This is a genomic window from Thioclava sp. F34-6, from assembly GCF_002213235.1.
Lineage (GTDB): Bacteria > Pseudomonadota > Alphaproteobacteria > Rhodobacterales > Rhodobacteraceae > Thioclava > Thioclava nitratireducens.
The window spans coordinates 169,602-227,272 of sequence record NZ_NBOA01000001.1 but is presented as its reverse complement, the minus strand read 5'-3'; the positions used below and the strand labels follow the sequence as shown (position 1 = coordinate 227,272).

Here is a 57,671-nt window from a genome sequence, read left to right as displayed (position 1 = left end):
GAAGGCGGTCTTCATCGCCATGCGCAGCGAAGTCGGATCATGGGTCCACGCGCCGATCTCGCCATAGGTGTCGATATGCGACTGCAGCGCCTCGAGCGCCGAGGCCACGAATTGCTCCTGCGCCCGGTCGAGCCGCTCGCGCAGCTCCGCGCGCAGGTCCGCGGCATCACGGTTGAAGGCGGAGACGGCCTCTTCCTCGATCTCGGCAAGGCGCATCATCAGTTTGGACTCGCTGAGGATGGTGGAGGGATCAGCCACCCGGGCGACGCTATCCACGGTCTCGGCGCGCTCGATGATGCGCTCCAGCTCGTCCTGCACATCGCCAAGCACCGCCTGCCCCGGCCCGTCGACGATCCGCTTGACCACCGCCTGCATCAACGCACCGATCCCGGACGCTTCCATCGCGCGCTGGCGCAACTCGGTCTCGCTGGTGGGCGTGGGGCCGGTCATCTTCTCCAGCGCCGCGCGGCTGGCGGGCGCCATCTCGTTCACATCGCCCATCGCGCAATTGGCCCAGTAGCCCGAGCCGAACAGGATCTCGATCTCCTCGCCCAGCCCCATGCGCCCCAGCGTCTTGCGGATCGAGCCGCGGATCGCGGCCTGCGCCCCGCGCGGGTCTTCCAACTCGTCGATGCGGTTGACGAAGATCACCACCTCGCGCGCGTCGATCGCGCAGATGATGCGCAGCAGCGCGAGATCCATCGTGGTCAGAGCCTGATGGGCGGAGAGCACGACGATACAGGCGCGGCTGTCGCCGATGGCATTGAGCGTTATCTGCTCGCGCATCATGAAGGTGTCGTTCACACCCGGCGTGTCGCGCAGACACAAGCCGCGCGGCAGATGCGGCAGATCGAGATAGAGATCGGCGGATTTCGTCAGATCGGCATAGGTGCCTTCGCTCGCGCCCTCGGCCAGATCGTCGGGATCGCCGTAGCAGATATATTGATCCAGCACCGCCTTATCGAGCGTCGGAAAGGCGCGGCTGGTGCCGAGAAGTTCCTCGAACTGCTCGCCAAGCCTCGCCTCGGTCGCGTTGCGCATCGCGGTGACCTGTTTGCGCACGCTCTCGGCCTCGGTCTCGAAGCCCGCGCGGTTGGCCATCTCGCCCAGACGCCCGCCGGTCGCCACAAGCCGATCCCATTCGTGGCGGTCGAAGAAACGAAACAGCGCGCGTGTGTCCATCGGGCGGTGGCGCGCGTTCAGATGCAGCGCCGTGATCACCGAGGTCCAAGGGTTCACATCCGAGGGCAGCATCCCCGGCTTGCCGATCAATGCGTTGAGAAGTGTGCTCTTTCCCGCTTTGACCTGGCCGATGACGCTGACGGTCGGCTCGAACGCGTCGATCATCTCGAGCACGCTGTCGAGCTGGTCCTCGACGAAGCCGAGATCGGCGTCCGAGACATCCTTTACGGCCTGTTCGAGCTGGTCGAGCGTCTCCCAGTATGAATTGAGCGCCTCGAAACCGCGGCGATGCCAATCAAAGATGGAATTCGCTTCATACACGAGGGGCACTCCTTTCCGCAGGGGCGATGCGGTCTTGGGCGGAAACGGTTCGGCACACCCCATGCCGCCCGAGACCGCCAACGTTACAGGGACGGCGCGCGCCCCCTTCTTGGCGACGCACCGGCTGGGTCGGTTCGTGCTTAAGTTCTGTTGTGCACTCTTGTCCGAAATGCGGCAGAGATTATGGCAGAGCGACCATAATTGCCGTTCGGGGCAGCGCGCAGCGCATTTCCCCGATCACGATTTTTCGCCTGTTTTCTTTGCTTTGCTGGGTCGATGCGAAATAGGTGACGCAGGGGAAGTCTCGTTTCGGCCCTATTTCCCTGCGTATTCACGAATTTGTGAGCGTTTCCGGTTATCGCGAGTTACCGCAGGTTTTCCGTGGATTGTTTACACGTAATCCGTCTATCGCGCACCGTCATCAAAGCTTCACTTGATCCGACTCTCTTATTTCGTAAAACCTCGAAATATGGATGAGATGACACCCCAACGGCTCACCGTGCTGGGCCACGCGCAACGCCTAGCGATCTTCCGGCTGCTGATGCGCCGGTATCCCGACCGGCTGCCCGCAGGCGAAATCGGCGCGGCGCTGGGGCTGAAACCCTCCACGCTCTCGTCCTATCTCGCAGCCCTCGCCGAAGTCGGGCTGATCGGTCAGACGCGGGCCGGCACTTCGCTGCGCTACGGGATCGAGATGGAGACCGTGCGCAACCTCTTCGACGCGCTTCTGATCGACTGCTGTCAGGGACGCCCCGATATCTGCTCTCCCCTCACGCAACCCGATCCCAGCGGAGACAGCCGCATGACGCAATCTGCAACGGGCCGAAAATTCAACGTGCTTTTCATCTGCACCGGCAATTCGGCGCGCTCCATCCTTGCCGAGACGATCCTGCGAGACCGGGCGGGCGACCGGTTCAAAGCCTATTCGGCGGGCACGAAACCCTATTCAGAGCTGAACCCTTTCGCGGTGCAGGTGCTGCGCGACAAGGGCCATGACGTGGAGCCGCTGCGCGCGAAGAACATCTCCGAGTTTCACGGAGAGGACGCGCCGGTACTCGATTTCGTCTTCACTGTCTGCGATCTCGCCGCCAACGAGGAATGCCCGCCCTGGCCCGGCCAGCCGATCAGCGGCCATTGGGGGATGCCCGACCCGGTAAAGGCGACCGGCACCGAGGCCGAACGCGCGCTGGCGTTCCAGCAGGCCTATGGCGCGCTTCACCGCCGGATCGAGGCCTTCGCCGCCCTGCCGCTTACCACGCTCGACCGCATCGCGCTGCAATCCGCCGTCGATGACATTGGCCGTAACTGAAGGACTCACCATGACCACCTACGCCCTCAATGGCCTCGGCCGCATCGGAAAACTCGCCTTGAAGCCGCTTCTGGAGTGCGGTGCGAAGATCGCATGGATCAACGACGCGGTGGGCGATGCGGCGATGCAAGCGCATCTGCTGGAATTCGACTCCGTTCATGGCCGCTGGGACGCGGAGTTTTCGAGCGACGCGAACAGCGTCACCATCGACGGCACCCGCCTGCCCTTCATCGGCACGCGCAACATCGAGGACCTGCCGCTGGACGGGGTCGACGTGGTGATCGACTACACCGGCGTCTTCAAATCCGAAGCCGCGCTCGCCCCCTATTTCGCAGCCGGCGTGAAGAAGGTCGTTGTCTCGGCCCCGGTGAAGGACGGCCCGACCGCGAATATCGTCTATGGCGTGAACAATGACGCCTACGATCCGGCTGCGCATAGCATCGTGACGGCGGCCAGCTGCACCACCAATTGCCTCGCCCCGGTGGTGAAGGTGATCCACGAGAACCTGGGGATCAAGCACGGGTCGATCACCACGATCCATGACGTGACCAACACCCAGACCATCGTTGATCGCCCCGCGAAGGACCTGCGTCGCGCGCGTTCGGCGCTCAATTCGCTGATCCCGACCACGACCGGCTCGGCCACCGCGATCACGCTGATCTACCCCGAGCTGAAGGGCCGCCTGAACGGCCATGCGGTGCGCGTCCCGCTTCTGAACGCCTCGCTCACCGATTGCGTCTTCGAGGTCGAGCGCGAAACGACCGCCAAAGAAGTCAACGCGCTGTTCAAAGCCGCCGCTGAGGGCGATCTGCACGGCATCCTCGGCTACGAGACGCGCCCGCTGGTGTCGTCTGATTACACCAACGACATCCGCTCCTCGATCATCGACGCGCCCTCGACGATGGTCGTGAACGGCACGCAGGTGAAGGTTTATGCGTGGTATGACAACGAGATGGGCTATGCCTACCGGCTCGCCGATGTCGCACTGATGGTGGGAGCCTCGCTGTGACCGACCACCCCGCCAGCCGCCCCGAAGGCTTCTCCGCCTATATCGCGGTGACGGCGGCCTATTGGGCCTTCATGCTCACCGATGGCGCGCTCCGGATGCTGGTGCTGCTGCATTTCCACACGCTCGGCTTCTCGCCGGTGCAACTGGCTTACCTGTTCATCCTGTATGAAGTCGCGGGGATGGTCACGAACCTCTCGGCGGGCTGGATCGCGGCGCGGTTCGGGCTGGTCTCGACGCTCTATGCGGGGCTGTCGCTGCAGGTCGTGGCGCTGATCGCACTGGCGCAGCTGAACCCGGGTTGGGCGATTGGCGCGTCCGTCACGTATGTGATGATCGTGCAGGGTCTCAGCGGGGTCGCGAAGGACCTTGCCAAGATGTCCTCGAAATCGGCGGTGAAGCTGCTGGCGCCCACCGACAATGGCGGGCTCTTCAAATGGGTCGCGGTGCTGACCGGGTCGAAGAACGCAGTGAAGGGCGTGGGCTTCCTGCTGGGCGCGGCGCTGCTGGCGGCGCTCGGCTTCGATTACGCGGTGGTCGCGATGGCGGTGGTGCTGGCGCTGATCCTCGCCGCAATCGTCGTGGCGATGCCGCCGGGCCTGCCGCGCGGGCGCAAGGGCGCGAAATTCTCCGAGGTTTTCTCGAAATCGGCCAATGTGAACTGGCTCTCCGCGGCGCGGGTTTTCCTGTTCGGCGCGCGCGACGTCTGGTTCGTCGTCGGCATCCCGATCTATTTCTATGCGGTTTTGTCGGACGGGACAGACGCGGGCGACCGCGCGGCCTTCTTCCTCGTGGGCACCTTCATGGCGCTCTGGATCATCCTCTACGGCGCGGTGCAGGCCGCCGCCCCGCGCATCCTGAAGGCCAAATCCCGCCCCGAAAGCGCACTGATCGGGGCCGCGCGGCACTGGGCGCTGGCGCTGCTTGCCGTGCCTGCGCTCCTCAGCACCGCCGTGCTGATCGACCCGACGCCATCGCTGTGGCTCAGTACCGTGCTGGTCGTGGGTCTGCTGGTCTTCGGTGCGATCTTCGCGGTGAATTCCTCGCTCCACTCCTATCTCATCCTCGCCTTCACGCAGGCCGAGCGGGTGACGATGGATGTGGGCTTCTACTACATGGCCAATGCGGGCGGGCGGCTGATCGGCACGCTGCTGTCGGGGCTGAGCTACCAGATGGGTGGGCTCCCCGCCGTGATGATCACCGCGACCGTGATGGTGGCCTTCAGCGCGCTGGCGGCGGGGCGGCTCTCAGCGCAAAGCCCCGCATAAGCCCGAGAGCAAAGATGGACATTCCCGGCTCTCCGCGCTTAGCTCACGCGCGGAGGAAAGCGGCCCCCGCGCCGCTTGCAAAATGGGAGGAGAGCCGGTGCTGTCACGCGGCAAGGATTACGCGGCCACGCGGGCTGCGTTTCGATGGGACATACCCGAACGCTACAATATCGGCGTCGACACGTGCGACAAATGGGCCGCGCGCGAGCCTGACCGCGTCGCGCTGATCGAGGTCGAAGAGGATGGCTACGGCGCAGTGCGCGAGACCACCTTTGGCGCGTTGCGCGAGGCCTCGAACCGCTTCGCCAACGTGTTGGCCGGGCGGGGCGTAGGCGGCGATGGGCGCGAGACCGGCGACCGGGTGGCGATCCTGCTGCCGCAACGCCGCGAGACCGCCATCGCCCATATCGCGGCCTTCAAGGCGGGCTGCGTCTCGCTGCCGCTGTTTACCTTGTTCGGCCCCGAGGCGCTGCTGCACCGGCTGCGCGACAGCGGCGCGCGGGTGCTGGTGACCGACCCGGCGAGTTACGAGGTGATCGCCGCAATCCGCTCCGACTTGCCCGATCTGGAGACGGTTTTCGTCACCGATGGCGGCGGGACGCAACCGGAAGGCGCCGCGGATTTCGACGCCGCTCTCGCCGAGGCTTCGCCCAAGTTCACCCCCGTCGATACCAGCGCCGAGACCCCCGGCGTGCTGATCTACACCTCGGGCACGACGGGCAATCCGAAAGGCGCGCTCCATGCCCATCGGGTGCTGCTGGGCCACCTGCCCGGCGTCGAGATGAGCCATGATTTCCTGCCGCAGGCGGGCGACCGCATCTGGACGCCCGCCGATTGGGCGTGGATCGGCGGGCTCTTGGACGTGCTGCTCCCGGCGCTGCATCACGGTGTGCCGGTCGTGGCTTGCCGCTTCCGCAAGTTCTCGGCGCAGGCGGCGGCCGATCTGATCCGGCGTCTGGGCGTGCGCAACGCTTTCCTGCCGCCCACCGCGCTGAAGATGATGAAAGCCGACCCGGAGAGCCTGTCTTGGAGCCTCAATATGCGCTCAGTCGCCTCGGGGGGCGAGCCGCTGGGCGCGCAGCTCCTCGACTGGGGGCGCAAGGCGCTTGGCGTCACGATCAACGAATTCTACGGCCAGACGGAGTGCAACATGGTGGTCTCGTCCGCCGCGAGCCTTGATGCGCCAGAACCGGGTGCTATGGGCTGGCCGGTGCCGGGCCACGAGGTCGCGATCGTCGACAGCCAGACGGGTCAGATCCTGCCCGATGGCGAGGAAGGCGCGATCGCGGTGCGCGCGCCCGACCCGGTGATGTTTCTCGGCTATTTCAATCAGCCCGAGGCGACAGAGGCGAAATTCGTGACCGGCCTCGACGGGCGCTGGCTGCTGACCGGCGACCGGGGCGTCAGCGGCGCAGACGGCAGGCTGCGCTTCATCGGGCGCGACGACGACATCATCTCGACCGGCGGCTACCGTGTCGGCCCCGCCGAAATCGAGGATTGCCTGATCTCGCATCCGGCGGTGCAGATGGCGGGCGTCGTGGGGCAGCCCGATCCGCTGCGCGGCGAGATCGTCGCGGCCTTCGTCACGCTCTGCCCCGGCCATGCCGATACCGAGGCGCTGCGCGACGACCTTGCCGCCCATGTCCGCGCACGGCTCGCGAAATACGAATATCCCCGCGCGATCTACGTGATCGACGACATGCCCGTGACCACCACCGGCAAGATCATCCGCAACGCGCTACGCGCCCGCTTACCCAAGGAGCCCGCCCAATGAGCCCCGTCCTATTCGAGACCCGCGGCAAGATCGCGATCATCACCCTCAACCGCCCCGAGCGGCGCAACGCGATCAATGCCGAAGCTGGCCACGCCTTGGCCGAGGCGGTAGCCCGTCTGGAAGCGGATGACGCACTGCAGATCGGCATCCTGCGCGGCGAAGGCGCGGTGTTCTGCGCGGGCATGGACCTCGCCGCTTTCACTGAAGGTAAGGTCGAGGAGTTACTATTTGCTGAAGGCGGTTTCGGCGGCCTGACCCAATCCCACCGCAGCAAGCCGATCATCGCCGCCTGCCACGGCGCGGCGCTCGCAGGCGGGTTCGAACTCGCCTTGGGCTGCGACATGATCGTGGCGGAAGACGGCTGCCGCTTCGGCCTGCCAGAAGTGCTGCGCGGTCTGGTTGCGGGCGCGGGCGGCGCGTTGCGGCTGGCAGGCCTCATCCCCCCGGCCCGGGCGCGCGAATTGCTGCTGACGGGGCGGCTTTTCGACACGGCGGAGGCGTGGGAGCTGGGCCTTATCGCCCGCCGCACCGAGGCCGGGCAGGCATTTGACGCGGCGCTGGCGCTGGCCGAGGAGGTCGCGAAGAACGCGCCCTTGGCCCTGCGCGAAACCCTGCGGCTGTCGCGCGAGATCGAGCGCCGCGCGGTCGACCCTCTCTGGGAGGAGAACGCGCGGACCTTGAAGGCCGTGATGGAGAGCGAGGACGCCGCCGAAGGCGCGCGAGCCTTCCTCGAGAAACGCGCGCCGGAGTGGTCCGGGAGATAAGGGCCGCACCCGAGCCTTGGGGTGAGCCGCGTCTCGGAAGGCTTCCAGTGGAAGGCTTCAGCGGCGAACGCGCCGCGCGTCGCGGCGCAGGGGGCGCCTGTGTTTCGCGGAAAGAATTGCGCCCGAGCCTCGGGCGGGCGCTTCGTTCCCGTCGACGCTCGGCACTTTATCTCGCAAGCCCGGACGACGGTAATGCCCGCGATGACATCGCCAATGCGCCCTCCCGGGGGGAGGATCGCGCGCGGCCCGGGCCGGTCGCCCGCGCGCAGGTTTCGGCTCCAAGCGTTTCGCAAAACGAAAAGGCCCGAGGCGCATCGCCCCGGGCCCATTTCTTAACTCCAAGCCGCCCCTGAGGCGCCCGGCACTTATGTCTCCGCCGCAGCCAAGAACGCCTTTCGACGTTCGACCCGCTCGCGGATCTTTTCGACATCGGCGATCGGCGTCGCGGCCAGCAGCGTCTTGGTATATTCGTGCTGCGGATTGGCGAAGATCTGATCGCGCGAGGCGTATTCCACCACCTCGCCCGCATTCATCACCATCACCTCATCCGCGAAATAGCGCACGACAGAGAGATCGTGGCTCACGAAAATATAGGACAGGTCGAACTCGTCCTGCAGATCCTTGAGCAGGTTGAGCACCTGCGCCTGCACCGACAGATCGAGCGCCGAGACCGGTTCGTCCAGCACGAGGATCTGCGGGTTCAGCATCAGCGCACGCGCAATCGCGATCCGCTGGCGCTGGCCGCCCGAGAACATATGCGGGTAGCGGTTGTAGTGCTGCCGCTCGAGGCCGACCTTCTCCAGCATCTCCTCGGCGCGTTTGCGGCGCTCTTTGGCGGGGATGTCGGTATTGATGATCAGCGGCTCGGTCAGAACCTCGCCCACCTTCTGGCGCGGGTTGAGCGACGAATAGGGGTTCTGGAAGACGATCTGAACCTTCGCGCGCAGTTCGGACGTCACCTTGGTTTCCTTGATGTCGATCTTCTCGCCCTGAATATACAGATCGCCCGAATTGGCCGGGTCGATCAGCGTCAGGATACGCGCCAGCGTGGACTTCCCGCAGCCGGATTCGCCGACGATGGCCAGCGTCTTGCCCTGCTCGAGCGAGAAGGAGATGCCGTGCAGCGCCCGGATCGTCTTCGCCCCGCGCAGGAACCCGCCCGAGACGATGTAGTCGCGCGTGATGTCGCGCCCTTCGAGGATCACACTCATTGCACGCCCTCCCAGCCATCGGCGACGGTCAGCAGACGGTCCCCGGTCGCGTTCTCCGGCAGCGCCGCCAGAAGCGCGCGCGTATAGGGATGCTGCGGGTTCTCGAAGAGTGAGAGCACGTCGGCCTCCTCCAGTTTGCGGCCCTTGAACTGGACCGAGACGCGGTCGGCGGTCTCGGCCACGACGCCCATGTCATGGGTGATCATGATCAGCCCCATGCCGTATTCTTCCTGCAGGCTCATCAGCAGATCGAGGATCTGCTTCTGGATCGTCACGTCGAGCGCGGTCGTCGGCTCGTCGGCGATCAGCAGGCGCGGCTTGCAGGCGATGGCCATCGCGATCATCACGCGCTGGCACTGCCCGCCCGAGAGCTGGTGCGGATAGCTGTTCAGCCGCCGCTCGGGGTCGGGGATGCCGACCTGTTCGAACAGCTCCAGCGCGCGTTTGCGGGCATCCTTGCCCTTCAGGCCAAGATGACGCGTCAGCACTTCCTCGACCTGGAAACCACAGGTGAAGGAGGGGTTGAGCGAGGAGATCGGCTCCTGGAAGATCATCGAGATTTCCTTCCCGATGATCTGGCGACGTTCGCGGCCAGACATTTTCAGCATGTCGCGCCCGTCATAGGTGATCTCGTCGGCGGTGATCGTCGCGGTGGGCGGCAGAAGCCCCATCACGGCGAGCATAGAGACCGATTTGCCCGAGCCGGATTCGCCCACGATGGCGAGCACTTCGCGGCCGGAGACCTCGACATCGATCCCGTCCACGGCGCGGAAAGCGCCCTGAGCGGTGTCGAATTCGACGGTGAGATTGCGGATTTTCAGCAAGGACATTGGCTCAGCTCCGCTTCAGTTTCGGATCGAGCGCGTCACGAAGGCCGTCGCCCATCAGGTTGATCGCCAGCACCGTCACGAGGATCGCGATACCCGGGAAGGTCACGACCCACCATGCGCGCAGGATGAACTCGCGCGCTTCCGACAGCATCGTGCCCCATTCCGGCGTCGGCGGCTGCGCCCCCATGCCGAGGAAGCCGAGCGCCGCCACGTCGAGGATCGCGTTCGAGAAGCTCAGCGTGCCCTGCACGATCAGCGGCGCGAGACAATTCGGCAGCACCGTGCGGAACATCAGGCGCATATGGCCTGCGCCCGCGACCTGTGCGGCCATGACATAATCACGGTTCTTCTCGGACAGCACCGCGGCCCGCGTCAGGCGTGCGAAATGCGGCTGGTAGACGATGGCGATGGCGATCATCGCATTGATCAGGCCCGGGCCGAGCACCGCCACGAAGACGAGCGCGAGCAGCAGCGACGGGAAGGCGAGGATGATATCCATCACCCGCATGATCACGGTATCGACCCAGCCGCCGAACCAGCCGGCGAGCAGGCCGAGGAGCACGCCCACGGAGAGCGCGAGCAGCACGACCATCACGCCGATGAACAGCGAGAAGCGTGCGCCGAACAGCAGGCGCGAAAGGATGTCGCGCCCGACCGCGTCGGTGCCCATCAGGAACGTCCCGTTCGCGTCATGGGTCAGCGGACCCGCCAGAAGCGCGTCACGGAACTGCGTATCGGGATCGAAGGGCGCGACCAGCGGCGCCGCGATCGCGGCCAGCGCGATCAGCACGAACACCACCAGACCCAGAACGGCCCCACGGTTTTCCTTGAAATAGAACCAGAACTCGGCGAATTGCGCGCGGCGCGTGCCGGCCGGGATATCGGTTTCGATCACTTCGGACATGTCACTCACCTATGCCGGATACGCGGATTGATCAGACCGTAGAGCAGATCCACGATCAGGTTCACGAACATCACGATCAGCGCGATCATCAACAGCCCGCCCTGCACGGAGGGGTAGTCGCGCCGCGAAATCGAGTCGACCATCCATTTGCCGATGCCCGGCCAGGAGAAGATCGTCTCGGTCAGGATCGCGCCCGCCATCAGCATGCCGACCTGAAGGCCGATCGTGGTGATGACCGGGATCATCGCATTGCGCAGCGCGTGGACGCCCACGACGCGGCGCGGCGGCATCCCCTTGGCGCGTGCGGTGCGCACGTAATCCTCGCCCAGCACTTCAAGCATGGCCGAGCGGGTCTGGCGCGCGATCACCGCGAGCGGGATCGTCGCCAGCACGATCGCGGGCAGGATCAGGTGGCTCAGCGCCGAGGTGAGCGCGCCGGACTGACCCGACATCAGCGCATCCCAGATCATGAAGCCGGTGCCGTTGGGGAAGTAATACATCAGCGAGATGCGCCCCGAGACCGGCGTCCATTGCAGAATGCCGGAGAAGAGGATGATGAGCAGCAGGCCCCACCAGAAGATCGGCATCGAATAGCCCACCAGCGCCGTGCCCATCGTCGCCTGATCGAACCACGAGCCGCGCTTGATCGCGGCCATCACGCCGATCGGAACGCCGATCACCACGGCGAGGAACATCGCGCAGACGCCCAGCTCCAGCGTGGCCGGGAAGAGTGCGAAAAACTCACCGAGCACGGGTTTGTGGGTCACGAGGCTGTCGCCGAGATTGCCATGGGCGAGTTGCCAGATGAACTCGAGATATTGCTGCCAGAGCGGGCGATCGAAGCCCAGCTGATGCGCCAGCTCGGCATGGCGTTCGGGGCTCAGCCCGCGCTCGCCTGCCATCAGCAGCACGGGATCCCCGGGCAGCACCCGAACGAAGCCGAAAGCCACGATCGTGATGCCGATCAGCGTAGGGATCAGCCAGAGGATCTTGCCGATTATGAAACGTAACATGTCACCGGTCCTGTTTGCGGTTCTCTGCGGAACCTTCGTGGAGCCCCTGCCCGCCGCACCCTGTCGCGCCCGCGGTCATCGGTCTCCGATGTTTGGCCCCTGAAAGTATTGCGAGGCGCCCGGTCTCCCGGACGCCTCAATCAGACGGGTATTCTCAGGATCACTCCGAGATGTCCACCCCATAGAAGTCGTGACCGCCCAGCGGGCTCATCACGTAGCCGGTGACCTTCTTGGACATCGGCATGAACACGGTCGAGTGGGCGATGGTGTCCCACGGCGCCTGTTCCTTGAAGACTTCCTGAGCCTCTTTGTAGAGCTTGGTGCGCTCGGCCTGATCGTTGCTCTGACGTGCCTTGGTGATCAGATCGTCGAATTTCTGATTGCACCAGAAGGCACGGTTCGCACCGCTTTCGGCCGCCGAGCAGCCCAGCAGAACCGCGAGGAAGTTGTCCGGGTCGCCGTTGTCGCCGGTCCAGCCGAGAATCACCGCGCCGTCACGGCTCGGGTCTTTCGACTTCTTCAGGTACTCGCCCCACTCGTAGGAGACGATGTTCGCCTTCACGCCGACCTTGGCGAGATCCGACTGCATCAGCTCCGCGGTGCGGCGCGCGTTCGGCATGTAGGGCCGCTGCACGGGCATCGCCCAGATGTTCATCTCGAGGTCCTTCACGCCGGCATCCTCGAGCATTTTCTTAGCCTGCTCAGGATCGTAGGCGTCGTCCTTGATGTCCTTGTTATAGGACCACATGGTCGGCGGGATCGGGTTCTTGGCAACCTGGCCCGCGCCCTGGAAGACCGCGTCGATGATCGCGTCCTTGTTGATCGCCATGTTCAGCGCCTTGCGGACTTCGACCTTGTCGAACGGAGCCTGCGTGGTGTTGTAGGCGAGGTAGGCCACGTTCAGACCGGGCTGCTCGTCGACCTTGATGTTCGAGTCGTCCTTGAGCGCCTGAATGTCGGCCGGCGCCGGGTACGGCATGATCTGGCACTCGCCCGCCTGCAGCTTCTGCATGCGCACCGCCGGATCGGGGGTGATCGCGAAGATCAGGTCGTCGACCGGGGTCTTGCCCTTGAAGTAGTCCGGATTCGCCTTGTAGCGGATCACGGCGTCCTTCTGGTAAGCCACGAAGGAGAACGGGCCGGTGCCGACGGGCACGTTGTTGATGTCGGCCTTGCGGTCTTCGCCGGCGAGCTTGTCGGCATATTCCTTCGACAGGATCGACGCGAAGTCCATCGCGAGGTCGGCGAGGAACGGCGCGTTCGGCTCGGACAGGGTGAACTTCACCGTGTAATCGTCGACTTTCTCGATCGATTTGATGATCGTCGGCATGTCCATGCCGGCATAGTATTCATAGGAAACGCCCGGCGCGTAAGCGTAATAGGGGTTGTCCTTGTTGCCCTGACGGTCGAACGAGAAAATCACGTCATCGGCGTTGAAATCGCGGCTCGGGGTGAAGCCCTCGACCGAGTGGAATTTCACGCCCTTGCGCAGGTTGAACGTGTAGGTGAGGCCGTCATCCGAGACGTCCCAGCTTTCCGCGAGGCCCGGTTCGATCTCGGTCGTGCCCGGCTTGAATTCGACGAGCTGGTCGTAGACCGGGTGCGAAGAGGCGTCGAAGGTCGTGCCCGCGGTGTAGGGCGCGGGGTCGAAGCCTTCCGGCGACGCTTCCGAGCAGTAAACGAGCGTCTTGGCGCCGGCCCCGCCTGCGGTCATCATCACCGCGGCAGCCCCCGCCAAAAGCATCGAGCGAATGGTCATGGTCTGTCCTTCCTGTTGGTTGGTCTTCTCGTGTGTGCCGCCGCCCCCTCACGGTCGCGCGGACGCGACATCGTGGGACGGTTCAAACACAAACTGGTGAGGAGTAAATCGTGCTTTGATCACGTGGTCAATGAATGCCGTGACGTCGCGGGTCACGAGCGGGTGAAGCTTTCGTGCGTCCGAGGCACGGGGTCACGCCGCAGCGCGCCGTTCACCGCCTCAATCGAGCGGGATCACGTCCACCGCCTGCGCGCTTTGCTGACCGCCCGCCCCGCGCATCGCGCCGCGCAAAGGCGGCACGTCGTCATAGTCGCGGCCATAGCCGACGGTGATGTAATCCTCGCCCGCATATTGATCGTTCGTGGGGTCGAATTCGATCCAACCGGTCTCCGCCCCCGCCCATGCGCGCACCCAGGCATGCATCGCATCCGCGCCTTCCAGACGCGGTTGGCCGGGCGGCGGATAGGTTCGCAGGAAGCCCGAGACGTAGCCCGCAGGGATGCCCACCCCGCGCAGGCAGGAGATCATGATATGGCTGAAATCCTGGCAGACGCCGTGGCGGTTCGCGAATGCCTCCGCCGCGGGCGTGTTCACATCGGTCGCGCCCGCATCGAAGCGCATCTCCCGGTGCAGCGCACGCCCCAATGCCTCGATCGCGCCGCGCGCGGTCTGGCCCGGCTGCAACTGCGCCCGGGCGAACTCGGTCATCGCCTTCGTCGGCGAGGCGCGGCGCGAGGGCGCGAGGAAGTGATGCGGCGCTTCGGGCGCGAGGCTGCGAAATTGCGCGATCTCCTGCGCCAGTTCCTCGCGCGGCGACGACAGGTCCAGCCCCGGCTCCGCCAGCCCGCGCTCAATCCTGGCGTTCAGCGTCACTCCGATCTCGGCGACCGGCGCGTGCCAGACCGCCGAGGTCATGCCATTGCCGAAGAAATCGCGCGACTCGTGACGCTCGTCGGGCGGAGGATCGAAGCTGAGCACCCGCGATGTGACGGTTTGCAGCCCCGCGATGTCCGAGGGCAGCACCCGCAGCAGGGTCCGCGCATGATCCGATGGCGCGTTATACCTGTAGGTCAACTTCAGCTTCACCTCGTAACGCATCGGATTACCTCAGATATTTCTGCGACACGAGATCGGAGAGCCGGAACAGGTCCGACCGGATCTGCTGTAACATCTGCAGCGTGACCTCCTCGGGCTCGATCACCGAGAGCTGGGTGCGCAGCGGCATGAGCGCGCGCAGCAGATCGCCCGGACGCCCGGCGACCTCCGCACCGGGGAGTTCATCAAGAAGCGCTTTCAAACCGTTGATATGGAAAAGAATTGCGCGCGGATTGGCGGCGTCGAGCACCAGCAGGTCCAGCACCGTCTCCAAGTTGGTGCGCACCCGGTAGCGGCGCTGGTGGGTGATGACGCTGTCGGCGACCTCCACCGCCAGATCGAGCGCTCCTTCCGGTGCGTCCTCGGCGGTGAAACGGATCAGCAGCGCGGCCAGCCCGTCGGCGCGCTCCAGCGCCCGCCCGATCGACAGGAAGCGCCAGCCCTCGAAACGATACATGTTCTCGTGCACGAGCCCGGAGAACCCCGTGATCTTGCGCAAAAGCACCCCCATCGCGCGGGCCGCATCGTCGCCGGGGCGCGCGGTATTCACCATCTCCCGGGCGGTCTTCGACAGATCCTTCAGCGCGAGCCAGCCATCGGTCGAGAACCGGTCGCGTACTTTCGACGCGCAGGCCTGCGCCGCATCGAGTCGCTGCAACAGTGCGTCAGGCACGGGCTGGGAAATGTCGAAGCCATGCGCTCCGAGAAATTGCGCAAGCCGTGCCAGCCGCGGGTCTTCCGGGCTGCCTGTCGCGGCGAGGCGCAGGTGATAGGCGCGGATCACCCGGATCGAGTCTTCGCAGCGCTCGATATAGCGGCCGAGCCAGTACAGGTTGTCGGCGGCGCGCGCAGGCAGCGTGCCGGGGATCTTGCGCCGGAAGGTGCCAGTCTGGCGCGGCGCGATGCTCGCCGAGGGCACCGGCTTGTCCGAGACGATCCAGACATCGGCCACCGCGCCGCCTTGCTGCATCGAGAGTGCGGTCGCATCGCCTTCTGGCCCGATCCGGGCATAGCCGCCCTTCATGAACTGCCAGCCCTGCGGCGTGCGCGCCGCAAATACGCGGACCGTCATCGGACAGGGCCGGATCGCGCCGCCGCCCTGCCCGTCGTCATGCCATGCGGGCGTCGTCGACAGCGTCACCGCCTCCTGCCCCACGAGCTGGCCGCCCTCGGCCTCCAGCCAGTCCGCGATCGGCGCCTCCGCCCCCGAACGGAACTGCCCGCCCAGCGCGGTCGCGGCATCCAGATCGAACGGGAGATCCACCGCCATCGCGGGGCCGATCATCATGTTGGCCGCATTGGCGCGGACATGGGCGCGCTCTGACGCGCCGCCGCACCACCATGTCGCGATATTGGGCATGGCGAGCGGCTGACCGGTCAGCACCCGCGAGATCTTCGGCAGGAAAGCCATCAGCGCGCGGGTTTCCAGCACCCCTGCGCCCAGCGCATTGACCATCGCCAGATTGCCTTCGCGCACCGCCTCCATCAGGCCGGGCGTGCCGATCTGCGTGGCGGGATCGAACTCCAGCGGATCGACGAAGCTCGCATCCATCCGCCGCCAGAGGGCACCCAGCGGCTGTGGCCCCTCGATCGTGCGGACCATCGCCTCGCCGTTCTGGACCAAGAGATCCTCGCCTTCGAGAAGCGAAAGACCGAGGTAGCGCGCGATATAGGTGTGCTCATAGTAGCTGTCATTGGCCGGGCCCGGCGTCAGGATCGCGGCGCGGCGCATATCTCCCTCGCCCCGCCCCGCCAGCGTCTCCAGCGCGGCGCGGAAATCGCCGAAGAAGGTGGCGAGCTTGTGGATATGATCGCGCGGGAAGCTCTCGGGGAAGATGCGCCCCGTGGCCATCCGGTTCTCCAGCGCGAAACCTGCCCCCGAGGGCGCCTGCGTCCGATCCCCCAGCACGAACCACGACCCGTCCGGCGAGCGCCCGATCTCGAAGGCGAGGAAATGCAGGTAGTTCCCCCCCTTGGGCTGCACCCCCACCATCGGGCGCATCCAGTGCTTATTGCCCGCGATGAGTTCCGGCGGCAGGTGTCCGTTGGAGACCAGCGTGCCAGGCCCGTAGAGATCGGCCATCACCGCCTCGAGCAGATCGGCGCGCTGTGCCAGCCCCTCGCAGATACTCGACCATTCGCTTTCATGCAGCACGACGGGAATATGGCTAAGCGGCCATTCGCGTTCGGCCAGAACGTCGTTGGAATATTGCCGGTAATAGACGCCCGCGTCGCGCAGATATTGATTGCCGCGCTCGAACCGCTGGGGGATTTCCCCCGGTTCGAGCTGCAGGAACTTCTCCACGAAGGGCCGCCAGACCCGCCGCATCGCACCGGAGCGTTCGAACAGCTCGTCGGCCACGCCGGGCACAGGCGCATAGCCCGCCAGAAGTGGGTGCTGTTCGAGCGGGCTCGCAGCGTCGGGCGTATCGGGGCTTTGCATAGGGTCTCCGTTAGGCTCGGATCAACTCAGCCCGACAGGACGTCGCAGGTCAAGCGTCAGGGGAAACTCCGGATGCGGGGTCTCCGGTTCCGGACGATATGCGCCCGGCGTGTGACCGTGCCCCTCGAAGCGCGCCAATCGGCGGGCTTCCGCCTCGTTGCCGTTCACCGGGAAGGTATCGTAGTTGCGCCCCCCCGGATGGGCCACGTGGTAGACGCAGCCCCCGATCGCCCTGCCCGTCCAGTCGTCATAGATGTCGAAGGTCAGCGGCGCATTGACCGGCAGCATCGGATGCAGCGCCTCTGCAGGTTGCCATGCCTTGAACCGTACCCCGGCGACCGAGACCCCGCTCTCCTGCGTCCGCGCCAGCGGCACGGGGCGACGGTTGCACATCACCCTGTAGCGGTCCTGATGGAGCGAAGTCATTTTCACCTGCAGACGCTCCACCGAGCTGTCGGTATAGCGAACCGTACCGCCAATGGCGCCGGTCTCCCCCAACACATGCCACGGCTCCAGCGCCTGACGGATCTCGAGATGCACGCCTTCCGCCTCGATCTGACCGCAGAAGGGGAAACGGAACTCCGATTGCGCTTCGAACCATTGCGGATCGAGATCGAAACCGTGGCGGCGCAGATCGGCGAGAAGATCGGTGAAATCCTCCCACAGGTAATGCGGCAGCATGAAGCGGTCATGCAGCACCGTCCCCCAGCGCACCGGACGCCCCTCTACCGGTGCATTCCAGCACCGCGCGATGATGGCCCGCAACAGAAGCTGCTGGGCCAGCGACATGCGCGGGTCCGGCGGCATCTCGAAGCCGCGGAACTCGACGAGGCCAAGGCGCCCCGTGGGCCCGTCGGGCGAGAACATCTTGTCGATGCAGATCTCGGCGCGGTGCGTGTTCCCGGTGACGTCGGTCAGCATGTTGCGCAGCAGCCGGTCCACCAGCCAAGGCGGCGGGACGTTGCCTGCCTCGGGCGGATGGATCTGGCTCAGCGCGATTTCCAACTCGTAGAGCGTATCGTGCCGCGCCTCGTCAATCCGGGGCGCCTGCGAGGTTGGGCCGATGAAGAGGCCCGAGAACAGGTAGGACAGCGACGGGTGCCGCTGCCAGATCAGGATCAGCGACTTCAGCAGATCGGGGCGACGCAGGAAGGGGCTGTCGAGCAGCGTCTCCCCGCCGACAACCACATGGTTGCCGCCCCCCGTGCCGGTATGGCGCCCGTCGATCATGAACTTGTCGGCCCCCAGCCGGGACTGGCGGGCCTCCTCATAGATCGCCTCGGTGGTGGCGACGCAGTCCTCCCAGCTATGAGCGGGATGGATATTCACCTCGATCACCCCGGGATCGGGCGCGACCCGGATCACGTTGAGGCGCGGGTCATGCGGCGGGGCGTAGCCTTCGATATGGATCGGCAGCCCCATGGCCTTGGCGCTTTCCTCGGCGGCGGCGATCAGTTCGAGATAATCCTCCAGATCCTCGGTCGGCGGCATGAAGACGCACAGCCGCCCGTCGCGCGGCTCGACCGAGATCGCGGTGCGCACGACGCCGTCGATCGTATCCAGATCCTGCTCCACGATGGTCTGGCCCGGCTCGGCCGATTGCGCCTCGGAGACGGGCTGGCTGTGTTCCTCGGTGGGCTTGTCGACCAACCCCTTCGCGACGGCCTTCTCCATCTCGGCATGGAAATCGGGCAAATCGCCTTTGGGCAGCGAGGTATCGGTGACGTAGTGATAGGGATATTGCGCGGGCGGCACATAGGGCAGCGCGCCCAGCGGCAGACGGAACCCGGCAGGGCTGTCCCCGGGGATCAGGAACAGCTTGCCGCGCCGGGTCTTCCACTTCTCCGAGCGCCAGCGATGGCCGGGCTGCGCCTTGGCCTGCCAGCGCTGCACCGGCAGGATGTAGCCCGTGGGCGTCTCCAGCCCGCGATTGAAGACCCGGGCGAAACGGGCGCGATCCTCGGGGTTCTTCAGCTTGCTGTCTTCGGGCGTGACGTTCTCTGGCAGGTTGCCTTCCTTGAGCATCCATTCAGCCGGGTCTTCATAGGCGGGCTGCGCGTGATCGGGCTCGATCCCCAAATGCTCCGCGATGCCGCGCATCAGCGTGCCGGCCTCCTCCGGGCCCGCGCCGGTCTTGTCGCCCTCCTTGGCGATCAGATCTTCGTCGCGCCAGATCGGCTTGCCGTCGCGCCGCCAGTAGAGCGAGAAGGTCCAGCGCGGCAGGCTTTCACCGGGATACCATTTACCCTGCCCGTAATGCAGAAAGCCCCCCGGCGCGAAGCGGTCGCGCAGCCGCCGGATCAGCTCATCGGCCAGCGCGCGTTTTTGCGGGCCCACGGCGGCGGTGTTCCACTCGTCGCTCTCGAAATCGTCGATGGAGACGAAGGTCGGCTCTCCCCCCATCGTCAGGCGCACATCGCCCGCCTTCAGGCTTTCATCCACCTTGCGTCCCAGCGCATTGAGCCGCTTCCATGCCTCGTCGGAGAACGGCTTGGTGATGCGAGGATGTTCGGCCACCCGGTCCACCGTCATGTCGAAGGCGAAACTCACCTCCGGGCTGCCGACCGAGGAAAAGCCCCCCGAGATCGGGGCGGCGTTGCGGAAATGCGGAGTGGCGGCCAGCGGGATATGGCTCTCCCCGGTCAGAAGGCCCGATGTCGGGTCAAGCCCGATCCAGCCCGCGCCGGGGATGAACACTTCGCACCACGCGTGCAGGTCGGTGAAGTCGTGATCGGTGCCAGACGGCCCGTCGAGCGCCTCCAGATCGGGCTTCAGCTGGATCAGGTAGCCCGACACGAACCGCGCCGCGAACCCCAGATGCCGCAGCACCTGAACCAGTAGCCACGAGCTGTCCCGGCACGAGCCCGAGCATTTCTCCAAGGTCTCCTCTGGCGTCTGCACGCCGGGATCCATGCGGATCGTGTAATCGACGACCTTCGAGATATGCGCATTGAGCGCGACGAGGAAATTGACCGTCCCTTTGATCGTGTAGTCGATCTCGCCGATGAACTGCGCCAGACGCGGGCCCTCCGGCTCGGGCGTGCGGTAGATCGACAGATCGTCGCGCAGCTCCTCGGGATAGTCGAAGGGCCATTCCTCGGCATATTCCTCGGTGAAGAAGTCGAACGGGTTGTAGACGGTCATATCCGCCGTGAGGTCCACTTCGATCTTCAGCTCGGTCACCGGCTCGGGAAAGACGAAGCGCGCAAGCCAGTTGCCATAGGGGTCCTGCTGGTGATTCACGAAATGCCCGCCGGGCGAGACCTTGAGCGAATGCGAGATCACCCGGGTCCGCGAATGCGGCGCAGGCCGCAGGCGGATGATCTGCGGGCCGAGCGTCACCGGGCGGTCATATTGGTAATGGGTCAAGTGATAGATGCTGGCATGGATCGCCATAAGTCTCGCTCCCGCAATAGGATGTCGCGTTTCTTCACGATGACGGAGCGAGGCCATCGGTGAAAGGAACAATTTCGAAAAATACGCCCTGCCCCTGCTTATTGCGAAATCGAACGCCCAATAATGAGGCACGAAGCGCGCCGGCAAATTATTTCCGATTATTTCACTCAGGCATTGACGCCTTCGTGAACCGCCGTTACCTCTTCGCTCACGAAAACGCGAATGGAGACTTCAATGACCCGGACCCTCGCCCTCGCCCTGATGGGCACGGCCCTCGCCACGCCGACGCTTGCGGATGTGAACATCTACTCCCACCGCCAGCCTGAATTGATCCAGCCCGTGCTCGACGCCTTCACCGAAGAGACCGGGATCGCGGTGAACATCGCCTATGTCGAGAAAGGCATGGTCGAGCGTCTCAAAGCCGAGGGCGACCGCTCCCCCGCCGATTTGGTTCTGACCGTCGATATCGCGCGGCTGAGCGAAGTGGTGAATGCGGATGTGACGCAGGCGGTCGAGGACCCGGCGCTGCAAGACGCGATCCCCGCCGAATTCCGCGATCCGGAGAACCACTGGTTCGGCCTGACCTCGCGGGCGCGCATCGTCTATGCCTCGAAAGAGCGCGTGGCCGATGGCGAGGTGACGACCTATGAAGACCTCGCCTCCGAGAAATGGAAGGGCCGCATCTGCACTCGCTCCTTCACCTCGGATTACAACGTCGCGCTGACCTCCGCCTATCTCGCCCATCACGGCGAAGAGGCGACCAAGGAATGGCTCGAAGGGCTGAAAGCGAACCTCGCCAAGACGCCCGAGGGCAATGACCGCAGCCAGGTGAAATCGATCTGGGCGGGCGAATGCGACATTTCGCTGGGCAATACCTATTACATGGGCCAGATGCTCGCCGATCCCGAGCAGGCGCAATGGGCCAATTCCGTGCGCATCACCTTCCCGGTCTTCGAGGAAGGCGGTACCCATATGAACGTCTCGGGCATGGCGATGACCAAATCCGCGCCGAACCGCGAGGACGCGCTCAAGCTGATGGAATTCCTCGTCTCGGATGAGGCGCAGGAAATCTACGCCCAGACCAACCACGAATTCCCGATCAAGCCGGGGGTGGCGCGGTCCGAGCTGGTGCAAAGCTGGGGCGAGTTCACGCCCGACACGCTGGACCTCGCGAAGCTGGCAGAACTGCGCCCGACCGCGCTGAAGCTGATCGACGAGGTCGATCTCGACGGCTGATCGCAGGCGTGCCTCCGAAAAGAGAAAGCGGCGTCCAGAAGGCGCCGCTTTTTTCATTCTCGCAAAGGAGCGAACCGAACCGTTTACTGGGCGGCGATCTGCAACGCTTCGTCGGGGCCGATGCGCACGCCGTCGATGGCAGCCATCTGCTCCAGATCCTGCTCGTAGCGGCGCTGCAGCGAGACCCGGTCGAGCGCGTCGAACTCCGCAATCGGCGTGCCCTGCGGCTGATGCTCGTGGAACCGCGCCAGACGGCGTTTCTGCTTCGGCCCGATCACGACGCCCGAATGATGCAGACGCTGCATCATCGCAATCACCGTATCGGAATGGTTGGGTTCGGCATCGGGCGCGGGCTCGAGCGACGCGCCCGGCACCAGCGCCGCCAGCGCCTCGCCGATCTGCGAGCCATGCGGCAAGACGATGATCTCGCGGGGATCGAGCCCCGCCTTCAGATCACGCACCACGTCGACCCAGCGACGCGGGCGCGCCATCAGGCGCGGCGTCAGCTCGGCGAAAGGCTTGAGCGGGCGGCGGGCGGCGAGGTCACGCCAGAGCGCCGGGTAATAGTCTTCGTAGCTCGGCGCGTAGAGCACCACGCGACCGACCGTCCCGGCCAGCGCTGCGCGAAACCGCTCGGCCCGTTCCTGGGCTCGGGCGAAGAGGTGATAGAGCCCCGCCGCCGCATCGCCGATCAATTGCGAATCAAGATGGACACGGCCACTGGCTGCTGCACCGATCACGGCCTGCCCATAGCCTGCGCGGGCCAGAGCGTCCTGTCCGCAGCCAAGCGTGCGGGCCATCCGGCCACTCATCCCCCCCGAAGCGGGCGCTGCAATGAAAACGTGATGCTGGTTCATGTCTGGGTGTCCTTCCCTGCAGCAATTTGTCTAAAGACCGAATGTGGCCAAATGTGGCCGGTGGCTGGAAAGCTTCGGGGCGAACACACGCATAGGTATTGTTGATTTGGTGCGCCTCACCGTCATCCGCCCCCATATCTGGACATCGCCGCGCCGCCGCGCCAAGGTCGCGCGGAACCCACGAAGGAGGCGAACATGGCGCGCAAGATCATCATCGACACCGATCCCGGACAGGATGACGCGGTGGCGATCCTGCTGGCTCTGGCCAGCCCCGAGCTGGAAGTCCTGGGCATCACCTGCGTCGCCGGAAACGTGCCGCTGCCGCTGACATCCAAGAACGCGCGCGTGGTGTGCGAACTTGCCGGACGCACGGATGTGCCGGTCTATGCGGGCTGCGACCGGCCGCTCGCGCGCGAACTGGTGACCGCGGAATACGTCCACGGCAAGACCGGGCTCGACGGGATCGAACTGCCCGAACCGCAGATGCCGCTGCAGGACCAGCACGCGGTCGACTTCCTGATCGAGACCCTGCGCGACCATCCCGCCGGCAGCGTGACGCTCTGCCCGCTGGGCCCACTCACCAATATCGCGACCGCCTTGCGCCGCGCCCCCGATATCGCCGAGAAGATCGCCGAGATCGTGCTGATGGGCGGCGCCTATTTCGAGGTGGGCAACACGACGCCCGCCGCCGAATTCAACATTCATGTCGACCCGCAGGCGGCCGAGATCGTTTTCAAATCCGGCGTGCCTCTGGTGGTGATGCCGCTCGACGTGACGCATAAGGCGCTCACCACCCGCGCCCGCGTCGAGGCGTTCCGCAATCTCGGCACCCGCGTCGGCCATGCGGTCGCCAGCTGGACCGATTTCTTCGAGCGCTTCGACATGGCGAAATACGGCTCCGAGGGCGCGCCGCTGCACGACCCATGCGTGATCGCCTATCTGCTCAAGCCCGACCTGTTCACAGGGCGGCATATCAATGTCGAGATCGAAACCACGTCGGAGCTGACCATGGGCATGACGGTCGCCGACTGGTGGCGCGTGACCGACCGGGCGCCGAATGCGATGTTCATGGGCGATCTGGATGCGGAAGGGTTCTACACGCTCCTGACCGAGCGCATCGCGCGGCTGTGACAGCTGGGAGGGGCGTTGCCCCCGCGCTGACGGCCCTTCGCTTGCGCTTCGGGCGTTCGCCGGGGCGTCCTTCCACTGGAAGGCCGCTGATCCCGCCTCACCCCCCGGGATATTTGGGCCAAGCCGAAAGCGACTGCCTGCGCATGAGAAAGGGGGCCGAAGCCCCCTTGCCCGTCTTACTTGTCTTCCACCGTCGCCTTGACGATGTAATCGGGATCCTCGACCACGCCGTTGCGCGCCGCGTCGCCCTTCTTGATCTTGTCGACCACATCCATGCCGCTCACGACATGACCCACGACGGTATATTGACCGTCGAGATGGGGCGCGGGGGCGAACATGATGAAGAACTGCGAATTCGCCGAGTTCGGATCGGCGGAGCGGGCCATGCCCACGATGCCCCGCTGGAAGGAGATGTTCGAGAATTCTGCCGGAAGGTCGGGCAGATCGGAGCCGCCCATCCCGGCCATCGAGGTATCTCCGCCCTTCTTGCCGAATTGCACATCGCCCGTCTGGGCCATGAAGCCGTCGATCACGCGGTGGAAGACGACATCGTCGTATTTGCCTTCCTTGGCGAGCTTCATCAGGCGTTCGGCGGCTTTCGGGGCCTTGTCGGTGAGCAGGTCGATCACGACCTTGCCCTCGGTCTGACCGCCGATCTGCAGCACGAGCTTCGGCCCGCCGGTATCCGGCACGCCAGAGCTGTCTTGCGCGAAGGCGGCGGGCGCCGAGACGACGAGACTCGCGGCGGCGGCGAGGACGGTGCGGCGCAGGATATTACGCATCGGCGGCCACCTTCACCGAGATCATCCGGTCGGGGTTCGCCGGCGGCTCGCCGCGCGCGATCTTGTCGACATGCTCCATCCCCGAAATCACGCGGCCATAGACCGTGTATTGACCGTTCAGGAAGTGGTTGTCCTTGAAGTTGATGAAGAACTGCGAATTGGCCGAGTTCGGGTTCTGCGAGCGCGCAGCGCCCAGCGTCCCGCGATCATGCGGCAGCTTCGAGAATTCCGCCGGAAGGTCGGGATATTGCGACCCGCCCGTGCCCGCACGGCCCGGATTGTAGTCCTTTTCCATATTGGCGTTCGCGACATCGCCGGTCTGGGCCATGAAGCCCTCGATCACGCGGTGGAAGGCCACGTTGTCATAGGCGCCGTCGCGGGCGAGCTGCTTCATGCGCTCGGCATGTTTCGGGGCGACGTCGCTGAGCAGCTCGATCACGACCGGCCCGTCCTTGAGCTCGATGATGATCGTGTTCTCGGGATCCTTGATATCGGCCATTGGGTCCTCCGTTGAAATTTGGGCCGACCATAGGAGCGAGGCCCTTGCGCGGCAAGGACAAAGCGCCGCAGTTCGGTCCGCCGTGTTGACGCGACCCATCGCCGCAGGCAAGAAGAACGCAAGCCGCGGGAGCGGGCCACATTCGCGATGGCCCCCTGCGCAGATTGGGAGAGTGATATCATGGCTTGGAAAACCCTCGACGAGGTCGATCTGGACGGCAAGGTCGTGCTGGTGCGCGTGGATATCAACGTGCCCGTGGAGAACGGAAAAGTGACCGACGCGACGCGGATCGAGAAGATCGTGCCGACCGTGCAGGACATCATGTCGAAGGGCGGCAAGCCGGTGCTGCTGGCGCATTTCGGGCGCCCCAAGGGGCAGGTCGTGCCGGAGATGAGCCTCGAGCCGCTGGTGCCCGCGCTGGAGAAGGCGTTCGGCTTTCCGGTGAAATTCGCAAAGGACTGCATCGGCGGCCCTGCGAAGGAAGCCGTGGGCGCGCTGCAGAAGGGCGAGGTTCTGCTGCTGGAGAACACCCGTTTCCACGCCGGCGAAGAGAAGAACGACCCCATGCTGGCCGCCGAGATGGGCGCGCTTGGCGAGGTCTATGTCAACGACGCCTTCTCGGCCGCGCACCGGGCGCACGCATCGACCGAAGGCATCGCGAAGATCCTGCCTGCCGCGGCCGGTCGCCTGATGGAGGCCGAGCTGAAAGCCCTCGAGGCGGCGCTTGGCGATCCCGAGCGTCCGGTGACGGCAGTCGTGGGCGGGGCGAAGGTCTCGACCAAGCTCGACCTGCTCGGAAATCTGGTGGCGAAGGTCGATCACCTGATCATCGGCGGCGGCATGGCGAACACCTTCCTCGTGGCGCAAGGCATCGACGTCGGCAAATCGCTGGCCGAGCGCGACATGGCCGACACGGCGAAGGAGATCATGGAGAAGGCCAAGGCTGCGGGCTGCAAGATCCACCTGCCCGTCGACGTGGTCGTGGCGCGCGAGTTCAAGGCGGGGGCCGAGAACGAGACCGTGGCCAACGACGCCTGCCCCGCGGATGCGATGATCCTCGATGCCGGACCGAAATCGGTCGAGGAAATCAGTAAGGTCTTCGAGAACTCGCGCACGCTGATCTGGAACGGCCCGCTTGGCGCCTTCGAGATCGCACCCTTCGATGCGGCGACCAATGCGGCGGCGGCGAAAGCGGCCGAACTGACGCGCGAGGAGAAGCTGATCTCGGTCGCGGGCGGCGGCGACACGGTGGCCGCGCTCAACAAGGCCGGTGCGGCGAAGGATTTCTCCTATATCTCTACCGCTGGCGGTGCCTTCCTCGAATGGATGGAAGGCAAGGTCCTGCCCGGAGTGGCGGCGCTCGACCAGCAAAGCTGAGCCGCGCGCCCTGAAAACGGGCGGGAGACAGGAAAGAGCAAACGGATCGGGCCGGGGCTGCGAAAGCACCCCGGCCTTGTCTTTTCGCGCAGCGTTTCAAGGCGCGCGAGGGCGGGGCCGGCGAGGACACGCCAAAATGCGCGCCGTTTCGATATGTTAGCGTCACCAGCGTTGCATCGCCCCGGCGCGGAAACTATCCCTTCAGACGACCCTATATCCCGCAGGAGGAATTCCCATGTCCAACGCCAAGCAGACCGAGCAGATGCGCGAGGGCAACGGCTTCATCGCGGCCCTCGACCAGTCGGGCGGCTCCACCCCCAAGGCGCTGCGGCTCTACGGCATCGAGGAAGATGCCTATAACAGCGAAGACGAGATGTTCGACCTGATCCACCAGATGCGCTCGCGGATCATCAAATCCCCCGCCTTCACCGGCGAGAAAGTGGTGGGCGCGATCCTGTTCGAGCAGACGATGGATCGTGACATCGACGGCACCCCCACCGCCACCTATCTTTGGGAAAAGCGCGGCGTGGTGCCCTTCCTGAAGATCGACAAGGGCCTCGAGGCCGAGGAGCACGGCGTGCAGCTGATGAAGCCGATCCCGAACCTCGACGCTCTGCTGGAGCGTGCCGTGAAGGCGGGCATCTTCGGCACCAAGGAGCGCTCGGTGATCTCCGCGGCCAATGTCGGTGGCATCAAGGCGATCGTCGATCAGCAGTTCGAGCTGGGCATGCAGGTTCTCAGCCACGACCTCGTGCCGATCCTCGAGCCGGAAGTGACGATCTCGATCTCCGACAAGGACGAGGCCGAGCAGATGCTGCTGGCCGAGATCCTGAGCCATCTCGACGCAGTGCCCGAGGGCAAGCAGGTGATGCTGAAGCTCTCGCTGCCGACCGAGCCGAACCGCTACAAGCCGCTGGTAGACCACCCGAAGGTGCTGAAGGTCGTGGCGCTCTCGGGCGGCTATTCGCGCGACGAGGCGAACGAGAAGCTGGCCAAGAACACCGGCATGATCGCGTCCTTCTCGCGCGCGCTGACCGAGGGCCTCTCGGCCCAGCAGTCGGACGAGGAATTCAACGCGATGCTGGAAGATGCGATCACCTCGATCCATGCGGCGTCTGTGGCCGGGTAAGATCGGTTACCGATCAGGGGGCGCTGCCCGATTCATAGCTGCCGGTTGGACACCTCCGACGCCGTGTCGGAATGGAGGCAACGGCATGCGCATACCCGCTGCCGCGCCGATGGGATCGGTGGGCAGACGATGAACGCTGAGAGGGCGCGGAACCTACCGCGCCCTCTTTTTCTTGTTGCCAGACCTAAGGCGCGGCAGCCCCTTTTCATGCTCGGCGAGCCTCCACGCGGAGCCCGCGCAAAGCGGGTCTGTCGGGTCTCTTGCGGCGCGTTCGCCTTGGGGTTCGCACCGGTGAAACAGCGCAGGGCGCTGGCGTGGTCGCCGCCGCCACGCATATCCACTCCCCTTGCACCGCGATTCCGCGCGGTTTCGTTTCTCCGATCGAGACGGCGGCAAATTCAGCGGCGTTTTTAGGGAAGCCTTAAGGCGGCGTTGCTATGCCTCGTGTGACCGCTTTGTTCCCGGCCCAAGAAACACGAGGTCTCGTTCATGCAACCGACTCCCGATGCCTCCGGCTCGACGTTACGGGGCTGGCGCCCCCGCAACTTCCCCGATTGCGCCGCGATCTCGGTCGCGAGGCTCCGGTCATCTCTTTCCGCGCGCGCTTTCCGAGACGCCTTCGAATTCCGACTGAGGTTTCAATAGATGACACGCAGTATTCTGGTGGTCGACGACTCCCTGTCGGTCCGACAAATGATCGCCACGACCTTGAAGAGCGCTGGCTACGACGTGGCCACTGCGGTGGACGGGCAGGACGCGCTGGACATCAGCCGGACCCGTAGCTTCGATGCGGTCATCACGGACCAGAACATGCCCCGGCTCGACGGGCTGGGGTTCTGCCAGGCATTCCGGGCACGCCCCGCCAACCTCGGCGTGCCAATCGTCTTCCTGTCGACCGAAACCGCAGCCGCGATCAAGGACAAGGCCCGCGCGGCGGGAGCCATCGGCTGGATGGTGAAACCGTTCGACCAGCAGAAACTCCTTTCGGTAATCGGCAAGGTGGTGGGGACATGATGGACGAAGACTCTCTCGACACCTTCCGCGCGGAGGCCGAGAGCCTCGTGGAAAGCCTGGAGCAGCAGTTGCTGGCCTTGCAGGACGCCCCGGGGGACCGTGGGCTGATCGACGGGGTTTTCCGCGACCTGCATACTCTCAAGGGATCCGGCGCGATGTTCGGGCGCACCGACATCGCCGGTTTCCTGCATGACTTCGAGACGGCATTCGTTGCCGTACGTGAGGGGACGGTGCCGGTGGACGAAGACCTGATCACGATCAGTCTCGCGGCGCGTGATCACGTCGCTGGCCTGCTATCCGGGGCTGCGCGCGATGACGGCAACGCCATCCTCAAGCGGCTCGCCGACCATCTCACCTCCGACGCTCCGCCGGCCGCGCCCGGCAGGCACCTGCGTTTTTTCCTGCCACCGGACACGCCAACGCTGGGCGGCCGACCAGAACTGGTACTGGAGGAATTGCAACACCTTGGCGCGGCGCAGATCCTTGCCTTGACCGACGAGATTCCGCCCCTCGATGCGCTGGACCCGCTGCAGCTCTACCTCGGATGGGAGGCGTGGATCGACTCAACCGCGACCGAGGACGATATCCGCGGCGTCTTCCTGTTCCACGAGAACGGCCTCCGCCTCGAACTCGAGTCGTCGGAACCGGCGGACCCCCTGCCCCCGCAACGCGCGAGCCAGGAATCTGCGGCTCCGGAACAGGAACCCGCAACCGATCCTGCGCCGGCCCGGCCCGCGGAGGGGGCAAGCCGCGGCTCCGGTGCGCTCATGCGGGTGCCGGCCGAGCGCCTCAACGACATGATGGACCGTGTCGGGGAACTGGTGATCGCAGAGGCCCGGCTGATCGAACTGGCCTCACAGTCCGGCGACCCCGGGCTGATCGCGGTGGCCGAAGACATTCAGCGCCTGACCACGGCGATGCGCGACACGACGATGTCGATCCGCATGACCCCGATCGGCGCGATCACGGGACGCTTCCGCCGGCTGGTCCATGATCTGACCGGCAGTCTGGGAAAGTCGCTCACTTTCACGGTCGAGGGCGAGGAGACCGAGCTGGACAAGACAGTTGTCGAGCGGTTGACGGACCCGCTCATGCATATCATCCGCAACGCCGCCGACCACGGCCTGGAGGATGCGGCGACCCGGCGCGCGATGGGTAAGCCCGAGACCGGAGAAATCCGGTTGAAGGCCCGCTACTCCGGGGCCGAGGTGCTGATCTCGCTTGGCGACGACGGACGCGGTCTCGACCGTGCCGCGATCCGCGACCGGGCCGTGGAGCGCGGGCTGATCGCCGAAACCGCCGAGCTGAGCGACGAGGCGCTCTTCCAACTCATCTTCGTTCCGGGCTTCTCGACAGCGGCCACGGTGACTGAGCTGTCGGGGCGCGGAGTCGGCATGGACGTGGTGCGGCGCACGATCGAGGCGCTGCGCGGGACGCTCGAGGTCACGAGCGAACCCGGCCACGGCACGACGGTTACCCTGCGCCTGCCGCTGACCCTCGCCATCGTCGACGGTCTGCTGATCGAGGTGGCGAACGAACGTTTCGTGATCCCGCTGGCCGCAGTCGATGAGATCGTCGAGCTTCCCGCCGAGATGGCCATGCCCGACAGCGGCAACGCATTTCTCGACATTCGCGACAGCCTGGTGCCCTTCCTGCGCCTGCGCCATCTGCTGGACAGTCCGGGCGCCCCCGGCCCGCATCAGAAGGTGATCGTCGTGACCAGCAGCGATGGCCGCGTCGGACTGGTGGTGGACCGCATCATCGGCACCAATCAGACCGTCATCAAGCAGCTCTCGCCGCTGCATGCCGGGCTCAAGGCATTCTCCGGCGCGACGATCCTGGGCGACGGCGCGGTGGCGCTGATCCTCGACGTCCCGCAACTGGTCGCGCGCGGCCATAGCGAGGCCGAAACCGGTCAGGAGGCGGCATGACCCTGAACAGCGACCCCCGCGCGCTTGACGGTGATCTCGTCACCTTTCACCTCGCCGGTGAAACACTGGCGGTCCCGACAGCGCAGCTGCGCGAGGTACTCGAACCGGGCGCCATGACCCGCGTGCCCGGTGCGCCCAATTTCGTCGCCGGGTTGATCAACGTTCGCGGCGCCGTGGTGCCGCTCGCCGACCTGCGGGTTCCGCTGAGAATGCCGCGCGCCACCGGGGGGATCGCGGCCCGTGTTCTGGTCCTCGATCTCGATCTCGAAGACCAGCGCAGCATTGTCGGCATCCTCGCCGACAGCGTGCATGAGGTCACGCGCATCCCGCCCGAATCCATCGAACGCATACCTCCGGTCGGCAGCCGCTGGCCGCCCCGCTACGTCGCCGCCGTCGGACGCTGGTCCGGCCGCTTCGTCACGATACCCGACCTCTCGACGATCTTCGGCGATTTTCTCATCGGGCGAACCGCCCAACCAGAAAGGCCCGGCGCAACGTCCGCGGGGTCCACACCGCAACCGGAGCATGCCTGATGCGATTTACCTTGAAACTCAAACTGGCCGCCACATTCATTCTTCTGATTGCCCTCGCTGGCACTGGCCTCGCATTCGCGATCCGCGATCTCGGACGCCTCAACGATCGTTTGGGCGAGCTGGTCAACAACTCCGCGCGCAGGATCGAATTGTCCCAGCAACTGAATGCCGAGCAGTTGCGCATCCAGCGCAACGTGCGGGAATATCTGCTGAGCGAACGCGCTTCCATGCGGACCGAATTACGCAGCGAACTCGCGGCCGGGCGAAAGGCCCATGACGCGTTGGTCACCGACCTGCTTGCCCTGGCAACACCCGAGGGAAAGGCGGAAATCGCCACCTATACCGACATCAACGCCAAGCTGCGCGACATCAACAATCGCGCGATGGTCATGGCCGACAACGACGGGGCTTTGTCGGCCTACCGGCTCGTGTCGAGCGATGGACAAGCCCAGTGGACCGAAATGCAGACAAGCCTCGACGCAATTCTGGCTTCCAACCATGCCATCATGGCCGAGGCGATCCGGAACACCGATGCGCTCTACGCCAAAGCGCGACAGACCGTGATCGGGTTGATGATCGCCGCCGTGGTGCTCGGCGCCCTGACAGCCACGTGGATCGTGATGACGATCTCGCGCGGGCTGAATCGCTCGATCGAACTGGCGCGCCGCGTCTCGGAGGGCGATCTGACGCAAACGGCCACGTTGCGCGGCAACGACGAGGTGACCGATCTGCTGCGCGCGCAGAACATCATGGTCGAGAAGCTGCGCGACATCGTCGGCGAAGTTACCGGCGGTGCCAGCAACGTCGCCTCGGGCGCCGGCGAGATGGCGAGCACGTCAGAACAACTCAGCCAGGGCGCGACCGAGCAGGCCTCTTCGACCGAGGAAGCGTCGAGCTCGATGGAGCAGATGACCGCCAGCATCAAGCAGACGGCCGAGAACGCGTCCGAAACCGAGGGCATGGCCAAGAAATCGGCCGAGGACGCCCGGGCTTCGGGCTTGGCGGTGTCGCGCGCCGTAACTGCGATGCAGACCATTGCCGAGCGCATCATGGTGGTGCAGGAAATTGCGCGCCAGACCGACCTCCTGGCTCTCAACGCGGCGGTCGAAGCCGCGCGCGCAGGTGAACATGGCCGAGGCTTCGCCGTGGTCGCTTCCGAGGTGCGTAAGCTGGCGGAGCGCAGCCAAACCGCGGCCGGGGAGATCAGCGGACTGTCTTCGGACACGGTCAAGGCTGCCGAGGATGCCGGCCGGATGCTCGACGGTCTGGTCCCCGACATTGAACGCACCGCCGAACTGGTCAGCCAGATCAGCGGCGCCAGTCAGGAACTGGCCACCGGCGCCACACAGGTGAATCTGGCGATCCAGCAGCTGGACAAGGTCACGCAGGAAAATACTTCGGCGTCCGAGCAATTGTCGTCGACCGCCGAAGAGCTGTCGGCTCAGGCCGAGACGCTGCGCGCGACGATGTCGCTGTTCCGGCTGGCTGACGGGATGGCCGCTCCCGCCGGGCACGCGGCGTCGTCCACGTCCACCGGCCGCAAACCGCAACGACGGGCATCGACCGCGCAGCCCAAATCGCCACCCAAGTCCGGTGGCTTCGATTTCGACATGACCGTCAGCGAGGACGAGCTGGATGCTCAGTTCACCCGGGCCGGCCGCAACGCTGCATGATCAGACACAAGTCCCACAGCAAGGATGCGAAGACATGACACAGAACCACCGTACCGTCGTCACCTTCGGACTGGCGGACACGCTTTTCGCTCTGCCCGTTGCGCCCGTGGTCGAAATTCTGGACGTGCGGCCAATCACTCCACTGCCCCGAACGCCAGCACATCTGCTGGGGCTGATCGACCGGCGCGGCGCTTCGGTACCGGTGATCGATCTGCGCCGTCTTCTGGGACGCCCCGACTGCGATGACGCGCCAGATACGCGGATCATTGTCTTGGGGCTGCGCGGCGATGGTGACGCCGATCACAGTATCGGGCTCCGGGTCGACCAGGTAATCGAGGTGACAGAGCTCGACGAGGCTGTCACCCGGCCGCTGGCCGAGGCGGATTTGCTGAAATGGCACGAATCTATGGTGGCCGGCATCGGTCGGCGTGACGGCGCCTTCGTGACAGTGCTGGATGTCGAAGGTCTCTTCGCGGACGATGTCGCTGTTCTCGCGTCGGCCGCACTCGCCGCCTGACAATGGTAGACGCGGCAACCAGCACCAGCCACGCCAGGCTCGATCGGTTCCGCGACCTCGTTCACGAGGTCAGCGGCATCCGGTTGCGGGAGTCTAAAAACGTGATGATCGAGTCGCGCCTGCGCAAGCGTATGGTCGCGCTCGGCCTCCCCACGCTGGACGCATATCTCGGTCACCTGTTCGACGATGGAGCAATGCGCGAAGAATTGCCCCAAATCATCGATCTGATAACCACCAACAAGACCGACTTCTTCCGGGAGCCGGCACATTACCGCTTTCTGGAGGAGCGTATCATTCCCGAATGCCTCGCGCCTGCGCCCGCTGGACGGACGGTCCGGTTCCGGCTCTGGAGCGCGGCAGCCTCGACCGGGGCCGAAGCCTGGTCGGCGGCAATGCTGCTGGCCCGCGCGGCACAGGCTGATCGCCGGCTGGATTGGGCCATACTCGGCACCGACATCTCTCACCGGGTGCTGCAGATCGCGCGAAACGCCGTCTTTCCGCTATCGGATCTGGAGCCGGTCCCCCCGGCACTGCGCGACGCCTATCTCATGCAGGGCAGGAAAGGCCCGGTTCGGCAGGCACGAATTGTGCCGGAACTCCGTGCGCGGGTCCGGTTCGAGCCGATGAACCTGATGGAGATACCCTATCCGATCGAAACCGGTCTGGACGTTGTCATGCTGCGCAACGTCCTGATCTATTTCGACCCGCCGACGCAGCACCGGGTGCTCGCCGCGCTGGCGCGACACCTGCGTCGCGGCGGCTACCTGATCGTCGGCCATTCCGAGTCCATGATCGTACAGGTGCCTTCGCTCGTTCAGATGGCCCCCGGCGTGTTCCGCAACGAAGGAGCAACATGATGGCGCAGATCAAGGTTCTGATCGTCGATGACAGCGCCTCCGCGCGGAAGGCGCTGTGCGAACTTCTGGGCGCGGATCCGGCCATTCGGGTGACCGCGACCGCCCGCGATGCTTTCGACGCGGCCGAGAAAATGCGCGATGCGCTGCCCGATGTGATGCTGCTGGATCTGGAATTGCCGCGTATGAACGGGCTGACTTTTCTGGCCAAGATAATGGCACAGCACCCGCTGCCCGTCGTCGTCTGTTCGAGCCATACCGATGCCGGCTCGCATGCGGCGATGCGCGCGCTGGAAATTGGGGCCCGCGAGGTCGTGGGCAAGCCGCGCCTGACCTCACCCGAGGCCCGGCAGGAAGCACAGATCCGGCTCTCCGATGCCGTACGCGCCGCCGCGAAGGCGGGCGGACTTCGCGGCTTCGGCGATCGCGCGTCCGCCCGAATGAAGGCAGAGCCGACCCAGCTCTCGCCTGGGCCGAAACTTACGGCCGACGTCATCCTGCCTCCGCCACGTCCCGGCGCGCCGATCCCCTCCGGCGTCGGGCCGCTCGTGGTGATCGGCGCTTCGACCGGGGGGACGGAGGCGCTGGCGACGCTGCTTCCGCAGCTTGCCCCGACGACGCCACCGGTCGTGATCGTCCAGCACATGCCGGAGAAATTCACAGCGGCCTTCGCCCGGCGGCTCGATGGTCTCTGTTCGGTCAGTGTCAGCGAGGCGGTCGATGGCGACCGCCCAGTCCCGGGCAGCGTGCTGATCGCACCGGGCGATCGCCACCTCATTCTGCGGCGGCAAGGCGCGGGCTATCGCGTGGGGATTCTCGATGGGCCCTATGTCGCACGGCATCGACCTTCAGTGGATGTTCTGTTCCGCTCGGCGGCGATCGCCGCCGGGCCGGCGGCGCTTGGGATCCTGATGACGGGCATGGGCGATGACGGCGCGCGCGGGCTGGCCGAGATGCGGGCGGTCGGCGCCCAGACCATCGCTCAGGACAAGCCGACCTCGGTCGTGTGGGGGATGCCCGGTGAGGCGATGCGCATCGGCGCCGCTGAACGGACGGTTCCGCTGCAGGGGCTGGCGACGGAGATCGCGCGGTACGAGATGCGGGTCGGTGCGGCATGACCGATGATATCACGCGGTCGCTTGCCGCCCTCCGAACAGTTTCGGCGCAGCTGGCGGGCGAGTTGGAAACCGTCTTCCTGAATGCATCGACCGCGCTATTCGCACGGCTCGACGATCTCGGTACGATGCAGACCATGCTGGGACGCGTCTCCGAGGCGTCCGGCCAGGAGGGATTGAAACGGCTCGACGAGGCGGCGCGCGACGTCGGGACGCTCCTCGAAAAGGTCGAAGCCCAGTTCGGCATGCTCGACGAGGCGGCCGAAATGCTGCTCGGCAATGCCGCAGAGATCCGTGCTCTGATCCCCGCTCAGGTCCGCAGAATTCGGCTTGCGCGAATGATCGCGACCAATGCCCTCGTCGTCAGCCGCGCCATGAACGAGGGGTCGCTGGCGCGCTTCGCCACGGAGGCCCGGACAATCCTCGACAGGATCGATCGCGCGGTGGCAGAGCTGGGGGAGGAACTGGCGCAGGGCGACCGGCAGCTGGCCCACCTCGCCCCGGAGATCCGCGGCATGAAACGGACCGCGCAAGACATCGGGGATGTTCGAAGGGAAATCTCTGCTCTGCTCCGTGCGCTGCGTGGCAATTCCTTGCCGCTCCGGGCCGTGGAACAGGTCGGAGAAGCGCGGCAACGTCTCGGATCCGCCCTTCAAAGCGCGGTGACCCATCTTCAATGCGGTGACGCGGCGCGGCAGAGGCTGGAACATGTCGAGGCGATGGCGGCGCGCGGCGAGGCCGGTCCGGCGGGCGTAAGACCTGCCGCCCGGGCGCTCGCGCAGCGACAGCTGCACGCGGCGATCGACGACTTGGGGATGGGCATCGAGGCCGCCCTGCCGGAGTTCGATCGGATGGGAGTGCAGGTCGAAAACGCGCGCGTCGAACTCGCCGGCATCGCCGAGGCTCCCTTGGCGAGATCACTGGCCGGCGTGGCCGAACGCGCCCGCCGGCTGGCGACCGGGGCAGAGCAACTTGCAGCGCAGCGCGATCGGATCGCGCCGGACATGGCCGCTCTCTCGGCCCTTTACGCCCGCAGCGCCGCGTCCGCCGCGGAAATATCCCGTCTCGACGAACGCATCCAGCTGCTCGGGATAAACGCGACCCTGGTCTCCGGCCGTCTGGGGCCGGACGGCGGAGCGACGCTCGAAGTGTCGGAGCAGCTGCGCGACTGCACACTCGAGATCGCGGCCGGGATCGCCGGGATCGTCCGCCTGGCCCTGTTGCAGGAGTCGAGCGCCGCGGTCTTCCTTTCCCCGGACGAGCAGAGCGGCGCGGATATCTCTGCGGTCAGGGCCATGGAGAGCCTCGCGGCAGAACTCGGCGCCGCGTTGGACGGCATGACAGATATGGTCCGCGCCGACCGCGATGGTCCCCTGCGGGATAGCCGGGCCGCGTTGGTGCGCTTGCTGAGCGAAGCACGATCGGCGCTTCCTTCGAACACGAACAATGCCTTCCAGGGCGAGATTTCGAATGACATCGCCAGCTTTTTGGACGCGGTCGAGGCGAGTTACACCATGCCCGCAGAGCGCGAGGTGCATGCCGGGGTCTTCCCGTCATCCTCGGTGGATTTCGTATCCGTGGCACAGGAGGCCGAGGACATCTTCTTCTGAAGGTATCCGCATATTCTGTCACCAGTGCCAGCGCCCGGGCGCTGAAGCGTATCGTGCGCCGATTTCGCCAGCGTGTCCTCGGTGCAGCCAGTGTCGTAGAGACAGACGTGACGGGCGCCGGTCACCGTGTGCGTTTCCAGCCATTCAAGGATGTAATCACCGATAGTCTTCACGATAGCGACGAGGGCCTGCCCCCCGCGCATCGGCGGCGGGGGACGCGGTGATGCCGAAGAGCCGAATCTTCTTCGATCCGATCGCCTCGATGAATCCGGAGATGCTCACATGCGCGCGTTTCCATTAGCGCCTGCTTAGCCAGATGCGCGGGTGGGAACAAGTTTGTGCGCAACCAAGGGCGGTGCATGCGAGACAATTCGCCGACGCGCAACTCTGCGCGGAATCTTTGCAGAATTGATCGCAGGGGGGATTCCAATGACGAATCACATGTGACATGATTCGAGATACAGGGCCCGGCAGAGGTCAGGACGCGGCTCCGGGGGACGGAGCGCGACCGATACGGAAGAGAGGCAGGACAATGGTTATGAGACGCCCAACGATCGGGCCTCTGATTTTCGTGACCGTGGCGGTGGTGCTCGGCGCCTATTTCGCCTTTGCCGCCGTACAGGGACGCTACGGCATTCTCAGCCGCGTGCAGATCGAAGCGGAGATCGACGCCAAGCGCGCCGAGCGCGATGCGCTGCGCGCCAAGGTCGACCGGATGGCCAACCTGACCCATCGCCTCTCCGACGATTACCTCGATCTGGATCTTCTCGACAGTCAGGCGCGCGAAGTGCTGGGCGCGATGCGCTCCGACGAGATCGTGATCCGCTGAGAGGCTACTCGGCCTGCCCGTTTTTGCGGCACAAACATCGCTCGAAAACTGCCTCACCGGCCCTAGTTGAAACGTGAGCGCCATTCCCGCCCCGCGATGCCGCGGGGTCATTGCCTTCGGCCCGGCATTGCTGTAAGGAATGGTTTAACGCTAAACTATTCCGGCCAAGGGAGGTCTGACCAATGGCAGCACGGAAAGGCTCGGCGAGCGGCGCCAAAGCGGGCGCGAATGTCTCGGCCGAGGAACTCAAGCAATATTACCACGACATGCTGCTGATCCGGCGCTTCGAAGAGAAGGCCGGTCAGCTTTACGGCATGGGTTTGATCGGCGGCTTCTGCCACCTCTATATCGGGCAGGAAGCGGTGGTCGTCGGCCTCGAGGCTGCGGCGAAGGAAGGCGACAAGCGCGTCACCTCCTATCGCGACCACGGGCACATGCTCGCCTGCGGGATGGACCCGAAAGGCGTCATGGCCGAGCTCACGGGCCGCGACGGCGGTTACTCGAAGGGCAAGGGCGGCTCGATGCACATGTTCTCGAAAGAGAAGCATTTCTACGGCGGCCACGGCATCGTCGCGGCGCAGGTGCCGATCGGTGCGGGCCTCGCTTTCGCGGATAAGTACAAGGGCAACGACAACGTCACCTTCACCTATTTCGGCGACGGTGCGGCGAACCAGGGTCAGGTCGCAGAGACCTACAACATGGCGCAGCTCTGGGATCTTCCGGTCGTTTTCGTGATCGAGAACAACCAGTACGCGATGGGCACCAGCGTGAAGCGCGCGACCAAGTCGCCCGACTTCTACGAGCGCGGCATCGCCTACGGCATCTCCGGCGAGGAAGTCGACGGGATGGACGTGCTGGCGGTGAAGCAGGCTGGCGAGAAGGCCGTCGCGCACTGCCGCGCGGGCAAGGGCCCCTACATCCTCGAGATCAAGACCTATCGCTATCGCGGCCACTCGATGTCGGACCCGGCGAAATACCGGACCCGCGAAGAAGTGCAGAAGATGCGCGAAGAGCGTGACGCGATCGAGCAGGTCCGTCAGCTTCTCCTGACCGGCAAGCACGCGACCGAGGACGAGCTCAAGCAGGTCGACAAGGATATCAAGGCGATCGTCAACGGCGCCGCCGATTTCGCCAAGGAGAGCCCGGAGCCCTCCGTGGATGAACTTTACACCGACATCTACACCGATGTCGCGCCGCAGAACGCCTGAGGGGGGAAAGACAGATGGCAACCAAGATTCTGATGCCCGCGCTCTCGCCCACGATGGAAGAGGGCACGCTGGCGAAATGGCTCAAGAAAGAGGGCGACGAGATTTCGGCCGGTGACATCATCGCCGAGATCGAGACCGACAAGGCCACGATGGAATTCGAAGCGGTCGACGAAGGCACGCTGGGCAAGATCCTCGTCGCCGAAGGCACCTCCGGCGTGAAGGTCAACGACCCGATCGCGGTACTGCTGGAAGAAGGCGAAGACGCTTCCGCCGCGGAAGAGGCCGAAGCGCCCGACACCGGGTCGGACGCCGCCGAGAGCGACGACAGCGACGAACCCGCGAAAACTCCGGCCAAGGCGAAGTCCTCGGACGACGGCGACGACATGCCCAAGCCAGACACCACGCCGGATTGGCCCGAAGGCACGCCGATGAAGACGCAAACCGTCCGCGAGGCGCTGCGTGATGCAATGGCCGAAGAAATGCGCGCCGACGACACCGTCTTCGTGATGGGCGAGGAAGTCGCCGAATACCAGGGCGCCTACAAGGTCACGCAGGGCCTGCTCGACGAGTTCGGCGACCGCCGCGTGATCGATACGCCCATCACCGAGCATGGTTTCGCCGGTCTCGGCGTCGGTGCGGCCTTCGGTGGCCTGCGCCCGATCGTCGAATTCATGACCTTCAACTTCGCCATGCAGGCGATGGACCAGATCATCAACTCGGCAGCGAAGACGCTCTACATGTCGGGCGGCCAGATGGGCGCACCGATGGTGTTCCGCGGTCCGAACGGTGCTGCGGCCCGCGTGGCGGCACAGCACAGCCAGGATTACGGCGCATGGTATGCCCATGTTCCGGGCCTGAAAGTCGTGCAGCCCTACTCGGCGGCCGATGCGAAGGGCCTGCTGAAAACCGCGATCCGCGATCCGAACCCGGTGATCTTCCTCGAAAACGAGATCCTCTACGGGCGGAGCTTCGAGGTGCCGGATCTGGAGGACTTCACGATCCCCTTCGGCAAGGCGAAGATCTGGCGCGAAGGCGCGGATGTCACCATCGTCAGCTGGGGCATCGGTATGAGCCACGCGCTCGAAGCCGCCGACAAGCTCGAGAAAGAGGGCATCGACGCCGAAGTGATCGACCTGCGCACCCTGCGCCCGGTGGATTACGACACGGTGCTCGCCTCGGTGCGCAAGACCAACCGCTGCGTGACCGTCGAGGAAGGCTTCCCCGTCGCGAGCTTCGGCAACCACCTGTCGGCCGTGATCATGGAGCGCGCCTTCGACTGGCTCGACGCCCCGGTGATCAACTGCACCGGCAAGGACGTGCCCATGCCCTACGCGGCAAACCTCGAGAAACTGGCGCTCGTGACCTCGGACGAGGTCGTCGATGCGGTCAAAAAAGTCACCTACCGGTAAGGGGATAGCGCAATGGCAACCCAGATTTTGATGCCCGCCCTGTCGCCCACGATGGAGGAAGGCACGCTCGCGAAATGGCTCGTGAAAGAGGGTGACGAAGTCTCCTCGGGCGACATCATCGCGGAGATCGAGACCGACAAGGCCACGATGGAATTCGAGGCCGTGGATGAAGGCACGATCGGCAAGATCCTCGTCGCCGAAGGCACCTCCGGCGTGAAGGTCAACGACCCGATCGCGGTTCTGCTGGAAGAAGGCGAAGACGCTTCCGCCGTGGACGAGGCCGAAAGCCCTGCCCCGGCCGCGGCTCAGGCCGAAGCGGCCGAGGACGCGGAAGAGACCAAGGAAGCCGACAACGCCCCCGCCGAGAAAAGCGGCGCGAAAGCCGGCGGCTCGAAAGGTGCAGGCGCCGCGCCGAAGACCGAGAAAGCGCCTGCCGCGCCGCAGGATGCGGATGGCAAGCGCGTCTTCGCCTCGCCGCTCGCGCGCCGCATCGCCGCCGACAAGGGCGTCGATCTGGCCTCGCTCAAGGGCTCGGGCCCGAAGGGTCGTATCGTGAAGGCCGATGTCGAAGCCGCCGAAGGTGGCAAGGCAGCCCCGGCCAAATCGGACGCGCCGAAATCCGCGGATGCGAGCCCCGTTCCGGCGCCCGCGCCGACGGTATCCTCCTCTGCCATCGCCAAGATGTACGAGGGTCGCGAGTACGAGGAGATCGAGCTCAACGGGATGCGCAAGACCATTGCCGCGCGCCTCACCGAGGCCAAGCAGACGATCCCGCATTTCTACCTGCGCCGTTCGGTCAAGCTCGACGCGCTGATGAAATTCCGCTCGCAGCTCAACAAGCAGCTCGAGGGTCGTGGTGTGAAGCTGTCGGTCAACGACTTCATCATCAAGGCCTGCGCGCTGGCGCTGCAATCGGTGCCGGATGCGAATGCGGTCTGGGCCGGCGACAAGGTGTTCAAGCTGAAGCCCTCGGACGTGGCCGTCGCGGTCGCGATCGAAGGCGGGCTGTTCACGCCGGTGCTGAAAGATGCCGAGGCGAAATCGCTCTCGACGCTTTCGGCGGAGATGAAAGACCTCGCGACCCGGGCCCGCGACCGCAAGCTCGCGCCGCATGAATATCAGGGCGGCAGCTTCGCGATCTCCAATCTCGGCATGTTCGGGATCGAGAATTTCGACGCGGTCATCAACCCGCCGCATGGCGCGATCCTCGCCGTCGGTGCAGGCATCAAGCAGCCGGTGGTGAATGACGAGGGCGAGATCGAGGTGGCGACCGTCATGTCGATGACGCTTTCGGTCGATCACCGCGTGATCGACGGCGCGCTCGGCGCGGAGCTTCTCAAGGCGATCTGCGAGAACCTCGAGAACCCGATGCTGATGCTGGCCTGACCGGCCCGTACGTTTCGAGACGTTGAAGAGGGGGGCGCTGCCCCCCTCTTCGCATTCGCGAACTCGCCCCGGGGAGATTTTCACCAAGGAAACGATGCGCAGTCATTCGAGAGGCCTGGAGGCTTTTCGCGAGGCAACAAAAAAGCGGGGCCGAAGCCCCGCCTCTCTATTCCATCTGAGCTTTGCTCAACTGCCGTGCAGCAGCTGGTCCATCTCGCTTGCCGGACGCTCGCAGCCCGCCTCGCCGACGATCTTCGCGGGAACGCCGGCCACGGTCTTGCAGCAAGGCACGTCCGAGAGGACGACCGACCCCGCCGCGATCCGGCTGTTGTCGCCGACATGGATATTGCCAAGCACCTTCGCACCGGCGCCGATCAGCACGCCATTGCCGATCTTCGGGTGACGGTCCTCGTCTTCCTTGCCGGTGCCGCCCAGCGTCACCGAATGCAGCATCGAGACATTGTCTCCCACCACGGCCGTTTCGCCGATCACGATCGAATGGGCGTGGTCCATCATGATGCCGCGGCCGATCTTCGCGCCGGGATGGATGTCAACGCCGAAAAGCTCCGAAGCGCGCATCTGCACGAAATAGGCCATGTCGCGACGCCCGTTCGTGAACAGCCAATGCGCAATCCGGTAGCTTTGCAGCGCCTGGAACCCCTTGAAGAACAACAACGGCTGGATCAGGCGGTGGCAGGCCGGGTCGCGCTCATGCACGGCGACGAGATCGGCGCGGGCCGCCTGCCCCAGATCGGGATCGGCCGCGAAAGCTTCCTCGGCGATCTCGCGCAGAATCTGCTCGCTCATCTCCGCCGAGGCCAGCTTCATCGAGAAACGGTAGGCCAGCGCGCGTTCCAGCGTCGGGTGATGCAACAGCCCCGCATGGATCAGCGCGCCCAGAAGTGGCTCGTCACGCACCGCTGCCCGCGCCTCGTCGCAAATCTGCGTCCAGACCGGATCGACGGTTGCAACCTTTGCCATCTGCTTGTTCATCGGATTACTCCCTCTTCGCGCGCAAGAACCTAACACATAGGTTTTTCGGCGGATAGAGGAAGGGGCGTTCGATCATTTCGGTTTACGGGCTGGCGCATGGATTGCCACGTGGCGAGCCCCGCGCAGACGCAGCCTAGCGCGGACAGATAGCGCGGATCGCCCGGCCGTGCCCGCGCCCGCGGCATCCTCAGCGCCATGCTCAGGATCGCGCCATTGCCCCAGCAGGGGTGCACACGACGCAACCTCTTGCAGTACCGATCGGCCGCATGGACTTGATCGAAAAGCCGGTGGAGTCGCTCCACGCGGCGCTCCTCCGGCCATAGCATCACCGCCCGTGCAAGCGTTATCAGATCGCCGTCGAGCACCGCGCGCATCTTATCCCGTCCAGATCAGCCGCGCCGGTAGTCCCGGCCCGAACACATCAGAGATCTGCGCCACCTCGAAGGTCGGCGCCGCGATCATCCCGTCCTCCGCGCGCTCCGCAGCGCCATAGGTCCATTCCGGCGTGCTCACTATCACTTCGCGCCGGATCGTCTGCCCGTCTAGAACCCGCACGCGGTAGCGCTCGGACGCCTCCCCCAAAGGCACGTCCAGCGCCTCCCAGTCGTCGCCCCCGATCCGCGTCCGACGCACCCAACTCAGCCGCAGATCGCCGCCCAGCGCCCCGGCGTGCAAATGACAAGGCGACAGTGGCCGCAACCCGATCCCCGCGAAGGCCTGAACCGTGTGAATATAGGAAGGGTCGTCATAGCCCCGCCCCGCCGGCCCCACGCGGTAGTGGCGCGCCAGATTACGTGCCGAGGGCGCGACCTCGATCTGGCGCGGTGCCCCGTCGAGCATCACGACGACCGAACCCGCCGGCCAGGCATCGGGCATCACCGCGTCGCTGCCCGCCTGCCCGCGCAGCCGGGTCGAGATATCCCATACCCCCGGCTCTACCGGCTCGGCGGTGACGAACTGGAAGATCTCCCACCGATCCGACGACCCATCGCCGATCGCCATCGCGTTGAGCCCGGCGAGCACACTGGCCTCGCTGGCGCTGTGCAATTCCCCTGAGAGCATCTTCACCCGCAAGCCCGGACCACGGTCCCACAGACCGCTCTGCGCGCGCGGCAGGATCGCCTGCGTCACCCCGACCGCCGCCTGCGTCTCGACCTTCGTGTTGAGCGCATAGCCCGCATCCTCCAGCGCCGAATAGAGCGCGGCAGCCCCCGGCCAAGGGCTTGCAGTGACCGCAAGATGCGGCGCGTAAGGATCTTCCGCCCCGGTCAAAAGCGGCAGATCGAGAAACACAGGCGTCACCGGCACCGGGGGCGTGAAGCTCTCGATCCGCGCCACCTCGTCGGTCTCTTCCGAGGGGTCGTAAATTCCCGACTCCACTCGCACGGCCTCCACACGGATCGCTTCAGCGCGTTCCATCCGGTCGATCCGGTAGCGCAGCGCGCCCTCCTCGGTCTGCAGCACCACGACATCCCCCGGCCCGAGCCATCCCATCGAAGGCGGGAGCGTGAACTGCACCGTATCGCGCGCCACGCGCGCCTCGGCGAGCCAGCGATGGACGACACGCATTCCCTCGGCCCGGGTCAATGCCAGGGGCGCCTCGCTCGCGGAGGCCGGGCCATCCACCTCATCAGGAAAGATCGCCTCCACCGCGCGGGTCTCGAAACTGCCATCGGCCTCGACATAGGCGAGCCGGACCCGTCCCGCGATCTCTGCCTCCGGGACGCGCCGCGTCTCGAGGCTCTGATCCTCACTATCCAACGCCAGCAGCGGAGGCAAAAGCTCCGCATCCACCGACGCATCGCGCATCCGGAACACCAGCACCCCGTCGCGCTCCACCGCATCGAAGCCGTAGATCAAGCTCAACGACTGCAATGCCCCGCGCGGCGTGATCCCACCGGGCATCGCATATCCGCGCACCACACCGTGCAGCGCGCTCACGTCGAATACGGAAACGCCCGCAAGCGCACATATCTCGCCCACCACATGCGCCAGAGGCTGGGCCGTCGCCCGCCCCGAAATCCAATGTCCGCGCGCGTAATTCGCAGCATCTTCCCACAGGTCCGGCAACCCGGGAAATTGCGGATAAGGTCGCACGTCCCAAGCCCAGACATGGGCGTGCGACATATCCACCATCGGGCCGCCATAGAACTCCGAGACCGGGTTGCGCGCGTCATCCCCCCAATAAGATGTCATCGCCCGCAGATATTGCATCTGCATGTAGTCGTCCCGCCGCCCGTCCGAGTAATGCGGCAGCGCACTTTCCGAGCTTTTCGGATCGAGGAACTTGTTGGGCTCGTTGGTGCCCTTGTCGATCGCGGCGCAGCCCATCTCGTCGCCCCAGGCCGCGTCGAATTGCGGCCCCCGCAGCGCCTCGGGCTCATGCGCGGAAAACGCCTGCGCCGTGGCCCCGTTCGGCCAGACGAGCCGGCGCCGGGTCGCTTCCCAGACCGGTCTGCGGTCGGGCGGAGAGCAGGCGAGTATCCCGCTCTCCCCCATCACCATCACGTCGCGCACCTGATCGAAGGTCTCGCCGACCAGCGCAACACGTCGCGCCCTTCCGGGGTCGAGCGGGCGTGCGCCTTCCACCTGCGCACGCACCCACTCGGCCCCGGCCCGCGTCTTGCCCGCGCCGCGCCCACCCATGATCACCCAGCTTTTCCAATCCCCTTCGGGCGGAAGCTGATGATCGAGCGCCCAGAACTCGAAGATCCAGGGCAGCGCGAGCAATGCGTTGTCATCAAGCCCGTCGAGAAACGCCTCGACACTCTCAGGCGTCGCGGAGGCGAGCCAGGCGGCGCCCGATTTCAACTCTGGCGGCATCGAAGTCGAGCGCGCCATTCCGCCCGGCGGCGACGCCTGCCAACTGTCTGCGGAGTTTCTCGACACGCGTTCGTTCCTCCATCACCAAATGAAAAGCGGTGCGGAGGTCCTTGACCGCCTGCACCGCCGCTTTCGCCTCGGATATCTCGCCGCACCGCACCCCCTGCAGCGCCTGCGCCAGTTCCTCGGCCACGTCGCGATAGAGCGCTTCGGTCTGATCCAGAAGATCGACCGGCGCCCCCGCCTCGTTCATCATGTTGTCTTGCGTCACGTACGAACCCACCCGTTCCAAGTTGGTCCGTTCGAGAGACATGAAAAAACGCCGTCGGGTTGCCCCGCGGCGTTTGCCCACTTCTCCTAGCATGCCAAACCTCTACCCGAGAGCGTTCGCAGAGTCAAGCTCTAAATTCCGGGTTGTGCGGCGTGGGCAAAAAAGAACCCCGGCGAAAACCGGGGTTCTTTACGTGATCTCAGTTACTTGATGCGTCTTCCTGACGCTGCTTCTCGATCTCGCGCCACTTCGCCACGTTCTTGTTATGCTCTTCGATCGTGCTCGAGAAGGCATGCCCGCCTGACCCATCTGCCACGAAGAACAGGTAATCGGTCGAATCGGGATGCAACGCCGCCTCGATCGCCGCCTTGCCCGGGTTCGCGATCGGTCCGGGCGGCAGCCCGTCGATGACATAGGTGTTGTAGGGCGTCGCCTTGCGCAGCTCGGACTGCCGCAGCCCGCGGCCCAGCACACCCTTGCCTTCGGTCACGCCGTAGATCACCGTCGGGTCGGTCTGCAGCTTCATGCCCTTTTCGAGACGGTTGATGAAGACGCTTGCCACTTCGGGGCGCTCAGCGGGCAAGCCGGTTTCCTTCTCGACGATCGAGGCCATGGTCAGCGCCTGCTGCGGGTCGTCATAGGGCAGCCCCTCGGCACGTCCGTCCCAGGCATCGGCGAGGATCTTCGACTGCCGCTCGGACATCAGATCGATCAGCGCCTGCCGGTCGGCCCCGCGCGTCACCTCGTAGCTGTCGGGCGCGAGCGTGCCTTCCCCCGGCACCCCGTCGATCTTGCCCGACAGGAAGCTCGCTTCCTTAAGCCCCTGCACGATCTGCCAGCTGGTCACACCATCGACGACGGTCACGCGGGTGCGCACATCGACGCGGTCGGCCTTTTCCTCGAAGCCTTCGGGCGGCTTTTCGCTCTCGGGATTGTATTCCGCGACCTTCTGGTAATCGCCCGTGGTCGGGTCCAGCTCGCGCAGCAGCACCTCGTTGCCGTTCACGCCGATCCGGAACACCAGCTCCGAGCCGCAGGTCGAAGGCCCGCCAGATGTGATCTGCCCCACGATGGATTGCATCGAGGTGTTCGGCTCGATCAGGTAGGAGCCGAATTTCAGCTTGTCGGCCTTCTCCTCATACTGCGCACCGGTGCGGAAGAGATAGGAAGAGGAGATAGCCCCCTTCTCCTTCAGCTTCGACGACACGCCCTGCAGGCTTTCGCCGGGCGCGACGCGCAGGCACATCGCCTCGGCCAGCGGACCGGGCTCGACATATTGGTTCTTCGCCCAGGCGACCAAACCGCCAAGCGCGACGAGAATGACGATCAGCAGCGTCAGGAAATTCGAGACGATGTTACGCCACATCAGCTATCCACCTTGCCCATCACGAGGCTCGCATTGGTGCCGCCGAAGCCGAAGCTGTTGGACAGCGCGACGTCGATCTTGCGCTTGACCGCGGTCTTCGGCGCGAGATCGATCACGGCCTCTTCCGGCGGATTGTCGAGGTTCAGCGTCGGCGGTGCGATCTGATCGCGGATCGCGAGGATCGAGAAAATCGCCTCCACTGCGCCAGCCGCACCCAGAAGGTGGCCGACCGAGGACTTGGTCGAGCTCATCGTGGCTTTCGACGCCGCATCGCCCAGCAGGCGCTGCACCGCCCCCAGCTCGATCACGTCGGCCATGGTCGAGGTGCCATGCGCGTTGATGTAATCCACCTGATCGGGGTTCAGATCGGCCCGCTCCAGCGCCGCTTTCATCGCGCGGAAGCCGCCATCGCCATCCTCGGACGGCGCGGTGATGTGATAGGCGTCGCCCGACAGGCCATAGCCCAGCACCTCGGCATAGATCTTCGCGCCGCGCGCCTTGGCGTGCTCGTATTCCTCCAGCACGACGCAGCCCGCGCCCTCGCCCATCACGAACCCGTCGCGATCGGCATCCCACGGACGGCTCGCGGCCTCCGGCTCGTTGCCGCGCTTGGTCGAGAGCGCCTTGCAGGCGTTGAAGCCCGCGATACCGATCTCCGAGATCGGGCTTTCCGCACCGCCGGCGACCATCACATCGGCATCGCCCAGCATGATCAGACGCGCGGCATCGCCAATGGCATGCGCGCCGGTCGAGCAGGCGGTGACGACCGCATGGTTCGGCCCCTTGAAGCCAAACCGGATCGAGACCTGCCCCGAGACGAGGTTGATCAGCGCGCCCGGGATGAAGAACGGGCTGACGCGGCGGACACCCTTTTCCTTGATGAGAACGGCTGTATCGGCGATCGAGCTGAGCCCCCCGATCCCCGAACCGATCATCACGCCGGTGCGCAGGCGACCCTCTTCATCCTCGGGCTCCCAGCCGGAATCCTTTACGGCCTGCGTCGCAGCCGCCATCCCGTAGAGGATGAAATCGTCGACCTTGCGGCGCTCTTTCGGCTCCATCCAGTCGTCGGGATTGAACGTGCCGTCGGAGCCGTCGCCCAGCGGAATTTCGCAGGCGTATTTCGTGGTCACGTTGGACGCATCGAAGCGCGAGATCGTCCCCGCCCCCGACTGACCCGCGATGAGCCGCGACCAGGTCTCCTCGACCCCGCAAGCCAGCGGCGTGACCATCCCCAGACCCGTGACAACTACCCGGCGCATGCGTGACCTCTTTCTCAGCAAAATATCTTGCCAGACCTGATACACGCGGGCGCGCAAAGGCGCAATCACAACCCAAAGCGGCAGGCGGGTTACCGTCCGGCGAATGGCTGCAGTTCGGACGGGTTTGCGCCGCGTCGCGCGACCGGTTCAGGCTGGCACGCAGACTTCAGCTTGAGCGCCTCGACCCGCGTGTCCGGCGCGACAAAGGGCGGCGCCGAGGCGCGGAGTTCGAAGGAGGGCTGCGCCAGCAGAACCCGGTTGCGCCCGCGGTTCTTCGCCGCGTAAAGCGCCCCGTCCGCCCGCGCATAAAGGCTCCGCAGTTCCTCGCCGCACTCCCATTCGGCGACCCCGATGGAGACGGTGACCCGCAGACCAGGCGCCTGCTGCCCCTCGAAACCCAGCGCGGCCACGGCGGCGCGAAGCCGCTCCGCCGCCTCGAGGCCCTCGGTCAGCCGCGCGCCGGGCAGGATCACCGCGAATTCATCGCCACCGATCCGCGCCAGCGTGTCCTCCAGCCGCAATTGCGCGCGCATCTTGCGCCCCGCGCGGCGCAGCACCAGATCGCCGAGTGCATGCCCACCGCGATTGTTGACCTGCCTGAAATGGTCGATATCGATCATCAGCGCGGTGAACGGGACCCCCTCGCCCATCCCCTGGCTAAAGGCTTGCTGAAACCGCCGCGACAGCATCTCGCGGTTGAAAAGCCCGGTCAGCCCGTCCCGCATCGCGCGGTTGAGAAGTTTCCGCTCCACGGCACGCCGCGCATGATCCGTCCGCTCCAGCGAGACCGCCATCAGGATGATCAGGCCGACATTCACCCCCACGATCGTCGCGAGCAGCAGCAGCATTTCCGCGCGCGTGGCCAATTCGGGATCGGCGAGCAGGTAGAAGGTTCCCAGAAGGATCGGTGCGACCACGCCCAGCAGCATCTGCGCCCGCGCTTGCCGGCCAGACGCGTGTTCGTTGAGCAGCACCCGCATCACCCCGCGGTCGCCGCGGCAGATCACCCCGGCATAGGCCAGACAGAGGATCGCCACCGAGGCGCCGAGCGACATCTCCCCCGACAGATGATCGTGGACGAAAACATGCGAGAACAGATACATCAACGCGCCACCGAAAACCGTCATATGGGCAACGGTGCCGATCAGGTAGGCCCGCGCCTCGACCGCAAAAAACGCCGCCGCCGTCATCGCGAGAAGCGTCGCGGCGCTCGGCTCGATCACGGGTACGCCGTCCCACCGGTACAGCGGCGCGAGCGCGGGCACGCCCCGCCCGAGGCAAAGCAGCAGGCTCGCCGCGGCCAGCCCACGCGCCCCGATCCGTACCTCCCGGCCACAGGAGAGCGCCCCCGCCAGAGCCAGCACCGCGCCCGCCGTCCCGGTTCCCATCCCGATCCACCCGTTCAGCGCGCGCAACGGCTCCGGCCCGACGCCCGACTGAACGGCCAATCGGGAGATCAGACCCAAAGCGGCAAGCGTCGCCGCGAAAGACAAAAGGGGGCGGACCGCAACCTGCGCCCGGCGAAAGACTGACATGTGACTACCAAGATCTGCACGGGCATTGAGCGTTTGTCGTAAAGCGCCCGCGATAGGATCAGGAGACCGCCCAATTCGTTAACAAACGATTAACAGCCACTCTCAAGAGCCGCGTTTTCGTTCACATCTTCCTTAATATATGTCTTATGACATAAAATAACTGGCAAGCATCTCGTGGCGCGGCGGCCCATGCCCAAGAGTCGAGCGGATCAGCGCCACGTGATCGGGGCCGAATCCCGGCAAGCGCACCGCCCCCTCGCGGGCCATGAATCGCCCCAGCCGGGCCAAATCCCCTGCTCCTGCCCGCTTGCCGAACCGTGCCAGCGTCACATGCGGGCGGAACCGTCGCCGCGGCAGGTCGATCCCCGCCGCTCGTGCCGCCGCCATCACCGCACGGTGCCAGCGGAGCAGCTCGGGATCGGCCTGTACACCCAGTACCAGCGCCTCGGGCCGCGCCGGGCTGCCGAAGGTCTCCAGCCCTGCCAACACCACCTCCGGCCCCGGCGCCCAGTCGATTTCGCGCAACCTGTCGTCCAGAGCCTCCAGCTGTCCGATGTCGATCTCGTCGAGAAAGGCCAGCGTCAGGTGGAGGTTCTCCGGTTGCACGATCCGCCCCGCGGCCAGATCGGCCTGCAACCGCTCGATCGCCTCGATATGCTCCCCGGGCAACTCGATCGCGACGAAACTCCGCATGCAATCCTCCCCGACACCCGCGCGTCTGGCGCAAAAGAAAAGCGGCGCTCCGGTTTCCCGAAGCGCCGCCCTTAACTCTCTCTCAGCGTCCGCCGTTAAGGCTTACTGCGCTTCCGAGATGAATTTAACCGCATCGCCGACGGTCTGAATGTTCTCGGCGGCGTCATCGGGGATCTCGATGCCGAACTCTTCTTCGAAGGCCATGACCAGCTCGACCGTATCGAGGCTGTCCGCACCGAGGTCGTCGATGAACGAGGCGCTCTCAGTGACCTTGTCCTCTTCCACGCCGAGATGCTCCACGACGATCTTCTTCACGCGATCAGCGATGTCGCTCATGTCAATTCCTCAAAGTTTATAGGGCCTAGCCCGTTCATGCTTGCTCGTTTACGAGCGTCTCAACCCGCGCGCCCCGGGTCAACCCGAAGACCGCAATTCAGAGCCGTGGCTGTTACGCCCGGCTCGTCTGCAGCGCTCTTAGCGATTGCCGTGGCCCATGGCAAGACGTTTCTCCACCCTAACAAAGGCGGCCATGCCGTTGGGTCACAAAGACGTCAGGCCATCGTCCCGCCGCCATTGACATGCAGCACCGCGCCGGTGACGTAGCCCGCCTCGGGGCTCGCGAGATAGCGCACGGCGGCAGCGATTTCTTCGGGCGTGCCCATGCGCCCGGCCGGAATGCCCGACAGGATCGCGTCTTTCTGAGCATCGGTGAGCTTGTCCGTCATCGGCGTCTCGATGAAGCCCGGCGCCACGCAGTTCACCGTCACGCCGCGAGTCGCGACTTCCTGCGCGAGCGATTTCGACGCGCCGACGAGACCCGCCTTGGCTGCGGCATAGTTCACCTGGCCGGGATTGCCGGTCTGGCCGACCACCGAGGTGATGTTGATGATCCGGCCCCAGCGCGCCTTCATCATCGGGCGAAGAACCGCGCGCATCAGGCGGAACGCCGCCGTCAGGTTCACGTCGATCACCGATTGCCAATCCTCGTCCGACATCCGCATTACCAGCTGGTCGCGCGTGATTCCGGCATTGTTCACGAGGATGTCCAGACCGCCCATCGCATCGATCGCCGCTTTCGGCAGCGCCTCGACGCTTTCGGGATCGCTCAGGTTGGCCGGGCAGACATAGGCACCCTCGCCCAGCTCGGCGGCCAGCGCTTCGAGCGGCTCGACCCGCGTGCCCGACAGCGCCACGGCCGCGCCGCCCGCATGGAGCGCTCGCGCGATCTCGGCTCCGATCCCGCCGGAAGCTCCGGTCACCAGCGCGCGCTTGCCTTTCAAATCGAACATCATGCTACCTCGTTTCTAAGTCGACGCTCTCATATCAGCGAATGTGTCGTTAGGGAACTCCAAGTGCCACACGCCAAGGTTGCGCCCGCCGGAATAGGCGCTCCGCCGCGTGCGACGCCACATGGAAAGGCCGTCCGGTTCGATGGCGACCCCGGACGGCCTCGCCTTCCTCTTGGCGGAAATATCCCAGGGGGTCCGGGGGAGGATCCCCCGGCTCAGCCCTCAGTCCTTCAGCGCGGCGACCTCTTCCGGCGTGCCGATCGCGCGGCAGGTGATGTCCTTGGCGATCCGCCGGACCATCCCTGCGAGCGCCTTGCCCGCGCCGATCTCCCAGATTTCGTCGACGCCCTGAGCGGCCATCCACGCGACGCTCTCGCGCCAGCGCACCGAACCCGTGACCTGCTCGACCAGAAGTTCGCGGATCAGGGCCGGATCACTCACCGCCTCTGCACGGACATTGGCGACCAGCGGCACCACCGGCGCCTTGATCTCGACCTGCGACAGCGCGGCGTCCATCGCATCGGCGGCGGGCTGCATCAGCGCGCAATGGAACGGGGCAGAGACCGGCAGCATCACGGCCCGCTTCGCGCCCGCTTCCTTGGCGAGCACCGTGGCCCGCTCGACCGCCGCCTTGTTGCCCGAGATCACCACCTGGCTCGGATCGTTGTCGTTTGCAGCCTGACAGACCTCGCCCTGCGCCGCCTCGGCAGCGACTTTCGACGCCGCCTCGAAATCGAGCCCGAGGATCGCGGCCATCGCGCCGACGCCCACCGGCACCGCCGATTGCATCGCGTCGCCGCGCACGCGCAGCAGGCGCGCGGTGTCGGGCAGGCTCAGCGAACCCGCCGCACAAAGCGCGGAATATTCGCCCAGCGAGTGACCCGCGACATAGGCCGCATCTGTGACCGCAAAGCCCTCGGCTTCCAGCGCCCGCAGCGCCGCGATAGACGTCGCCATCAGCGCGGGCTGCGCGTTGGCGGTCAGCGTCAGCTCGTCCTGCTCGCCTTCCCAGATGAGCGCGCTCAGCTTCTGCCCGAGCGCCTCATCGACCTCTTCGAAGACCGCTTTCGAGGCGGGATAGGCGTCGGCCAATGCCTTGCCCATGCCGATGACCTGTGCGCCCTGACCGGGAAATACGAATGCGCGGCTCATGCCTGATCCTCCTGATTGATCTTTGGTTTCCCTTAGCGAGAAGGGCGCGGCGGGGCAAGTTCGCTGCCCTTGGCCAACCCTGCACCGCCTCTCACGCTTTACCGATGATCCGCGCCGGATTGCCCGCGACCGTGGCACCCGTCGGCACGTCGCGCGTCACGACGGCCCCCGCGCCGATCAGCGCGCCATCGCCCACCGTGATCCCCGGCAGGATGATCGCCCCGCCGCCGATCCAGACATCCGCGCCGATCCGCACGGGCCGCCCGAATTCCAACCCGGTCCGGCGCGTCTCCGGATCGCGGGGATGATCGGCGGTCAGGATCTGCACCTTCGGACCGACCTGCGCCCGGTCGCCGATCGTGACCGCGACCACATCGAGGATGACACATCCGAAATTCAGAAAGACTCCGGCGCCAAGCCGGATATTGCTGCCGTAATCGCAATGGAACGGTGGGCGGATGCGCGTCCCCTGCCCCACTTCCGCGAACAGCTCCGTCAGCAGCGCATGGCAGCCCGCGGCACTATGCGCGACGGTCGCGTTGAACCGGTCCATCCACGCCGCTGCCCGCGCCATATCGGCTTCGATCTCCGGCCCTTCGGCGCGATACAATTCGCCCGCCAGCATCTTGTCCTTTTCCGAGCGCATGATCCCTCCCCGCCATCTCGCCGGACGATCCTGCCCCAGCTACGCGCAAAGAAAAAGGGGCGCTCGATGCGCCCCTTCTCCTCAGTCCAGTTCGAGATGCGCGACCCCGTCGGAGCGCCGCCCGATCGAGCGCCCATCCGCGCCGATGGTCGCGCGCACGCGCCGCCGCATCGAGGAAAACGCAGCGCTTTCAACGACATCCACCGGCTCGTCCAGCGCAATTTCGATGTCGTAATGGGTCTCGCCCTTGCGCCGCAGCGCATGGACGCGGCCGCTCACCGGATGGCCCAGATAGCGCCCGCGCACCGCATCGCCCAAGGCATAGCCCTTCGCGTGTGCAGCCGGTTCGGCACGTCGCAGCGCCGCCACCATCGTGTTCCAGTCGGCATGACCCGCCGCCTGCGCGGTCAACTCATACGCCTTCGACAGCGCAACCGGATTGCCCGCCTGCGCCATCGCCTCGGCCAGACGGCGCGCCTGCGCCTTTACGTCTTTCACTGCATTTACAGTCATCGTTTCGTCTCCACGGGGATGATCCACCGCTTCGGGGCCCGCATTGCCGAAGAGCCCCCGAAAGCAAGGAGAGCGATCGTGAACCGGATTTCACCAAGGGAAACGCCCCGCGGGCGGCAGGCATCCGGCAGCCAAGGCCGAGAGATGGGCGGCGCGGACGCATCTGTCAAGGGATGCAGCCTTACCCGGCGTCCGGCGATGCGAAAGCGCCATAGCAGACGCCCCGAATGCGAAAGGGGCGCCCGACCGGACGCCCCTTCCCATCACTGTCCCTCTCCCGTTCAGCAGGAGTAGTAGTACTTGTATTCCACCGGGTGGGGGGTGTGCTCGAACGCGTACACTTCTTCCCACTTCAGTGCGATGTAGCCCTCGATCTGGTCCTTGGTGAACACGTCACCGGCCAGCAGGAACTCGTGATCCTTCTCGAGCGTCTCGAGCGCTTCACGCAGCGAGGCGCAAACGGTCGGGATCGAGGCCAGTTCTTCCGGCGGCAGATCGTAGAGATCCTTGTCCGAGGACGGGCCCGGATCGATCTTGTTCTTGATGCCGTCGAGGCCGGCCATCAGCAGAGCCGAGAAGCACAGATAGGGGTTCGCCGACGGATCGGGGAAACGGGCTTCGACGCGCTTTGCCTTGGGGGATTCCGCCCACGGAATACGGACACAACCCGAGCGGTTGCGGGCCGAGTAGGCGCGCAGAACCGGAGCCTCGAAGCCCGGGATCAGACGCTTGTAGGAGTTGGTCGACGGGTTGGTGAAGGCGTTGAGCGACTTCGCGTGCTTCAGGATACCGCCGATGAACCACAGGGCTTCCTGCGACAGGTCAGCGTATTTGTCGCCTGCAAACAGCGGCTTGCCGTCTTTCCAGATCGACATGTTCACGTGCATGCCGGTGCCGTTGTCGCCGGTGATCGGCTTCGGCATGAAGGTCGCCGATTTGCCATAGGCGTGCGCCACGTTGTGGATGACGTACTTGTACTTCTGGATGTCGTCGGCCTGCTTGGTCAGCGTCCCGAAGATCAGGCCCAGCTCGTGCTGGCACGAGGCCACTTCGTGGTGGTGCTTGTCGACCTTCATGCCCATGCGCTTCATGGTCGAGAGCATTTCCGAACGCAGGTCCTGCGCGTCATCCACCGGGTTGACCGGGAAGTAGCCGCCCTTGACGCCCGGACGATGGCCCATGTTGCCCATCTCGTAATCGGTGTCGGTGTTCCACGCCGCGTCGATCGCGTCGACCTCGTAGGAGACCTTGTTCATCGAGACCGAGAACTTCACGTCGTCGAACAGGAAGAATTCCGCTTCCGGACCGAAGAAGGCCGTATCACCGATGCCCGAGGCAACGAGATAGGCTTCGGCCTTCTCAGCCGTGCCGCGCGGGTCGCGGGCATAGGGCTCGCCGGTGTCGGGCTCGACCACGGTGCAGTGCACGCACATGGTCTTCTCGGCGTAGAAGGGGTCGATATAGACCGAGGACGCGTCCGGGATCAGTTTCATGTCGGACTGATCGATCGACTTCCAGCCGGCGATCGAGGAGCCGTCGAACATGAAGCCTTCTTCGAAGAAATCTTCGTCCACTTCGGTATGCATCAGCGTCACGTGCTGCAGCTTGCCGCGCGGATCGGTGAAGCGCACGTCGACGTATTCGACGTCTTCGTCCTTCATCAGTTTGAGAGCGTCCTTGATGCTCATGTCACATTACCCTTTCGTTGAGCTTGGGTTGTCCCTGGACCCGCAACGGGGTCCGCCGGGAATGCCGGAGGTTACAGCGCGTCGTCGCCCGACTCGCCGGTGCGGATACGGATCGCCTGCTCCATCGGAGAGACGAAGATCTTGCCGTCGCCGATCTTCTCGGTGCGCGCGGCGTTCGTGATCGCCTCGATGGCGGCGTCGACGAGATCGTCGGGCAGCACCATCTCGATCTTCACCTTGGGCAGGAAATCCACGACATATTCGGCGCCGCGATAAAGCTCGGTATGGCCCTTCTGGCGTCCGAACCCTTTCACCTCGATCACCGAAAGGCCCTGAATCCCAACTTCCTGAAGCGCTTCCTTCACTTCATCGAGTTTGAAGGGCTTGATGATCGCCTCCACCTTTTTCATGCCGCCGACTCCTCCGTCAGGTCTTCGTTCCGACCCCCTCAGACCACTTTCCCAAAGCCCCCGCAATCGGCTAGGCTGGCGGAGCGCGGTTTTGAGGTCGGATATCCGAAAAGCGCGCCCGCAATTCGTGCAAGTAGCACAAAAATGCAGCAGTTTGAAAACGATTCCTTCGAAGACCCCGGGGACCATGCCTGAAATCCTGACCGCCAGCCAAATGCGCGAACACGAACAGACCGAGATCGCGCGCGGCGCGGTCACGGGGCTCGAGCTGATGGAGCGTGCCGGGGAAAGCGTCGTCACGGCGATTTTCTCGCGTTGGTCCGATCCGGGGCCTGCGCAGGCTGTGGTGCTGTGCGGGCCGGGCAATAATGGCGGCGACGGCTATGTGATCGCGCGCCTGCTGGCCGCGCGCGGCTGGGGGATCGCCTGTTACGCCTATGGCGATCCGGCTCGTCTGCCCCCCGATGCGAAGGCCAATCACGACCGCTGGGCGCAGATCGGGGACGTGCTGCCATGGGACGATGCTGCGATCGAAGGCCGCATCGACGATATGGAGAGCGGGCTGGTGATCGACGCGCTGTTCGGCACCGGCCTGACCCGTCAGATGCCCGAGGACACGGCGAAGACATGGCGCGGGATCTATCCGCGGCGCTTTTCCAATCCCTCGGGACCGCGTCCGCATTTCATCGCCGTCGATATCCCCAGCGGCATTTCCTCGGATAGCGGGCGCAATCTCGGGGGGGCATTCCCTGCCGACCTGACGGTCAGTTTCCACCGCGCGAAATGCGGCCATTACCTCGATCCGTCCGACGGGCCCGACCGCACCGGCGGTGGCGCCTCGATGCGCGGTGCGCTGGTGGTCGCCGATATCGGCCTGCCGCAGGATGCGATCCCCGCGGCTGCGCGGCTGATCGACCGCCCCTCGAATTTCCTGATGAAGCGGACGGGCCACAAGTTCAGCCACGGCCACGCGCTGGTCCTGTCGGGTGGCGCAGGCAAAGGCGGCGCTGCGCGGATGGCTGCGCGCGCGGCTCTGCGGATCGGCGCGGGGCTGGTGACGCTGGCCTGCCCGCCCAAGGCGCTGGCCGAGAACGCCGCCCATCTCGACGCGATCATGCTGAGCGCCCTGCCCGACGCCTATAGCCTGCGCGGGATGCTGGGCGATGAGCGCCTCAACGCGCTCTGCCTCGGGCCCGGTCTGGGCATGTCCCGCGCACAGGAGATGGTGCCGGCGGCGCTTTGGGGCAAACGCGCGACGGTGCTCGATGCCGATGCGCTCAGCGCCTTTTCCGACGACCCGAGCCTGCTCTTCGGCCAGCTCCACCAGGCCTGCGTGCTGACCCCGCATCCGGGCGAGTTCAAACGGCTCTTTCCCGATCTGACCGAAAAGCTGTCAGGCGACGATCCGACCTATTCCAAACTGGACGCCACCCGCGAGGCGGCCGCGCGCGCGGGCTGCACGGTGCTGCTCAAAGGGGCAGACACCGCGATCGCGGCGCCGGACGGGCGCGTGGCGCTGCATTCGGCGACGCAGGACCGCGCGGCCCCGTGGCTTGCAACGGCGGGCGCGGGCGATGTGCTGTCGGGGCTGATCGCGGGGCTGCTTGCGCGCGGGTTCCAACCGTTCGACGCCGCGACCACTGCGGCATGGCTTCATGTCGAGGC

Annotated in this window: 48 protein-coding genes (2 of these 48 cut by a window edge); 22 read left to right on the top strand and 26 right to left on the bottom strand. The window is 65.4% G+C overall.

Translation table 11 applies throughout. The features are described 5' to 3' along the window. On the bottom strand, positions 1-1,503 hold the 5' portion of the coding sequence (locus tag B6V72_RS01025; protein WP_075774983.1) for a dynamin family protein. Its footprint begins 438 nt before the window's first position; the window shows 1,503 of its 1,941 coding nt (coding positions 1-1,503); it begins with the start codon at positions 1,501-1,503; its stop codon lies beyond the left edge, outside the window. Between the two features lie 469 nt (positions 1,504-1,972). Between B6V72_RS01025 and B6V72_RS01020 the strand changes: the two genes are divergently transcribed. The 5 genes from B6V72_RS01020 to B6V72_RS01000 all read left to right on the top strand — a co-directional run bounded on the left by B6V72_RS01020 (position 1,973) and on the right by B6V72_RS01000 (position 7,624). Next, positions 1,973-2,812, top strand: coding sequence for a helix-turn-helix domain-containing protein (locus B6V72_RS01020; protein WP_088734245.1), 840 nt, complete (start codon positions 1,973-1,975; stop codon positions 2,810-2,812). 10 nt (positions 2,813-2,822) lie between these two features. Next, positions 2,823-3,821: an ArsJ-associated glyceraldehyde-3-phosphate dehydrogenase gene (locus B6V72_RS01015; RefSeq protein ID WP_088734243.1), complete on the top strand. Its 999-nt coding sequence runs from the start codon at positions 2,823-2,825 to the stop codon at positions 3,819-3,821. Continuing rightward, complete coding sequence (gene arsJ / locus B6V72_RS01010; protein WP_088734241.1) at positions 3,818-5,086, top strand: organoarsenical effux MFS transporter ArsJ; 1,269 nt, start codon at positions 3,818-3,820, stop codon at positions 5,084-5,086. Before B6V72_RS01015 ends, arsJ begins: the two co-directional genes overlap by 4 nt. Positions 5,087-5,183: 97 nt before the next feature. Continuing rightward, on the top strand, positions 5,184-6,860 hold the full coding sequence (locus B6V72_RS01005) for an AMP-binding protein (RefSeq protein WP_240497666.1): 1,677 nt from the start codon (positions 5,184-5,186) through the stop codon (positions 6,858-6,860). After that, positions 6,857-7,624: a crotonase/enoyl-CoA hydratase family protein gene (locus tag B6V72_RS01000; protein WP_088734237.1), complete on the top strand. Its 768-nt coding sequence runs from the start codon at positions 6,857-6,859 to the stop codon at positions 7,622-7,624. Before B6V72_RS01005 ends, B6V72_RS01000 begins: the two co-directional genes overlap by 4 nt. A gap of 365 nt (positions 7,625-7,989) precedes the next feature. Here the strand turns inward: B6V72_RS01000 and B6V72_RS00995 are convergent, their stop codons facing one another. The 8 genes from B6V72_RS00995 to B6V72_RS00960 all read right to left on the bottom strand — a co-directional run bounded on the left by B6V72_RS00995 (position 7,990) and on the right by B6V72_RS00960 (position 20,275). Further along, positions 7,990-8,835 carry a dipeptide ABC transporter ATP-binding protein gene (locus tag B6V72_RS00995; RefSeq protein ID WP_075774989.1) on the bottom strand — a complete coding sequence of 282 codons (846 nt, stop codon included), beginning with the start codon at positions 8,833-8,835 and terminating at the stop codon, positions 7,990-7,992. Then, positions 8,832-9,665 carry an ABC transporter ATP-binding protein gene (locus B6V72_RS00990; protein ID WP_075774990.1) on the bottom strand — a complete coding sequence of 278 codons (834 nt, stop codon included), beginning with the start codon at positions 9,663-9,665 and terminating at the stop codon, positions 8,832-8,834. Before B6V72_RS00990 ends, B6V72_RS00995 begins: the two co-directional genes overlap by 4 nt. Before the next feature lie 4 nt (positions 9,666-9,669). Beyond that, positions 9,670-10,569 (bottom strand): ABC transporter permease subunit, encoded by a 900-nt coding sequence (locus tag B6V72_RS00985; RefSeq protein ID WP_075774991.1) that lies wholly within the window; start codon positions 10,567-10,569, stop codon positions 9,670-9,672. A gap of 5 nt (positions 10,570-10,574) precedes the next feature. Further along, the gene (locus tag B6V72_RS00980; protein WP_075774992.1) at positions 10,575-11,582 is read right to left on the bottom strand and encodes an ABC transporter permease subunit; all 1,008 of its coding nucleotides are present in this window, start codon (positions 11,580-11,582) and stop codon (positions 10,575-10,577) included. A gap of 160 nt (positions 11,583-11,742) precedes the next feature. Then, complete coding sequence (locus tag B6V72_RS00975) at positions 11,743-13,341, bottom strand: ABC transporter substrate-binding protein (RefSeq protein WP_075774993.1); 1,599 nt, start codon at positions 13,339-13,341, stop codon at positions 11,743-11,745. A 219-nt stretch (positions 13,342-13,560) separates the two neighbouring features. After that, complete coding sequence (locus B6V72_RS00970; protein ID WP_088734235.1) at positions 13,561-14,439, bottom strand: transglutaminase family protein; 879 nt, start codon at positions 14,437-14,439, stop codon at positions 13,561-13,563. Positions 14,440-14,443: 4 nt separating this feature from the next. Then, on the bottom strand, positions 14,444-16,879 hold the full coding sequence (locus B6V72_RS00965; protein ID WP_088718490.1) for a circularly permuted type 2 ATP-grasp protein: 2,436 nt from the start codon (positions 16,877-16,879) through the stop codon (positions 14,444-14,446). Between the two features lie 21 nt (positions 16,880-16,900). Continuing rightward, entirely contained in the window at positions 16,901-20,275 is a 3,375-nt protein-coding gene (locus B6V72_RS00960; RefSeq protein ID WP_088734233.1) for a transglutaminase family protein, read from the bottom strand. Positions 20,276-20,509: 234 nt separating this feature from the next. Between B6V72_RS00960 and B6V72_RS00955 the strand changes: the two genes are divergently transcribed. After that, positions 20,510-21,511, top strand: coding sequence for a Fe(3+) ABC transporter substrate-binding protein (locus B6V72_RS00955; RefSeq protein ID WP_240497665.1), 1,002 nt, complete (start codon positions 20,510-20,512; stop codon positions 21,509-21,511). 83 nt (positions 21,512-21,594) lie between these two features. Here B6V72_RS00955 and B6V72_RS00950 read toward each other — a convergent pair whose 3' ends face one another. Next, complete coding sequence (locus B6V72_RS00950; protein WP_088723360.1) at positions 21,595-22,311, bottom strand: hypothetical protein; 717 nt, start codon at positions 22,309-22,311, stop codon at positions 21,595-21,597. A gap of 252 nt (positions 22,312-22,563) precedes the next feature. Here B6V72_RS00950 and B6V72_RS00945 point away from each other — a divergent pair, with 252 nt between their 5' ends. After that, positions 22,564-23,499 carry a nucleoside hydrolase gene (locus tag B6V72_RS00945; RefSeq protein ID WP_088734229.1) on the top strand — a complete coding sequence of 312 codons (936 nt, stop codon included), beginning with the start codon at positions 22,564-22,566 and terminating at the stop codon, positions 23,497-23,499. Positions 23,500-23,675: 176 nt separating this feature from the next. Here B6V72_RS00945 and B6V72_RS00940 read toward each other — a convergent pair whose 3' ends face one another. Further along, positions 23,676-24,281, bottom strand: coding sequence for a peptidylprolyl isomerase (locus tag B6V72_RS00940; protein WP_075775000.1), 606 nt, complete (start codon positions 24,279-24,281; stop codon positions 23,676-23,678). Then, complete coding sequence (locus tag B6V72_RS00935) at positions 24,274-24,780, bottom strand: peptidylprolyl isomerase (RefSeq protein WP_075775001.1); 507 nt, start codon at positions 24,778-24,780, stop codon at positions 24,274-24,276. The genes B6V72_RS00940 and B6V72_RS00935 overlap by 8 nt, the downstream gene beginning before the upstream one ends. A 180-nt stretch (positions 24,781-24,960) precedes the next feature. Between B6V72_RS00935 and B6V72_RS00930 the strand changes: the two genes are divergently transcribed. From B6V72_RS00930 to B6V72_RS00865, 14 genes are all read left to right on the top strand, one after another. Beyond that, positions 24,961-26,157 (top strand): phosphoglycerate kinase, encoded by a 1,197-nt coding sequence (locus tag B6V72_RS00930; RefSeq protein WP_075775002.1) that lies wholly within the window; start codon positions 24,961-24,963, stop codon positions 26,155-26,157. A gap of 235 nt (positions 26,158-26,392) precedes the next feature. Next, the gene (locus tag B6V72_RS00925) at positions 26,393-27,286 is read left to right on the top strand and encodes a fructose bisphosphate aldolase (RefSeq protein ID WP_075775003.1); all 894 of its coding nucleotides are present in this window, start codon (positions 26,393-26,395) and stop codon (positions 27,284-27,286) included. A gap of 645 nt (positions 27,287-27,931) precedes the next feature. Beyond that, positions 27,932-28,300, top strand: coding sequence for a response regulator (locus B6V72_RS00920; RefSeq protein WP_088718483.1), 369 nt, complete (start codon positions 27,932-27,934; stop codon positions 28,298-28,300). Then, positions 28,297-30,231, top strand: coding sequence for a chemotaxis protein CheA (locus B6V72_RS00915; RefSeq protein ID WP_088734227.1), 1,935 nt, complete (start codon positions 28,297-28,299; stop codon positions 30,229-30,231). Before B6V72_RS00920 ends, B6V72_RS00915 begins: the two co-directional genes overlap by 4 nt. After that, on the top strand, positions 30,228-30,764 hold the full coding sequence (locus B6V72_RS00910; protein WP_088734225.1) for a chemotaxis protein CheW: 537 nt from the start codon (positions 30,228-30,230) through the stop codon (positions 30,762-30,764). Before B6V72_RS00915 ends, B6V72_RS00910 begins: the two co-directional genes overlap by 4 nt. Positions 30,765-30,775: 11 nt before the next feature. After that, complete coding sequence (locus tag B6V72_RS00905; protein WP_346394061.1) at positions 30,776-32,437, top strand: methyl-accepting chemotaxis protein; 1,662 nt, start codon at positions 30,776-30,778, stop codon at positions 32,435-32,437. A gap of 34 nt (positions 32,438-32,471) precedes the next feature. Continuing rightward, positions 32,472-32,954, top strand: a complete 483-nt coding sequence (locus tag B6V72_RS00900; RefSeq protein WP_088734221.1) for a chemotaxis protein CheW — start codon at positions 32,472-32,474, stop codon at positions 32,952-32,954. A 2-nt stretch (positions 32,955-32,956) separates the two neighbouring features. Beyond that, positions 32,957-33,811, top strand: a complete 855-nt coding sequence (locus B6V72_RS00895; RefSeq protein WP_088734219.1) for a CheR family methyltransferase — start codon at positions 32,957-32,959, stop codon at positions 33,809-33,811. Then, complete coding sequence (locus B6V72_RS00890) at positions 33,811-34,926, top strand: chemotaxis response regulator protein-glutamate methylesterase (protein WP_088734217.1); 1,116 nt, start codon at positions 33,811-33,813, stop codon at positions 34,924-34,926. The genes B6V72_RS00895 and B6V72_RS00890 overlap by 1 nt, the downstream gene beginning before the upstream one ends. Further along, the gene (locus B6V72_RS00885) at positions 34,923-36,533 is read left to right on the top strand and encodes a hypothetical protein (RefSeq protein ID WP_088734215.1); all 1,611 of its coding nucleotides are present in this window, start codon (positions 34,923-34,925) and stop codon (positions 36,531-36,533) included. Before B6V72_RS00890 ends, B6V72_RS00885 begins: the two co-directional genes overlap by 4 nt. A gap of 532 nt (positions 36,534-37,065) precedes the next feature. Further along, positions 37,066-37,362: a septum formation initiator family protein gene (locus tag B6V72_RS00880; protein WP_075775013.1), complete on the top strand. Its 297-nt coding sequence runs from the start codon at positions 37,066-37,068 to the stop codon at positions 37,360-37,362. A 182-nt stretch (positions 37,363-37,544) separates the two neighbouring features. After that, entirely contained in the window at positions 37,545-38,570 is a 1,026-nt protein-coding gene (gene pdhA / locus B6V72_RS00875; protein ID WP_075775014.1) for a pyruvate dehydrogenase (acetyl-transferring) E1 component subunit alpha, read from the top strand. 14 nt (positions 38,571-38,584) lie between these two features. Next, entirely contained in the window at positions 38,585-39,979 is a 1,395-nt protein-coding gene (locus tag B6V72_RS00870; protein WP_075775015.1) for a pyruvate dehydrogenase complex E1 component subunit beta, read from the top strand. A gap of 12 nt (positions 39,980-39,991) precedes the next feature. After that, positions 39,992-41,365, top strand: a complete 1,374-nt coding sequence (locus B6V72_RS00865) for a pyruvate dehydrogenase complex dihydrolipoamide acetyltransferase (protein ID WP_088718476.1) — start codon at positions 39,992-39,994, stop codon at positions 41,363-41,365. A gap of 186 nt (positions 41,366-41,551) precedes the next feature. On the opposite strand, the gene cysE is transcribed toward B6V72_RS00865, so the two are convergent. The 14 genes from cysE to B6V72_RS00795 all read right to left on the bottom strand — a co-directional run bounded on the left by cysE (position 41,552) and on the right by B6V72_RS00795 (position 56,006). Next, a complete protein-coding gene (gene cysE, locus B6V72_RS00860) occupies positions 41,552-42,358 on the bottom strand; it encodes a serine O-acetyltransferase (protein ID WP_075775017.1) in 807 nt (268 codons plus the stop codon). Positions 42,359-42,733: 375 nt separating this feature from the next. Then, a complete protein-coding gene (locus tag B6V72_RS00855; protein ID WP_088734213.1) occupies positions 42,734-45,199 on the bottom strand; it encodes a glycoside hydrolase TIM-barrel-like domain-containing protein in 2,466 nt (821 codons plus the stop codon). After that, the gene (locus B6V72_RS00850) at positions 45,129-45,494 is read right to left on the bottom strand and encodes a hypothetical protein (protein WP_233243045.1); all 366 of its coding nucleotides are present in this window, start codon (positions 45,492-45,494) and stop codon (positions 45,129-45,131) included. Before B6V72_RS00850 ends, B6V72_RS00855 begins: the two co-directional genes overlap by 71 nt. A gap of 157 nt (positions 45,495-45,651) precedes the next feature. Then, positions 45,652-46,818, bottom strand: a complete 1,167-nt coding sequence (mltG, locus tag B6V72_RS00845) for an endolytic transglycosylase MltG (RefSeq protein ID WP_088734211.1) — start codon at positions 46,816-46,818, stop codon at positions 45,652-45,654. Continuing rightward, on the bottom strand, positions 46,818-48,080 hold the full coding sequence (gene fabF / locus B6V72_RS00840) for a beta-ketoacyl-ACP synthase II (RefSeq protein ID WP_075775033.1): 1,263 nt from the start codon (positions 48,078-48,080) through the stop codon (positions 46,818-46,820). Before fabF ends, mltG begins: the two co-directional genes overlap by 1 nt. Before the next feature lie 89 nt (positions 48,081-48,169). Beyond that, complete coding sequence (locus B6V72_RS00835) at positions 48,170-49,615, bottom strand: GGDEF domain-containing protein (protein ID WP_088724426.1); 1,446 nt, start codon at positions 49,613-49,615, stop codon at positions 48,170-48,172. A gap of 144 nt (positions 49,616-49,759) precedes the next feature. Further along, on the bottom strand, positions 49,760-50,308 hold the full coding sequence (thpR, locus tag B6V72_RS00830; RefSeq protein ID WP_088734209.1) for an RNA 2',3'-cyclic phosphodiesterase: 549 nt from the start codon (positions 50,306-50,308) through the stop codon (positions 49,760-49,762). 102 nt (positions 50,309-50,410) lie between these two features. Then, a complete protein-coding gene (locus B6V72_RS00825; RefSeq protein WP_075775036.1) occupies positions 50,411-50,644 on the bottom strand; it encodes an acyl carrier protein in 234 nt (77 codons plus the stop codon). A gap of 215 nt (positions 50,645-50,859) precedes the next feature. Further along, positions 50,860-51,597: a 3-oxoacyl-[acyl-carrier-protein] reductase gene (gene fabG, locus B6V72_RS00820; RefSeq protein WP_075775139.1), complete on the bottom strand. Its 738-nt coding sequence runs from the start codon at positions 51,595-51,597 to the stop codon at positions 50,860-50,862. 222 nt (positions 51,598-51,819) lie between these two features. Then, the gene (gene fabD / locus B6V72_RS00815) at positions 51,820-52,749 is read right to left on the bottom strand and encodes an ACP S-malonyltransferase (protein ID WP_075775037.1); all 930 of its coding nucleotides are present in this window, start codon (positions 52,747-52,749) and stop codon (positions 51,820-51,822) included. Between the two features lie 91 nt (positions 52,750-52,840). Further along, on the bottom strand, positions 52,841-53,395 hold the full coding sequence (locus tag B6V72_RS00810; protein WP_088734207.1) for a sugar O-acetyltransferase: 555 nt from the start codon (positions 53,393-53,395) through the stop codon (positions 52,841-52,843). A gap of 81 nt (positions 53,396-53,476) precedes the next feature. After that, complete coding sequence (locus tag B6V72_RS00805; protein ID WP_075775039.1) at positions 53,477-53,908, bottom strand: glyoxalase superfamily protein; 432 nt, start codon at positions 53,906-53,908, stop codon at positions 53,477-53,479. A gap of 281 nt (positions 53,909-54,189) precedes the next feature. Next, the gene (glnA, locus tag B6V72_RS00800; RefSeq protein WP_075775040.1) at positions 54,190-55,596 is read right to left on the bottom strand and encodes a type I glutamate--ammonia ligase; all 1,407 of its coding nucleotides are present in this window, start codon (positions 55,594-55,596) and stop codon (positions 54,190-54,192) included. 71 nt (positions 55,597-55,667) lie between these two features. Further along, positions 55,668-56,006 carry a P-II family nitrogen regulator gene (locus B6V72_RS00795; protein WP_075775041.1) on the bottom strand — a complete coding sequence of 113 codons (339 nt, stop codon included), beginning with the start codon at positions 56,004-56,006 and terminating at the stop codon, positions 55,668-55,670. A gap of 187 nt (positions 56,007-56,193) precedes the next feature. Here B6V72_RS00795 and B6V72_RS00790 point away from each other — a divergent pair, with 187 nt between their 5' ends. Further along, a protein-coding gene (locus B6V72_RS00790) for an NAD(P)H-hydrate dehydratase (RefSeq protein ID WP_088734205.1) crosses the window boundary here: on the top strand, positions 56,194-57,671 show its 5' portion. Its footprint extends 100 nt past the window's final position; only the first 1,478 of its 1,578 coding nucleotides appear in the window; it begins with the start codon at positions 56,194-56,196; its stop codon lies beyond the right edge, outside the window.

What these genes read in the sequence shown, in the direction of transcription:
- B6V72_RS01020 (WP_088734245.1), top strand. Translation starts at nt 1,973, where the DNA reads ATGGATGAGATGACACCCCAACGGCTCACCGTGCTGGGCCACGCGCAA.
- B6V72_RS01015 (WP_088734243.1), top strand. Translation starts at nt 2,823, where the DNA reads ATGACCACCTACGCCCTCAATGGCCTCGGCCGCATCGGAAAACTCGCC.
- B6V72_RS01000 (WP_088734237.1), top strand. Translation starts at nt 6,857, where the DNA reads ATGAGCCCCGTCCTATTCGAGACCCGCGGCAAGATCGCGATCATCACC.
- B6V72_RS00995 (WP_075774989.1), bottom strand. Translation starts at nt 8,835, where the DNA reads ATGAGTGTGATCCTCGAAGGGCGCGACATCACGCGCGACTACATCGTC.
- B6V72_RS00990 (WP_075774990.1), bottom strand. Translation starts at nt 9,665, where the DNA reads ATGTCCTTGCTGAAAATCCGCAATCTCACCGTCGAATTCGACACCGCT.
- B6V72_RS00985 (WP_075774991.1), bottom strand. Translation starts at nt 10,569, where the DNA reads ATGTCCGAAGTGATCGAAACCGATATCCCGGCCGGCACGCGCCGCGCG.
- B6V72_RS00980 (WP_075774992.1), bottom strand. Translation starts at nt 11,582, where the DNA reads ATGTTACGTTTCATAATCGGCAAGATCCTCTGGCTGATCCCTACGCTG.
- B6V72_RS00975 (WP_075774993.1), bottom strand. Translation starts at nt 13,341, where the DNA reads ATGACCATTCGCTCGATGCTTTTGGCGGGGGCTGCCGCGGTGATGATG.
- B6V72_RS00970 (WP_088734235.1), bottom strand. Translation starts at nt 14,439, where the DNA reads ATGCGTTACGAGGTGAAGCTGAAGTTGACCTACAGGTATAACGCGCCA.
- B6V72_RS00965 (WP_088718490.1), bottom strand. Translation starts at nt 16,879, where the DNA reads ATGCAAAGCCCCGATACGCCCGACGCTGCGAGCCCGCTCGAACAGCAC.
- B6V72_RS00960 (WP_088734233.1), bottom strand. Translation starts at nt 20,275, where the DNA reads ATGGCGATCCATGCCAGCATCTATCACTTGACCCATTACCAATATGAC.
- B6V72_RS00955 (WP_240497665.1), top strand. Translation starts at nt 20,510, where the DNA reads ATGACCCGGACCCTCGCCCTCGCCCTGATGGGCACGGCCCTCGCCACG.
- B6V72_RS00950 (WP_088723360.1), bottom strand. Translation starts at nt 22,311, where the DNA reads ATGGCCCGCACGCTTGGCTGCGGACAGGACGCTCTGGCCCGCGCAGGC.
- B6V72_RS00945 (WP_088734229.1), top strand. Translation starts at nt 22,564, where the DNA reads ATGGCGCGCAAGATCATCATCGACACCGATCCCGGACAGGATGACGCG.
- B6V72_RS00940 (WP_075775000.1), bottom strand. Translation starts at nt 24,281, where the DNA reads ATGCGTAATATCCTGCGCCGCACCGTCCTCGCCGCCGCCGCGAGTCTC.
- B6V72_RS00935 (WP_075775001.1), bottom strand. Translation starts at nt 24,780, where the DNA reads ATGGCCGATATCAAGGATCCCGAGAACACGATCATCATCGAGCTCAAG.
- B6V72_RS00930 (WP_075775002.1), top strand. Translation starts at nt 24,961, where the DNA reads ATGGCTTGGAAAACCCTCGACGAGGTCGATCTGGACGGCAAGGTCGTG.
- B6V72_RS00925 (WP_075775003.1), top strand. Translation starts at nt 26,393, where the DNA reads ATGTCCAACGCCAAGCAGACCGAGCAGATGCGCGAGGGCAACGGCTTC.
- B6V72_RS00920 (WP_088718483.1), top strand. Translation starts at nt 27,932, where the DNA reads ATGACACGCAGTATTCTGGTGGTCGACGACTCCCTGTCGGTCCGACAA.
- B6V72_RS00915 (WP_088734227.1), top strand. Translation starts at nt 28,297, where the DNA reads ATGATGGACGAAGACTCTCTCGACACCTTCCGCGCGGAGGCCGAGAGC.
- B6V72_RS00910 (WP_088734225.1), top strand. Translation starts at nt 30,228, where the DNA reads ATGACCCTGAACAGCGACCCCCGCGCGCTTGACGGTGATCTCGTCACC.
- B6V72_RS00900 (WP_088734221.1), top strand. Translation starts at nt 32,472, where the DNA reads ATGACACAGAACCACCGTACCGTCGTCACCTTCGGACTGGCGGACACG.
- B6V72_RS00895 (WP_088734219.1), top strand. Translation starts at nt 32,957, where the DNA reads ATGGTAGACGCGGCAACCAGCACCAGCCACGCCAGGCTCGATCGGTTC.
- B6V72_RS00890 (WP_088734217.1), top strand. Translation starts at nt 33,811, where the DNA reads ATGGCGCAGATCAAGGTTCTGATCGTCGATGACAGCGCCTCCGCGCGG.
- B6V72_RS00885 (WP_088734215.1), top strand. Translation starts at nt 34,923, where the DNA reads ATGACCGATGATATCACGCGGTCGCTTGCCGCCCTCCGAACAGTTTCG.
- B6V72_RS00880 (WP_075775013.1), top strand. Translation starts at nt 37,066, where the DNA reads ATGGTTATGAGACGCCCAACGATCGGGCCTCTGATTTTCGTGACCGTG.
- pdhA (WP_075775014.1), top strand. Translation starts at nt 37,545, where the DNA reads ATGGCAGCACGGAAAGGCTCGGCGAGCGGCGCCAAAGCGGGCGCGAAT.
- B6V72_RS00870 (WP_075775015.1), top strand. Translation starts at nt 38,585, where the DNA reads ATGGCAACCAAGATTCTGATGCCCGCGCTCTCGCCCACGATGGAAGAG.
- B6V72_RS00865 (WP_088718476.1), top strand. Translation starts at nt 39,992, where the DNA reads ATGGCAACCCAGATTTTGATGCCCGCCCTGTCGCCCACGATGGAGGAA.
- cysE (WP_075775017.1), bottom strand. Translation starts at nt 42,358, where the DNA reads ATGAACAAGCAGATGGCAAAGGTTGCAACCGTCGATCCGGTCTGGACG.
- B6V72_RS00855 (WP_088734213.1), bottom strand. Translation starts at nt 45,199, where the DNA reads ATGGCGCGCTCGACTTCGATGCCGCCAGAGTTGAAATCGGGCGCCGCC.
- B6V72_RS00850 (WP_233243045.1), bottom strand. Translation starts at nt 45,494, where the DNA reads ATGTCTCTCGAACGGACCAACTTGGAACGGGTGGGTTCGTACGTGACG.
- mltG (WP_088734211.1), bottom strand. Translation starts at nt 46,818, where the DNA reads ATGTGGCGTAACATCGTCTCGAATTTCCTGACGCTGCTGATCGTCATT.
- fabF (WP_075775033.1), bottom strand. Translation starts at nt 48,080, where the DNA reads ATGCGCCGGGTAGTTGTCACGGGTCTGGGGATGGTCACGCCGCTGGCT.
- B6V72_RS00835 (WP_088724426.1), bottom strand. Translation starts at nt 49,615, where the DNA reads ATGTCAGTCTTTCGCCGGGCGCAGGTTGCGGTCCGCCCCCTTTTGTCT.
- thpR (WP_088734209.1), bottom strand. Translation starts at nt 50,308, where the DNA reads ATGCGGAGTTTCGTCGCGATCGAGTTGCCCGGGGAGCATATCGAGGCG.
- B6V72_RS00825 (WP_075775036.1), bottom strand. Translation starts at nt 50,644, where the DNA reads ATGAGCGACATCGCTGATCGCGTGAAGAAGATCGTCGTGGAGCATCTC.
- fabG (WP_075775139.1), bottom strand. Translation starts at nt 51,597, where the DNA reads ATGTTCGATTTGAAAGGCAAGCGCGCGCTGGTGACCGGAGCTTCCGGC.
- fabD (WP_075775037.1), bottom strand. Translation starts at nt 52,749, where the DNA reads ATGAGCCGCGCATTCGTATTTCCCGGTCAGGGCGCACAGGTCATCGGC.
- B6V72_RS00810 (WP_088734207.1), bottom strand. Translation starts at nt 53,395, where the DNA reads ATGCGCTCGGAAAAGGACAAGATGCTGGCGGGCGAATTGTATCGCGCC.
- B6V72_RS00805 (WP_075775039.1), bottom strand. Translation starts at nt 53,908, where the DNA reads ATGACTGTAAATGCAGTGAAAGACGTAAAGGCGCAGGCGCGCCGTCTG.
- glnA (WP_075775040.1), bottom strand. Translation starts at nt 55,596, where the DNA reads ATGAGCATCAAGGACGCTCTCAAACTGATGAAGGACGAAGACGTCGAA.
- B6V72_RS00795 (WP_075775041.1), bottom strand. Translation starts at nt 56,006, where the DNA reads ATGAAAAAGGTGGAGGCGATCATCAAGCCCTTCAAACTCGATGAAGTG.